We start from the raw sequence: 56,790 nt of genomic DNA on the forward strand, positions 1-56,790 counted from the left end.
ATCAGCCTGGTGCTCAGGATCTTTGCCCCTGCGCTGCCATTCGGACAGGCTCAGGCATTCACCCGCCTCTCGTACTCGCACACTCGTCTCTTCAGCCTCCCAGCTGAACCAGGGCGAAGCCCCGCTCGCGCTGTGGAAATAGCTCACAATCAGCAGCGGCAGCGGTGTACCTCGCTTGCGCAGGATCGCAACCTGGTGGCACAAGCTTTGTATCTGGTTCGCAAGCACTGCGCCGTCTGTATGGGCACTGGGGGTCACGACCCACATGATGCTGAGCTGCCCACCCCACTCTGGCCGCTCCAGCAAGAGATCGGCTACAGTTGCGGGCAACTTCGAAAGGTCGGGCACTGGCACATAACACCCCTCCCCTGTTACTCGTGGAGCCAACTGCTCGGCAGACGAGGCCTCAAACAGTTCAGCCAGGCAATCACCGACCACCAGAACAACGGGATGACGATACGATCCAGCAGGCAGGCTGACACCGCTGCTCCACTGCAGCTGTGTACGTTCTCCGGTAGCACGCGATATCCGGCGCCAACCCACCATCACCAAAGCACTGACTAGCAGAGCCGCGATGGCTTGAACCGCTGCAGCCAGCGGCAACGTGGCAATCAACAACAAGGACAGCGCACCGGCCCATAGCCAAAGCCCTTGTCTGTGTATCCCCGGCATTACGCTCACTCCTGCACCGGCAAGAGAGAGGCCACTGCCTCATCTAACGCGTTATCAAGCCCCCACCAGGCGCCTACCAACAGCGCAGCGGCCATCACGATGTGAACCAGAGGAGAGCACAACCAATGCCACATCGGCATCCGCGGACCAGTGCCTAACCGGATGACCAACGACTGGCTTGTGACCAGAGGCGGCACCTCCGCAGAGATGGCAGTCAACAATTGCTGGCGCTCCGGATGGTTGACTTCTCGGTAGCGACCTAGGAATCCAAGCATCAGGACTCGATGAAATACGGTGAGTACGTGAGGGTGCACAGAGGCCTCGCGCAGCGCAGTGCGCATATCTTCGTAGAGCGATTCACCCGCCTGGTGGCTGCCGAAGAACTTTGCCTGCAAGGTCTCCATCGCCCAATCCTCATGGGCTCGACCCTCCGCGCAAGCAAGCACCGTCTCGTCCAGCAGCGCACATTGCGCGTGGCTGATCAAATCGATGCTACGACGATCCAGGCCACGCTCCTGAAGCATGGCGCGTACATGCTCGACATCCGCAACACAACGCGACCAAAGCTGCGGGCTACTGTGCGCCTCGGTACCGTGTCGCAACTCGACTACCAGCAGATAGGTATCCTGCATCAGCGCGTCGATATCCACCTTGGCTGCGGCGTTCATTTGTGTCGCACGTTTCATGAGCGCAGCACCGCGAACAATTCGAGCTGGACATCCTGAAACACGCTCGGAACATAGAGCGCACAGACCCCATCAGCCAACATCGCACGCCCTTTTGCATGGCTAAGGTCGAGTGCGAAGTACTGATTCTCCAGACGCAGCGGTATTGCCGCCGGCACATGGCTCAAGGGTTTCAGAGGAACGCCATCGAGCGCCGCATTGACGAGATGGTCCACATCATCGGGGGAACCGACCTTGCACAGCCGGGGGAACTGGCTTTGAATTTGAATGGCCGGCAGCCGGCAGCGCACCGAGAGATAGAAGTCAGCACCTTCCGGCTCAAGCAAGCGTGGATCGCTCAGGGAAACCTGCCAACGGTTGGCGCTGCGTGCGTCCAGGATCAAGGCCAGCACACGTGACGGCAGGCTCGCCTCCAGCAATGTAGAAAGGGTACGCATCAACGGCGGGAAAACCGCTTCAAGATCTGCGTGCTGGTAGGCAGGTATGTCCTCTATGTGCTGGTCTAAGGAGAAGGTGAGCAGACCACCTGCGAACTTCACCAACTGCTGATACACCTGTTCCGGATGCCGACCAGGCTGCGCTTTCAGGTCAGCCAGCACAGGCTGATACGTGTTCAGCGCATTGAGCAACCAGAACAACGTGACATCCGCAACTGCAAAATCCGCCATGCGCTGGTTGCTCTCCCGACGCATTCCCATCAACCGCTCGCGCTTGGCGGACAGCTGGGTCAGCAAGTTGTCGAGCTGAAGCAACAACCCGGCATGAGCATCAAACCTCAACAAGGGCGGGATGTAGGTATCATCCATGACCCACCCGTCCCGGCCATCAGGCAGCAAACGGGCCACCGGGCACGTGAGGTAATCCGCATTATCGTCGTCAGCCAGACGCAAGGTCAGCGCCTGTTCGAGCACGCTGATTGACTGCATTTCACCGGTGTAGAGATCCTTGGCATCACGCCATACCTGGTGATATCTGACTGGCCGCTCGGCGCTGTCGCCCTCAAACAGGCAGTTGTTACCATTGGCTTGTTCCAGTGGCAAAGCGAGCACAACCGTGGCCGTCTGGATATCACCGGACACTGCCCGAGAGAGTTCCAGGGCACCGGGCAGTCGATCAAACCGATCGGTGTCAATCAAAGTACCGTCTGGCAGGCATAACTGAAGCCGAGTGGCCATCAGCTTGCCCAACCTCAGCGCCTCTGCATCAAACGCCACATGGCGGATGCCCCAGGGGTGAACCAGGGCCAGTGAGGCAATACTCTGATTTGTCCACGATTCAAAGCGGGCCTGCTGTTGAAACTGCTGCGCAGACAACACCACTCCAGACGCCCATAAAGGCCGATCTATTTTCACGTCATACACTCCTGCAACCGCAATCAAGATTTTGCTTTGGGCATCTGCGAAACCAAAGAGAGGTTGATGTCCATGCCCTCAACCTGGAAATGCGGCACAGCAAACAACTTGACCCTGAAGAAGCCCGGATTGTCATCAATATCCTCGACAACCACTTTGGCTTCTCGCAGCGGGTGAGATGCCTGTAAGTCATCCCCAGGGTCCGTCATCTCGGTGACCAAACCACTTACCCACCTGTTGAGTTCCAACTCCAACAGGCGACGGTCTTTGGTGGTACCGATATTCTCCCGCTGGATCAGTTTCAAATAATGTGCAATGCGCGAAAGCAGGAACACATAGGGCAACCGCGAATTGATACGGCTATTTGCCGTGGCCTCCGCCGTGTCATAGACAGCCGGCTTATGCGCCGAGTTGGCCGAGAAGAAACACGCGTAGTCCCGATTCTTGTAATAGGAGAGTGGAATCAAGCCCAGGTTGGCAAACTCAAACTCTCGGGTCTCCGGGATCATCACTTCCGAGGGGATCTTGACTTGGCTACCTGTCCCCATGTCGTACAAGTGGATCGGCAAGTTCGTGACAGCGCCACCGGACTGCGGCCCTCGGATCTGCACGCACCAACCATTGGCGATAAAGCTTTTGACCATGTTGGCTGCGAATGAAAATGTCGAATTCACCCACAGGTATTTGCTGTGGTCGGGCCCCTTGACCTGTTCCACATAATTAAAGAGTCGCACCGGATTGGTGTCAGGCCCATAAGGCAGGCGCCCCAATACACGGGGCATAGTCGGCCCCACGTAACGGGCGTCATCGCTTTGCGCAAAGGCATGCCATTTGATGTATTCAGCGCGATCCATGTAGTTGCCGATATCCTTGATCGCGGCAACTTCCTCCATGGTGTCCTTGCCGAAGAACGCCGGGCCAACCGAGCACAAGAAGGGCATATGCGCTGCGGCTGCCACTTTCGAAACATTGCGCAACAGCGCGATATCTTGCGCCCCTCGTCCAAATTCGTAATTCGAAACCGCCGCCGCGATGGGCTCACCACCAGGCGTATCATATTCCTGGGTGTAGGTATGCAGATACATACCGCTTTGAGAAATCTCCGGCGCGTCCTCAAAGTCCTGCATCAAATGCTCTTTGCTGATATCCAGCAGCTCTATCCGAACGTTTTGACGAAAATCCGTCTGATCAATCAACGATTTCGCGCCACGCCAGATCGATTCGACCCGCTGAAAATCCGGATGATGCATGACCGCGTCCAGCTGGCTGCTGATCTGAGCGTCAATCGAGGCGATGTGCTCATCCAGCAAAGCCCTGTCCAGTTTCTCCACCTTCGGAGAGACCTGCTTGAGCCGGTCCAGAAAAACGCTCACCGATGCAGTCACGCGCTCATTAACTGTCGATTCCGACATTGCATCGACACTTTGGAACATTTCAATGCCACCCATCTGATCAAGCGGCTCGAGGTTAATTCTTTCAAATAGCGCGTGATAGACACTCTGGTTTTCTTCCACCTGCACGGTGGCGCCACGCGATTGCGCAGAAGACTGTTCTTCGGACATTTATTAGCTTCCCGTCTGTCGAGAGGGTGGTTTCTAGCGCTCGCTTTGCGCAGCAAGGGCAGCGAGTTCCTTACGCAGCTCGTCACTTAGCGCATCATCTTTTAGTATCCGCTCCAGTTCGGCACGGAACGTTGCGTTATCCAGAAGATTGGCCTTCAGCTCGCGCAGTAAATTCCGCATCGCCAACAGTGCACGCAACTGGGGAATCTGCCGAGCAACCTGCTCCGGCTCGAAGTCCTTCATGCGCTGAAAATTCAATTCGATCGGCGTCTCGCCACCGTCCGCCGACAACGTATCTTCAACGATAAGCTTGAGACTCGGAGAGAGATCGGACAGCACACTGTCGAAATTATTCTTGTTGATATTGACCTTCGGCCGCTCTGACAGCGGGCGCTGCTCCTTGCCGTTGCTGTAGTCCCCCATCAGCATGAGCTTGAGCGGAAGTTCCACCTTACGCTGGGCACCGCCAGTGTGCAGGTCTAGCTTGATATTGACCCGCGCCTTCGGCACTTCATTTTGAAAGCTGTTTGAAGCCATACATTCTCCTAAAACCGGAATCCCTGGCGAGGACTAGAAAGGAAAGTTAACGATCCCGAAGACCCATCGAGTTTCAAACCCAACTGAACCACTGCGCACTACTGCTTGAAGCGCTATCCAGAACCATTTCCTCACGAAACCATGGCGCAATTTTCCACGCTGCGCCACCCCCCTCTAAAAATAAGGAAGCGTCCTACAAGACTTAGTTAAAAACAATGGACCACACAAGCCATCTCAGTTGCGCCAGTACAACGCTACATCTAATGGAAACAGCTCAGTCGCGGCTCAGACATTGACCTACATCAACACAATCAGCACCCTCTCAAACCAACTTCCGATATGCACAAGCAACAATATATTTCCAGTCACCCGCACATAATCGGAAGTTTCCTACAAACTCTAAAAATCACCTTTGAAAGAAAACTCGAAAGCACACTCGGCGCCGACGAGGAATCGGGCCCCATTTACTGCAGGATGCACTCGCCGCTCATTAAACGTCTGAAGAATTTTTTGCGTCGTGACGATGGAAACTTCCTACAGCATCAGCTGAGCTTTCCGACTTTATGGCGTTTCGACGACAGGTGCGGGTGCAAGAGGTGCTGGCGGAACTGAGGATGGCACGGCGGAGCCGGCTCAAAGAGGAAGAAAAGGAAGCGGTGTCCGCCCGCGACGCCAAGGACGCCGGTGCCGAGCGTGAGGATGGCGGGATCCGACACTGGCGTGGGGCGCCAGGATGAGATGAGCAAGCTGATGAGTGTACTGGCCACCAAGGCGGCCAAGGATCTGATGGTAGACCTCAAGACTCAGTAAGCCCGTAGCGGCCTCTTCGCGGGCTCGCCCGCTCCCACAGGGATCACAGGTTCGAATGCTGTGCTTTCTCTGTAGGAGCGGGCGAGCCCGCGAAGGGGCCGGTACAGACTTACATCACCTTGCGCCGCGCAACATCTCCACCGGCACATACTTGCCGATCTCGTACTTGCCGATTGCCGCCCGATGCACCTCATCCGGCCCATCAGCCAGGCGCAGTGTCCGCTGCATCGCATACATGTAAGCCAGCGGGAAATCACCACTCACCCCGGCGCCCCCATGCATCTGGATCGCCCGGTCAATCACCTTCAACGCCACGTTCGGCGCCACGACCTTGATCTGCGCGATCTCGCTGCGGGCGACCTTGTTGCCGACGGTGTCCATCATGTAAGCCGCCTTCAGCGTCAGCAGGCGCGCCATGTCGATTTCCATGCGCGAGTCGGCGATCTTGTCGACGTTACCGCCCAGGCGCGCCAATGGCCGGCCGAAGGCCGTGCGTTCAACCGAGCGCTTGCACATCAGCTCCAGCGCCCGCTCGGCCATGCCGACCGAACGCATGCAATGGTGAATGCGGCCTGGGCCCAGGCGCCCCTGGGCAATCTCGAAACCACGCCCTTCCCCAAGGATCACGTTTTCATACGGCACCCGCACGTTCTCGAACAGCACTTCGGCATGGCCGTGCGGCGCATCGTCATAACCGAACACCGGCAATGGGCGGACGATCTTCACCCCCGGGGCATCGGTCGGCACCAGCACCATCGAGTGTTGCTGATGGCGCGGACCTTCGGGGTTGGACAGGCCCATGAAGATCATCACCTTGCAGCGTGGGTCACAAGCGCCGGACGTCCACCATTTGCGGCCATTGATTACCCACTCATCACCGTCACGCACGGCGGTGGCCGCCATGTTGGTCGCGTCCGAGGAGGCCACGTCCGGCTCAGTCATGGCGAATGCCGAGCGGATCTCGCCGCGCAGCAGCGGCTCCAGCCACTGGCGCTTCTGTGCCTCGCTGCCATAGCGCACCAGCACTTCCATGTTGCCGGTGTCCGGCGCCGAGCAGTTGAACGGCTCCGGGCCCAGCAGCGAGCGACCCATGATCTCGGCCAGCGGTGCGTATTCCAGGTTGCTCAGGCCGGCGCCGTATTCCGACTCCGGCAGAAACAGGTTCCACAAGCCCTCGGCCCGGGCCTTGGCCTTGAGCGCCTCCATGATCGCGGTGGGTTGCCAGCGGTCACCCTCGGCGACCTGGCGCTCGAACACCGGCTCGGCGGGGTAGACATGGGCCTCCATGAACGCGCTGACGCGCTCACGCAGTGCCTGGACCTTGGGCGAATAGGCGAAATCCATCAGGGTTACCTTCACGGTTCGAAGTACATGGGCAGAGCCTAGAGCAGCCAACCTCGATCTACCTAGTCTATTTTCGGCGTGTATAAACATTCATAACCGATATATGATCGACCCATAATTCCAACAAAGAGCGGCGCCATGAACCTCAGCAAGGTCGACCTCAACCTGTTCATCGTCTTCGACGCGATCTACACCGAAGCCAACCTGACCCGCGCCGGGCAGATCGTCGGCATCACCCAGCCGGCAGTGTCCAATGCCCTGTCGCGGCTGCGCGAAACCTTCAACGACCCGCTGTTCGTCCGCACTGCCCAGGGCATGGTGCCTACGCCCATGGCGCAGAACATCATCGGCCCGGTGCGCAATGCCTTGGCGCTGCTGCGTACCTCGGTGCAGGAAAGCCGCATCTTCAACCCGCAGCAGGCCAACAAGACCTTCCGCATCAGCATGACCGACCTGACCGAAGCGGTGATCCTGCCGCCGCTGTTCCAGCGTCTGCGCCGCCTCGCCCCCGCGGTGCTGATCGAAAGCTTCCTGTGCAAGCGCCGCGAAACCACCAAGGAACTGGCTGCCGGGCGCCTGGACTTTGCCGTTGACGCCCCGCTCAACACCGACCCGCAGGTACGCCACGTCAAGCTGATGCAGGACCGCTACGTCTGCGCCCTGCGCCAGGGTCACCCGCTGGCCGATGCCAAGCTGACCCTCGACAACTACCTGGGCATGACCCACATCCATATCTCCAGCCGCCGTAACGGCCTGGGTTACGTCGACCTGGCACTGGGCAAAATGGGCGTGCAGCGCAAGGTCGCGCTACGCTCCCAGCATTACCTGATGGCTTCGCAGGTATTGCAGCAAACCGACATGGCCATGACGGTGCCCGAGCGCTTCGCCCGCCGACACCAACTACGCTTCCACCCGCTGCCGGTGGAGGTGCCACCGTTGGAGACGCACCTGTACTGGCACGAGAGCACCGACCAGGATCCAGCCAACCGCTGGATGCGCGAGCAGATCATCGAATTGTGCGAGCGTGTAGTGGCCGAAGAAGAGCGAGCAATGGACCCTGCCTGAGCCCAAGCACAGCCCTGTGGGTTCGTTGCGAATCCACATACAGAAAATCTATTCCATCGTGATCTATGAATAGAGAAAAATATTCTCCGCAAGTCTGTATGAGGCAGCATAAAAGGCAAATTCTTTTCTACTCCAGCGCTTAGGCTTGATGCAACGATTGCCGGCACCACGGCAACATTGCACGGACCCGCCCCATGCCTAGCGCCCCACTCTATTTCGACTACGCCGCCACTACCCCGGTCGATGACCGGGTCATCGAAACCATGCTCACCTGTCTCGGTCGCCAGGTTAACTTCGGCAACCCCGCCTCCAGCGGCCACGCTTACGGCCAGGCCGCACGCGAGGTGGTCGAGCAGGCCCGCCGGCAAGTAGCCGAACGGGTCGGCGCGCAAGCGAGCGACATCATCTGGACATCCGGCGCCACCGAGTCCAATAACCTGGCGCTCAAGGGCATCGCCCAGGGCATGGCCCAGCCGGGTCATCTGATCACCAGCCAACTGGAGCACAAGGCCGTGCTCGACACGGTCAACGAACTGGAGCGCCAGGGCTGGGCCATCACGCGTCTGGCGCCGGATGACAACGGCCTGATCCAGCCCTACGCCGTGCAGGCGGCCCTGCGCGCCGACACCCGCCTGGTGTCGCTGATGGCCGTCAACAACGAACTGGGCACTGTCACCGATTTTGCAGCCATCGGCGAACGGGTTCGTGCCCATGGCGCCCTGCTGCATGTGGATGCGGCCCAGGCGGTTGGCAAGCTGGCTATCGACCTGCAGGCGATGGCGGTGGACCTGATGTCGTTCTCGGCGCACAAGGTGTATGGGCCAAAAGGTATCGGCGCACTGTATGTCGGGCCCCGCGCCCGTGAGCTGATGCGTGCGCAGATCCACGGTGGCGGGCATGAGCAAGGGTTGCGCTCGGGTACCTTGCCGACGCACCAGATCGTCGGCATGGGCAGTGCCTTCGCCTTGGCCGGTGAGCCGGGTGACAGCGAGCACCAGCGTATCGAGCGATTGGCCAGGCGCTTGCGTGAAGGGTTGCTGGCACTGCCCGGCGTGAGCCTCAACGGTTGCGCCCTGCAGCGTATTCCTCACACCTTGAACCTGTGCGTCGAGGCCAACGGCTTCAACAGCATGGCCTTGGCCAGTGAACTGGCGCTGTCGACCACCTCGGCTTGCAACTCGGCGAGCAATGCGGCTTCCCATGTGCTGCTGGCACTGGGGCTGGATGAGGCACGGGCGCGCAAAAGTGTGCGGGTGAGTATCGGGCGGTTTACCAGCGAGGCCGAGGTGGACACGGCGATCGCGGTGTTCGCGCGGGCTGTGACGGCGGCTTCTGCGGCGTTGTGGTAGGGGCTGTGTGCATGCCTCACCCCAACGCCCAACCTTACCTCAAAGGAAGGTGAACACCGTGGAAGCCGGCAGGCGCGACTTGTTCAGGCCAGCATTGAAGTCCGCCTCGCTGCGATAGCCCAGGCTCAACACCACTACGCTGCTGTAACCCTGCTCACGCAGCCCCAGTTCGGCATCCAGCACCTTGCTGTCAAACCCTTCGATCGGCGTGGCATCCAGGCCGTGGGCGGCAGCACCGAGCAGCGCGGTACCCAAGGCCAGGTAGGTCTGCTTCTCCATCCAGTGCTGCAGGTCTTTCTGATCGAAGCGGTGCAGGTCCACATAGCCGCGACGGCTCTGGTTCTGCCCTGCGCGCGCCTGCTCGTCGCGGAAACGGCCATCGGCCTGCTCCTGGTCGAGCACTGCATTCAGGTGCGCCTCGGTCATGTCGGTGCGGGTGCAGAACACGATCACATGCGAGGCATCGCGAATTTTTGGCGAGTTGTAGGCAAAACGACCGTCGGTGGCCTTGGCCAGGCGGGCCTTGCCTTCGGCGCTATCGGCGACGATGAAATGCCAAGGCTGCGAGTTGACCGAGGACGGGCTGTGGCGCAGCTGTTCAAGCAACGCATCGACGGTAGCCTGAGGAATCTTGCGGTCGGCATCGTAGGCCTTGGTGGTGTAACGGCGCTTGGCCAGGGAGACGGTATCCATGCTGCAACTCCAGTGAACGAAACGGGATTTGTCGCGCATCTTATCTTTCCTGCTGATAAGAAAAACCGGCAGAATGCAGCAACACTTTCATCATTGGCGTGAAAATGCTCCGCATCACCGACCTGGAACTGTTCGTGCGCAGCAGCGCCCTGGGCAGCTTCACCGCTGCCGCCCACGAAGCCGACCTGCTGCCCGGGCAAGTGGCCGCCGCGATCAAGCGCCTGGAGCGCGACCTCGACGTGCGCCTGTTCGCCCGTACCACCCGCAGCCTGCGCCTGACCGCCGAAGGCGAGCTTTACCTGCCCACCGCCCAGCGCGTGCTGGACACCCTGCGCCAGGGCCACGAACAGCTGCACGGCAGCCACAGCACCCTGCGTGGGGTGTTGCAGGTCTCGGCGCCTTCCGACATTGGCCGCAACCTGTTGCTGCCCTGGCTCAGCGCCTTTCGCCGCGAGCACCCGGCGCTGAGCCTGCGTTACTTCCTCTCCGACCAGATCGCCGATTTCAGCCGCGACCCGGTGGACATCGCCATCCGCTATGGCCTCAATCAGGACGCCAACTACATCGCCTTGCCGTTGGCGCCCTGGAACCGCCGGGTGGTGGTGGCATCCCCCGCCTACCTGGCCCGCCACGGCCGCCCCCGTACGCCCGATGAACTGCTGCAACACGACTGTTTGCTATACCTGCAGCACAACCGCGTGTACGACAAATGGCAGCTTGGCAACCGCACCGTGCAGGTACGCGGGCCGCTGGTCAGCGACGATGCCGACGTGGTGCGGCGCTGGGCGCTGGAAGGCGAAGGCATCGTCTACAAGTCGTGGCTGGACGTCAGCGCCAACATTGCCGCCGGCGAGCTGGAAATCCTTCTGCCGGACCATCAGGGCGAAGCCACGCCGGTGACGCTGGTTTGCCCGCACCGCAAGCAACTCTCGCCTGCCGTGACACAACTGCACCTGTGGCTGCGCGAGCGTTTTGCCGCGCTGCAGCCTGCACAATTGTTCTAAACCACTTGGCATATCTCGGGTATGGTGAACTGCCCTACCCGTCAGCAGCGCCGCGCCATGAGCAACTGGATCGACCTCAAGCAGGACGCCGATACCGGCATCGAGTCGGTCCGCGCGCATTTTGTCGGCCATGCCTACGACCCGCATTGGCACGACAGCTTCCTGGTCGGTTTCACCGAGCAAGGTGTGCAGCAGTTCAACTGCCGCCGGGTGCGCCACCAGAGCACCGCAGGCCAGGTTTTCCTGCTCGAACCCGGCGACCTTCACGACGGCCACGCGCCGACCGCCGAAGGCTTCACCTATTCGACCCTGTACCTTGAGCCGACCTGGCTGGACACCGAGCTGCGGGCGCTGTTCGAGCAGGCCCCCGGTGACAGTCTGCCAAGCTTCGCCGACACCTTGTGCCACGACGAACGCCTGGCCCGTGCCACTGCCCTGGCATTCCAGGCGGTGCATGGCCATGAGCTGCGCATCGTGCGCCAGACGGCCATGGACGATCTGCTGGCCACCCTGACCCATCATCTGCACTGGCGCAAGCGCCTGAACCCTGACCCGCGTCTGCCACTGACGGCGCAGCGAGCGCGTGATTTTCTGCATGCCCACTTCGATCAGGATATCGGCCTGGAGCAGGTTGCACAGGCCTGCGGGGTCGACCGCTTCCGCCTGACCCGGGCGTTCAAGGCCGCCTTCGGCCTCGCGCCCCATGCCTACCTGATCCAGCTGCGGCTGGCCCGTGCCCGGCGTCTGCTTGCCCAGGGCCAGACACCTGCCGAGGTGGCCATGGCCCTGGGCTTTGCCGACCAGAGTCACCTGGGGCGCTGGTTCCGCCGTGCCTATCGGCTGACACCTGCCGATTACCGTCGCCGCTGCTCAAACCTTCCAGACTGACAGCCTGCCAATGGCGACCATGGGGCCCTGATCATTCGGAGCCATTCCCATGTCGCAATCGTTGTTGCCCTTCATCCTATTCGCCTTGGTCTCGAGCATCAGCCCGGGGCCGACCAACCTGCTGATCCTCGCCCAGGGCGCCCGGCACGGCCTGCGCGCGAGTGTGGCACCGACGCTGGCCGCCTGCGGTGCGGCGGCGGCGATCGTGTTGCTGGTCGGCCTTGGGCTGGGTGACGTACTGGTGCGGCATGCGCTGGCCCAACACGCGATGAGCTGGGGCGGGTTGCTGTGGTTGAGCTGGCTGGCCTGGCGCATGTTGCGTAGTGCCGGCGAGCCGCTGGGTAGCGCAGGCGGCAAACCGTTCGGCGCAGTGAGCGCGGCGTCGCTGCAGGTGGTCAACCCCAAGGTATGGATGATGGCGGTGGCAGTGATCGGCGTATTTGCGGCGCCCTCATTACCGGTGTGGCAGCTGGCGATGGTGTTCTTGCTGATTGCCGTGCCGTGCATGGCGGTGTGGGCAGTGTTGGGGGTGGGCAGTGCGCGCTGGTTGCAGGCGCCGGGGCGGTTGCTGTGGTTCAACCGGGGGTTGGCGGGGTTGCTGCTGGTGTCGGCTTGGGCTGCGGTGCTGAGCTGAGTCATGAGTTTTCCTGTGCTGGCCTCTTCGCGGGCTCGCCCGCTCCCACAGGTACTGCACAGCCTTCAAAGTTTGTGCAGTTCCTGTGGGAGCGGGCTTGCCCGCCAAGAGGCCGGTGCAGGTAATCAGTGGCTCAGGGCCTCACGGAACCACCGGGTACTGGCCACCGCCAGCAGCAGGCCGACCACTGCCACACTGCCACCCACCATGCCGATATCGGCCACACCCATCTGGCTGCTGACGATACTCCCCAGCAACGCCCCACCACCGATGCCGATGTTGTAGATGCCGGAGAACAGCGCCATGGCCACGTCGGTAGCATCGGACGCCAGCTTCAGGGTTTTCGATTGCAGCGCCAGGCTGAAACTGAGAATCGCCACGCCCCAGAACATGCTCAACGCCGCGAACACATAGAAGTTGCCGGACAGTGGCAACAGCAACAGCAGGCAAGCCGCCAGCACGCCGATCGAGCCCACCAGGAAACCCTGCGGGAAGCGGTCGCTGTAGCGGCTGAACAGCACTGAGCCGACCACGCCAGCACCACCGAACAACAGCAGCAACAGCGTGGTGCGCTCGCCACCGATCTGCGCCACGTGCAACGCAAACGGCTCGATGTAGCTGTAGGCGGTGAATTGCGCGGTGATCACCAGGGTCACCAGCAGGTAGGTAATCACCAGCGCCGGGCGCTTGAACAGGATGGGCAGGCTGCGCAGCGAGCCAGAGTTCTGGCTCGGCAGCAATGGCAGCGACTTCATCAGGCACAGCATGGTCGCAAGCGCTACGCCGGCGATGCTGAGGAAGGTAATGCGCCAGCCCAGCGCTTCACCCACCATCCGCCCAAGTGGAATGCCCAACACCATCGCCAGGGTCGTACCCGTCGCCAGCAACCCCAGCGCCTTGGCCTGCTGGCCCGGCGGCGCCACGCGCACGGCCAGCGACGCGGTGATCGCCCAGAACACGGCATGGGCCAGGGCGATGCCGATGCGGCTGACCAGCAGCATGGCGAAGCTTTGCGACAACCACGACAGCAGATGGCTGACGATGAACACCACGAACACGAACAGCAGCAGGCGCCGGCGCTCGATGTTGCGGGTGAGCAGCATCATCGGCAGCGAAGCCAGCGCTACCACCCAGGCATAGATGGTCAGCATCAGGCCGACCTGCGCGGTGGTCATGTCGAAGCTGCTGCCGATGTCACTGAGCAGCGCCACCGGGACGAACTCGGTGGTGTTGAAAATGAAGGCCGCCAAGGCCAGTGCGATCACGCTCAGCCAGCTGCCGCCACCCGTGGTCGGAGGCAGGTTGGTGGGGATAGGTCCGTTCATGGGCTGGAATCTGTTCTCCGCAGGCAAGGCGAAAGGACGCGCGTCAGGGGCCAAGTAGCGGCCGCGCTGAGGCACGGGTTTGTTATTGGTAGGAATGCCTGCATGGTACGCGTCACCTCAAGGCGTCACAACCTTGGCAGCCTCGGGAAAACCCTGGCGGTCGGTGGCGCAAGGCCCCGCCTGCACCGGCGCAGGGGCCGGTGCAGATAACCATCAGCCCTGCAGGGTTGCCATGTCGATGACGAAGCGGTACTTCACATCGCCGGCGATCATGCGCTCGTAGGCCTGGTTGATGTTGCGGATGTCGAGCATCTCGATGTCGCAACGAATGTCATGCGCGGCGCAGAAATCCAGCACTTCCTGGGTTTCAGCGATGCCGCCGATCAGCGAACCGGCCAGCACCCTGCGCTTCATCACCAGGTTGGCCGCATGCACGGCCGGGTCGATCGGCTCGATCAGGCCGACCAGGATGTGCACGCCGTCGAACTTGAGGGTTTCCAGGTACGGGTTGAGGTCGTGCTGCACCGGGATGGTGTCGAGCAGGAAGTCGAAACGGCCGGCGGCGGCACGCATCTGCTCGACATCGGTGGACACGATCACGTGGTCGGCGCCCTGGCGGCGGGCTTCTTCAGCCTTGGCCTGGGAGCGGGTGAACAGGGTCACTTCGGCGCCCAGCGCCTTGGCCAGCTTGATGCCCATGTGGCCCAGGCCACCCATGCCGAGGATGCCGACCTTGTGGCCGGGGCCGACGCCATGGTGCTTGAGCGGGGAGTAGGTGGTGATACCTGCGCAGAGGATCGGCGCCGCGCTGGGCAGGTCCATGCCGGCCGGGATGCGCACCACGAAGTGCTCACTGACCACGATGCTGCTGGAGTAGCCGCCCATGGTGTTGCTGCCATCGACCCGGTCCGGGGTGGCATAGGTCATGGTCGGGCCTTCAAGGCAGTATTGCTCCAGGTCCTTGACGCAGGCTTCACAGTGGCGGCAGGAGTCGACCATGCAGCCGACGCCGACCAGATCGCCGACCTTGTGCGAAGTGACCTGGTCACCCACGGCGGTGACCCGACCGATGATCTCGTGGCCAGGCATCAGCGGGTACACGGCGATGCCCCACTCGTTGCGCGCCTGGTGGATGTCGGAGTGGCACACGCCGCAGTAGAGGATCTCGATGGCGACGTCGTCCGGGCGCGGGGCGCGGCGCTCGAAGGTCATGGGGGCCAAGGGGCTGGTCGGGGTTTGGGCGGCGTAACCGATGGCGGTGTACATTGCAGGACCTCACAGGGAAGTGAAACGATTCAGGCTGCGCATTCTGCTCGCCAGCGCCCTACTCCGCCCACGGCTGATTCTCCGGCATGCATGCCTGATCCTCCGAACCTGCCATCTGCCACCTGGCGCTGGCCAGCCAATCTGCGATGATGCCACTGTCTGATTCTCTGCCCTGGTTCATCATGCAACTGACCCGCCACGTCGACGCCAATGCCCCGCTGTGCTCGCTGATCCGTAGCCTGGCCACCCGGCCGGGCTTCGTGCCCACGCACCTGCCCCAAGTGCAGGTGCTGAGCTGGGACCACTACGTGGCCAGCAGCCCACAGATCTACGAGCCGAGCCTGATGATCCTGGCCCAGGGCAGCAAGCTGGCGCGCCTTGGTCCGCGCACCCTGGAATACGGTGCCGGGCATTACCTGGTGCAGGCGCTGTCGGTGCCGTTCATGTGCGAGACCTTTGCCACGCCCGACGAGCCGCTGCTGGGCGTGGCGGTGGACATCGACCGCCGTGTGCTGGGCGAGCTGGTGCAGAGCATGGGCCTGGCGCCCGACCCGGCGGTACAGGCGCAAACGCCACAGTCGATGACCTCGGCGGCGCTCGACGCACCGATGCGTGAATCTGTGGAACGCCTGCTGCACTGCCTGCAGGACCCGGTGGACGCCAAGGTGCTCGGCCCTGCGCGCATTCGCGAGGTGTTGTACACCGCCCTGCGCGGCCCTCAGGCCGGGGTGCTGCGGGCGCTGGTGGAGCAGCAGGGGCACTTCGCCCGCATCGGTGCGGCGCTGATGCACCTGCGCGAGCACTACACCGAACCGCTGAGCGTCGAGGCGCTGGCCGCCTGCGCCAACATGAGCGTGTCAACCTTCCATGAGCATTTCAAACGCTGCACCGACATGGCACCGATGCAGTACCTCAAACGCCTGCGCCTGCTCAAGGCGCAGCAGATGCTGATCGGTGAAGGGCTGGGGGTGGCGCAGACGGCGCACCGGGTGGGGTATCAGAGCACCTCGCAGTTCAGCCGCGAGTACAAGCGCCAGTTTGCCCGCAGCCCGGGCGATGAACTGCCCTACCAGAGCCTGCCGGTCTGACCCCAGGCCGGCTCACTGCCGTTCGACCATGGCAATGATGGCCGCCTGCAGTTCATCCTTGGCCTGGCCCACCTCCAGCTCACCGGCCGCAGCCGCCTGCGACAGCGCCTCGGCCGCGCCCACCAGCAGGCGCATGCCCGCCGCACCAATCGCACCACTGGGCGCAAAATCAGCGAGTGCGGCACGGCACTTGTCGAGAAACGGCTGTTCATAGGCGCGCTTCAGGGCCTCCAGCTCCGGCGACCCCGCCAGCGCCGCCGACACCCCGGGCATCTCGCGCCCCTGGCTTATCACGCAATCCACGTACGCAGCGGCAATCACCCCGGCGCGCCCTGGCAAGGTCGCCTCGCAGCCATCCAGCGCCTGCGCAAGCATCACTGACTGACGGGCATCGTAATCCAGGTACAACGCTGACAGCAGCCCGCTGCGGGTCTCGAAGTGGTCATACACCACCGGCTTGGTGACCCCGGCCTGTTCAGCCAGGCGGCCGAGGCTCAAGGCTTCGGTGCCATCCTCGCGCACCAGTTGCCAAGCCACATCGAGCAGTTGACGCCGCCGCTCTTCGCGGGAAAGACGCTTGCGTGGCTGGGCCTTGTCATCACTTGACATTGCTTACCTACCAAAAGTAACTTACCAATCGTAACTTACCTTGAGTCTACAGCCCTCAAGGCAGCAGCGCACCTTCACACTGGAGAGACCACCATGCAAGCCTTGATCGTCATCGCCCATCACGACCCCGACTCGCTCACCCACGCCCTCGCCCGGGAGGTTGCCGCAGGCCTGGCCAGCGCCGGCCACGGCAGCGAAATCGCCGATCTGGCTCACGAAGGCTTCGATCCACGATTCACCCTGGCTGACCACGCCGTGCACCGTGGCCTGGCCGCTCCTACGGCCGACGTACTGCGTGAGCAGGCCCGCATCGACCGCGCCGATGCCCTGGTGCTGGTCTACCCGATCTATTGGTGGTCGCTGCCGGCCCTGCTCAAAGGCTGGGTTGACCGGGTGTTCAGCAATGGCTGGGCGTTCGACTACCAGGACGGCGTCGTGACCAAGAAGCTGCGCGCAATGAAGGTACATCTGGTCGGTGTCGCGGGCGCCGATAATGGCATCTTCGAACGCCATGGCTACGGCGCGGCAATGCGCGTGCAGATAGAGCACGGCATCTTTGATTATTGCGGCGCCGAAGTGCTCAGTTCGAACTTGCTGGATGACAGCGAAGGGCCGAATGCCGCACTGCACTTGCGTACCGCCCGCGCCTTGGGCGAACAATTGTTCATGCCAGCCCACAGGCAGATCGCCTGATCGGCGCTACTGCGTCAACGCCCACTGCGCCAGCGGCCAGTATCGGCCCTTGCGCGACTCGTACAAGCTGAAGTGCCTGGCGCTCAGATAGAACTCTGGCGCCGAGGCCGCTTCAGGGGCCTGGCCGCGAAAATCCCGTGACAACGTGAGATGTGGCCGAAATTCACGGGCCTGCTCTTCGAAACCAAGCGGCAACAACGCTTGCTGCAACCTATAGACAAGCTGGCGCAAGGCGGCGGGGGTTTCCTGTGGCTCCAGCACCAGCACATTGGAACGCTGCCAGGTTTTCAGCTGGTCCAGCAGCAGGCGCAATGGCGCGCCCGGCCGCGCGAGGTTGTCCACCGCGGCGCAGATGGCCGGCACTTGCGCGGCGTCCACATCACCGAGAAACAGCAAGGTCAGGTGGAAGTTCTCACTGGGTACCGGCTTGCCGCTGCGCAGGTTCAGGCCGCGCCGCCACTGGCTGATTGCACGGCGTTGGGCGTCGCTGACAGGCAAGGCGAAAAACAACCTTTTGAAAGGAGCGCCACTCGGGCGAATGTCCTGGACCATGTGAACTCCATCACGTGAAACGTTTGCGCAAGCTACCGGGCCTTACACCAATGTCTGCCCGCATAACGTAACAATAAGTACAAACTGCCCCGATGTTTGTTTATGCTGGCGAGCTTATGCCATGGCGCATGGCCATTTTTCGACAAGTAACCGTCCATGAAAATTGCACTCGTACTGATCTTCGTCCTCTCGATCGCCTATGTTCACCTGCGCGGTCGGGTGCGCCACAAGCTGACCCGTCAGCTGGGCGACCATTCCAGCTTCCTGGCCCCGGTCAACAGCTTCCTGTACCTGTTCTCCAAGCACCCGGCCAAGCCCTACCTGCCGGTCGAGGCGTTCCCCGAGCTGCAACCGCTCAAGGACCACTGGCAGGAGATCCGTGCCGAAGCCCAGCAGTTGCTGCACGTGGGCGAGATCAAGAAGTCCGAGAATTATGACGACGTCGGTTTCAATTCGTTCTTCAAGACCGGCTGGAAGCGCTTCTACCTGAAGTGGTACGGCGAAAGCCACCCGTCGGCGATGACCCTGTGCCCCCGCACCACCGAGCTGCTGCAAGGCATCGGCACGGTCAAGGCGGCGATGTTCGCCACCCTGCCGCCGGGCGCCAAGCTGGTCCGCCACCGTGACCCGTATGCCGGCTCGTACCGGTTCCACCTCGGCCTGGACACGCCGAACGATGACGGTTGCTACATCGACGTGGACGGCGAGAAATATTCCTGGCGCGACGGCGAGGGCGTGGTCTTCGACGAGACCTACATCCACTACGCAGCCAACACCACCGAGCACAACCGCATCATCCTGTTCTGCGACATCGAGCGCCCGCTGAAATACCGCTGGGCCACCGCGTTCAACCGCTGGTTCAGCCGCAACGTCATGGCCGCCGCTGCCGCGCCCAACGATGCGGGTGACAAGACGGGTGGCATCAACCGCCTGTTCACCCGCATCTACAAGATCCGCGAGCGTGGCAAGGCGCTGAAGAAGCGCAACCGCATGCGTTACTACCTGGAGAAGTGGCTGGTGGTCGCCGCCCTGGTACTGGTGTTCATCTACATCTGATGCCCTGCCTGCAACCTATCGCCGGCAACCGGCGATAGGCGCAAATTCGACTAGCCTGAAAGCTCCTCCCGCAACCTTCCCAAGGTGAAGACGATGAGCATGATGGACTGGGACGCCTACCGTAAGCAGTTGATGGCCGGCATCGGCGATCTCAAGCAACTGTCCCCCGACACCGTGGCCGGCTACATGACTGCCAGCGGCGCGGGTGCCAAGACCAACCACCTGGACGCCAAGACCCGCGAACTGATCTCCCTGGCCGTCGCCGTCACCACCCGCTGCGACGGTTGCATCGCCGTGCATTCGCAACAAGCCGTCAAGCATGGCGCTACCCGTGAGGAAATCGCCGAGGCCCTGGGTGTGGCCGTAGCGATGAACGCGGGTGCCGCGTTGGTCTACTCGGCCCGCGCCATGGATGCGGTGGGCAAGGCCAACGGCTGAAGCCCAACGGCGTCGCCGCCCTTGCGCGACGGCGCCGCGCCACCCAGACTTGGCGGCCTAGCCACTGCAGGAACCGCCATGATCCATATCCGCCCCATGACGCCCGACGACTTCGAGCGTTTCTGGCCGACCTTCCAGGCCATCGTCCAGGCCCGCGAAACCTACGCCTTCGACCCCGAGCTGAATGCCGAGCAGGCACGCCAGCTGTGGCTGCAATTGCCAGTGCATACGCTGGTGGCCGAAGAGGACGGTGAACTGCTTGGCTCCTACTACCTCAAGGCCAATGCTGCCGGCCCTGGCGCCCATGTTGGCAACTGCGGCTACATGGTCTGTGATGCCGCCCGTGGCCGTGGCGTGGCCCGACTCATGTGCGAGCACTCGCAAAAGCTGGCGCGCCAGGAGGGCTTCCTGGCGTTGCAGTTCAATTCTGTGGTTGCGAGTAATGAAGTGGCGGTGGCGCTGTGGACCAAGCTGGGTTTCGAGACCGTGGGCCGCCTGCCCAAGGCCTATCGCCACGCCCGCCTGGGGTTGGTCGACTGCCTGGTGATGTACAAATGGCTGGCCGATGAGCCAGTGGTGGAAAAGCCTGCGCTACTGATCGGGCGCAAGAACATCGAGGCTCGGGTGTCGCGCCGACGTGGGCGCTAGCCGGTGAGGCCTTTTCGCGGCTGAAGCGCGAAAAGGCCGATCCTGCTCAACGCGGTCTTAGAAGGCCAGGCCAACCTTGAAGCCAAACTCGTCACGCTTGAGCTTGGTGTTGTCCGCAACTGGCGAGTCCTCATCGAGCTTGTATTCGGTGCGGGTGTAATACACGCCCGCCTGCACCGGCATGCCGCCCTGCTGGTTCATCAGCAGCGTGACTTCGGCATACGGGTTGGTACGGTCTTTCATGTCCACCGTGTCGCTGCCAAAATCATCCACCTTCAACCGTGCACGCCCGTCGATGGTGTGACGCGCGCCCACTTCCACACGCAAGGTGGATGCATCGAACTGGTGGTTGTAGCCCAGCGCCGCCTTGGCGAAGGGCGATTTGTAGGTGAGCTTGGTATCGAGGTCGTTGATCTCGGGCTCGAAGCGGGTCCAGCTGTAGCCACCGCCCACGATGACATCGACGAAGTTGCGCGCATCCAGCGCCGCGCGCCAGCCGAGGTCGAGGTCGGCTTGCGCCTCCTTGAGCTTGTCGTCGTTCTTCTTGCCGTATTTGGCTTCGACGCCGGCTTGGTAGATGAAGCCCGATTCAGCGGTCAGCTTGTTGCCGAACGTGGCAAACACACCACCTTGGCCCATGTGCTCCTTGTCGGAGTCACTGCCACCTTCGAACTTGAACGTGTTGTATGCACCCAACAGGCCGACGCTGAACAGCGGCTCGGTGCTGGGCGCAGCGCTTGCCAACAATGGGCTGCCGAGCAAGGCGAGGAGGCAGGATTGGCGAAGCAGATTACGGGTGAACATGCCTGAAGTCTCCATGACAGTAATACGAATGACTAACGAGCGCTTCGAGACAACACCGCGCAGAAAAGTTCGAAAAAAATTCAAGCAATACGCTTAACGAACTGATTCACCGTGGTTTTCCGTTGCCACGCACATTTGACGAGTCAGCGTCGGGATGTTCAGATACGCGCTGTTTCAGGTGTCCTGCGCCGCCGTGCGCAGGGTGAAACGGGAAGCCGGTGCGTCGTGGTTCACGACAAGTCCGGCGCTGCCCCCGCAACGGTAAGCGAGCGATGCCTTCGACACACCACTGTGCACCCGCATGGGAAGGTGAAGGCCTCATGACCCTCGCAAGCCCGGAGACCGGCCTGAAGCGTCACTTGGCAACCCGCGGTGGGCGGGCGCAGGCCGGTCTGCGCGTGCGCGCCTGCTCGCGCGGTGTGCCTTTGCGTGTTTTCCACCGGGATCCATTCATTCCTGCAGCAGTGGAACGACATGTCCCGACTCATCAAGCTTCACCCTCTGGCGGCCTGCCTGGGCGTCACCCTGCCAGCCCTGGCCGACGAATCTGTACTGAACCTGCCCTCCACGGCCATCACCGATACCCGTGCCCCACAGCGCGTCGACCTGGCCACGCCGACCGAGGCTGGCTCACGGCTGAACCTCAGCGCCCTCGAAACCCCGGCCAGCACCAGCAGCATTACGGCTGAGCAGATCGAGCAACGCAGCAACCTCACCGTGCAGGATGCCGTGACCCGCTCGCCCGGCATTACCTTCATCGGTAACCCGGGCGATGGCGGCACCGGCCTGTCGGCACGCGGTTTCACCGGCCATGGCTCGGTGATGACCCTGTTCGACGGCGCGCGCCTGTACACCGGGGCCGGCACCCAGACCTTCCCGGTCGACCCGTGGATGGTCGAGCAGATCGACGTGATCCGCGGCCCGGCTTCGGTGCTGTATGGCGAGGGCGCCACGGGTGCGGTGATCAACGTGATCCCGAAAAAACCATTCACCGGCGACATCCACAACCGCCTGCGCCTGGGCTACGGTTCGTGGGATCGCCAGCAGCTTGGCCTGGACAGCGGCGGCAGCTTGAGCGAGCGCCTGAGCTACCGCGTGACCCTCAATCAGCAGGCCGGCAACGGCTGGGTCGACCGCACCGATTCACGCAGCCTGGCCCTCAGTGCCGCACTGCGCTTCGATGCCAGCGACGACCTGAGCTTCACCCTGGCCCACGAGCGCGGCGACGCCCAGCCGGCCAACTACTACGGCACGCCGCTGATCGACGGCCATTACCGCAGCAGCCTGCGCAAGAAGAACTACAACGTCCAGAACGACGTGCAGCGCTATCACGACGAATGGACCCGCTTCACCACCGACTGGACGCTCAGCGACCACATCAGCGCCAGCAACCAGCTGTACTACATCAAGAGCCGCCGCCACTGGCGCAATGCCGAGAACTACAGCTGGGACACTGACCGCGAACAGCTGGAGCGCCAGAGCTACCTGGAGATCAAGCACAACCAGGAGCAAATCGGCGATCGCCAGACCTTTACCTTCGACCACAGCCTGGGGGGCCTTGCCAGCAAGACCTTGGTCGGTGTCGAGTACAACAAGGTGCGCTTCAATGTCGACAGCAACCGGCCGTACAACGACGTCGGCGGCGATTTCATCGACCCATGGCAGCCGACCCCCGGCTGGTTCCACAGCGACTCGCCAACCCGCCCGCAGACGCTGTCCACCACCCACACCTTCGCCCTGTTCGCCGAGAACCGCCTGCAGCTTACCGACCGCCTGTCGCTGGTCACGGGTGTGCGCCGCGACCAGAACCACATCGACCGCGACAACCTGGTCGACGGATCTCGCAGCGACCGCAGCCTGCAAGGCGGCAACTGGCGGGCCGGGCTGGTGTTCGCGCTCACCGATGACCTGTCGCTGTATGGCCAGTACTCCACCAGCGAGGACGGCGTGGACAACCTGGTCAGCCTCGGCCCGACGCAGATGCACTACGACCTGACCGAGGCGAAGCAGACCGAGCTGGGGCTCAAGCAGCGTTTCTGGGAAGGCCGTGGCGAGTGGACGCTGGCGGCGTTCCACATCGTCAAGAAAAAGCTGTTGGTGGACGACCCGATCACCCACGAGGCGCAGCAGGCCGGGCAGCAGACGTCCGATGGCCTGGAGGCGTCGCTGGAGCTGGCCCTGGGGCATCAATGGCAGGTGTCGGCCAATGCCTCGCTGGTACGTGCGAAGTTCGATGACTTCGACGAGGTCGTCGATGGCGTGGCCCAGGACCGCTCCGGTAACCGGCCGGCCAATGTACCGCGGCGCACGGCCAACCTGTGGCTGAGCAAGGGCTTTGGCCAGCACGTGGACGCAGGGATTGGCGCGCGGTATGTGGATGAGCGTTATGCCGACTCGGCCAACAGCCGAAGTGCGCCGGGGTACACCGTGGTCGATGCCAACATCGGCTGGCAGGTGCTGCCCGATGTGCGCTTGGGGTTGCAGGTGAACAACCTGTTCGACCGGGAATATGTGGCGTCGTTGTTCAGCGGCGAGCAGTGGGTGATGGGTGCGCCGCGTTCGTATTTCGCGACCGTGGATTACACCTTCTGATTTGAATCGACTGTACCGGCCTCTTCGCGGGCTCGCCCGCTCCCACAGGAATACCACTCACTTGAAAACAGTGGCGAACCTGTGGGAGCGGGCAAGCCCGCGAAGAGGCCGGTACAGGCAACACAAAAAACACTGTCAACCACAAATGAAATAGTTATAAGATAACGTTTCATTTGACAATCATTCCTGCCTGCGACCTCTTTCCATGACCAGCGCCTCAGCCACCCCCACCCTGATCACCCAGCGCCTGCAGAGCATCGATGCCCTACGCGGCCTGGTGATCCTGTTCATGCTCCTCGACCACGTGCGTGAAACCTTCTTCCTGCACCGCCAGGTCAGCGACCCGATGACCATCGATGTCACCGACCCGGCGCTGTTCGCCAGCCGCACCCTGGCCCACCTGTGCGCCCCGGTGTTCGTCCTGCTCACCGGCCTGTCGGCCTGGCTGTATGGCGAGAAGTACCAGGGCCGCAGCGATGTTTCGGCGTTCCTGTTCAAGCGCGGGCTGTTCCTGGTGGTGCTGGAGTTCACCCTGGTCAACGTCGCCTGGACCTTCCAGCTGCCGCCGAGCGTGATCTACATGCAGGTGATCTGGGCCATCGGCGTGAGCATGATCGCCCTGTCGCTGCTGGTGTGGCTGCCCCGCCCTGCCCTGCTCGCGCTGGGTGCGCTGATCATCGCCGGTCACAACCTGCTCGATGGTCTGCACTTCGGCGTGGAATCGGCCATGCACGTGCCGTGGGCGATCCTGCATGACCGTGGCTGGCTGGAAGTTTCCGATAACCTGCGCCTGCGCACCTCCTACCCGGTGCTGCCGTGGATCGGTGTGATCGCCCTGGGCTACGGCCTCGGCCCCTGGTTCGCCCGCGGCAGCGACGCCGGTGAGCGTCAGCATCGGCTACTGATCGCCGGTTTCATCGCCCTGCTTGGCTCCATGGTGCTGCGCATCTACAACGGTTACGGCGAGGCGCCGTGGAACGGCTACCCGACCGTCACCCAGACGCTGATGAGCTTCTTCAACATCACCAAATACCCGCCTTCACTGCTGTTCCTGGCCCTGACCCTGGGATGCGGCCTGCTGTTGCTGCGCGCCTTCGAACGCGCCGGGCTTGCGCGCTGGATCAGCGCCTTGGCGGTGTTCGGTGCAGCGCCGATGTTCTTCTACCTGCTGCACCTGTATGTGCTCAAGCTGCTGTACCTGGCCTGCGTGGCGCTGTTCGGGCTCAACCACGGCGACTACTTCGGCTTCGACGGCATGGGTGCGGTGTGGCTGGGGGCGCTGCTGCTGGCGGCGGCGCTGTACCTGCCGGTGCGCTGGTTTGCCCGGCTCAAGGCGCGCCGGCGTGACATCCGCTGGCTGAAGTACCTCTGATTTGAGCTTTTGCCCGGCGGCCCGATGGTCTACCATGCGGCCCGCCGGTTTCCACCACGGAATTAATAGGGAATCCCGGGCCCGCCCAACCAGGCGTGCCAATCGGAACTGCCCCCGCAACTGTAGGTGCCGAGCCTGCTCCATCGATGCCACTGGATCAACTGATCCGGGAAGGCCGGAGCCGGGCCAGGACGCACCAGTCAGGAGACCTGCCGGCCAACATTCACCAACCGGCGGGGTGTCCGGGATGGCCATCTATGTTGCTCCTGCACCCGCGGGGGCTCGGCGATGCCTGTCCGTGCGTTCCTCACCAGAACTGTCCGACAGGAGATCGCTCAGCATGCTGCCCCGCATCGCCACCTTGCTCGCCGGCCTGAGCTTCACCGGCCTGGCCCATGCCGCCACCCACTACCCACTGACCGTCGACAACTGCGGTGCGCCGCAGACCTTCGGCCAGGCACCTGAACGCGCGGTCACCATTGGCCAGGCCGGCACCGAAATGCTCTACGCCCTGGGCCTGGGCGACAAGCTGGCCGGCACCTCGCTGTGGTTCAACAACGTGCTGCCCGAGTACCAGGCGCTGAACGATCAGGTGCCACGCCTGGCCGACAACGAGCCCAGCTTTGAAGCCGTGGTCGGCAAGCGCCCGCAACTGGTGGCGGTGCAGTTCGAGTGGATGGTCGGCGCCCAGGGCGCGGTCGCCACCCGCGAACAGTTCGCTGAGCTGCAGATCCCGACCTACCTGCTGCCCTCGGACTGCGAAGGCAAGGACAACCTGGTGGGCGCCGATGGCACCCGCCTGCAGGCGTTCCAGGTCGAGAGCATCTACAAGAGCGTCAGCCAGCTGGCCGAGATCTTCGACGTGCAGGATCGCGGTGCGGCGCTGAACGCCGACCTCAAAGGCCGGCTGGACAACGCCAGGCAGCAACTGGCAGGCAAGGACCTGGCCAATACCTCGGCACTGTTCTGGTTCTCCAGCGCCGACCTCAAGATCGACCCCTATGTAGCCGGTCGCCAGGGTGTGGCCGACTTCATGCTGCGTACCCTGGGCGTGCGCAACGTGGTCGAGTCCACCGAGGAGTGGCCGACCGTGGGCTGGGAAACCCTGGCCAAGGCCAACCCGACCTGGCTGATCATTGCGCGCATGGACCGCCGTCGCTTCCCCGCCGACGACTACCAGAAAAAGCTCGAATTCCTCCATAACGACCCGGTGACGAAAAACATGGACGCGGTGAAGCACAACCGCATCATCATCCTCGACGCCGACGCCATGCAGGCCGGCATCCGCCTGTTCCGTGGCCTGCAGACCCTGTCCACAGCCTTCGCCAGCGGTAAAGCGGAGCAGTGATGAAGGCCCTGCTCTACGTTACCCTGGCCTTGCTGGCCCTGATCGCGGCCGTGCTGGCCGGCACCGCCATCGGCGAGACCAACCTGTCGCCAAGCGTGGTCGGCCAGGTGCTGGCCAACCACCTGTGGCAGGCCGGTTACCCGGTCGACCCGATCGATGCCGGTATCGTCTGGAACTACCGCCTGACCCGCTCGCTGGTCGCCGCCGCCTGCGGTGCAGGGCTGGCGACCTGCGGCGTGATCCTGCAGGCGCTGCTGCGCAACCCGCTGGCCGAGCCCTACCTGCTGGGGCTATCCGCCGGCGCATCAACCGGCGCGGTGCTGGTCGGCCTGCTGGGCCTGGGCAGCGCAGCCCTGAGCATGTCCGGTGGCGCCTTCATCGGCGCCCTGGCGGCGTTTGCCCTGGTGCTGGTGCTGGCCCGCGCCGCCGGGCCGAGCAGCAACAATGCCCAGGTGATCCTCGCCGGCATTGCCGGCTCGCAACTGTTCAACGCCCTCACCGCCTTTCTTATCACCAAGTCGGCCACTGCCGAGCAGGCGCGCGGCATCCTCTTCTGGCTGCTGGGCAACCTCAGTGGCGTGCGCTGGCCGTCGGTGTGGCTGGCCCTGCCCGTGGCCTTGTTCGGGCTGGTGGTGTGCCTGTGGCACCGCCGCGCGCTGGATGCCTTCACCTTCGGCAGCGACTCGGCGGCCTCGCTGGGGATTGCCGTGCGCCGCACGCAATTGCTGCTGATCAGCTGCGCGGCGGTGGTGACGGCGGTGATGGTCTCGATCGTCGGCGCCATCGGCTTCGTCGGCCTGGTCATCCCGCATGCCTTGCGCCTGCTGCTCGGCCCCGGCCATAGCCGATTGCTGCCCGCCAGCGCGCTGGGCGGCGCCTTGTTCCTGATTGCCGCCGATAGCCTCTCGCGCACCTTGATCCCCGGCCAGGTGATCCCGGTGGGCGTGGTCACGGCGCTGCTCGGCGCGCCGGTCTTTGCCTTGATCCTGGTCAGCCGAAGGGGGCGCCCATGACGGTCATGAACAGCGCACAACGGGTACCCCTCGCGTGCCGAGGCCTGGGCTTGCAACTGTCGGGCAACGCCGTGCTGTGCAACATCGAACTCAGTGTGGTGGACGGTGAGACCTTGGGTATCGTCGGCCCCAACGGCTCCGGCAAATCATCCCTGCTCAAGCTGCTGGCCGGCCTGCGCCAACCGGGTACTGGCAGCGTTCAGCTGCTTGGCGAACCGCTGGCGCGCCTGCCACGTCGGCGTGTCGCCCAGGCCCTGGCGCTGGTCGAGCAGCAAGCCGACACCCTCGATGCAATCAGCGTATTCGATGCCGTCGCCCTTGGCCGCACACCGTGGCTGTCGGCACTGGCGCCGTTCTCCCGGGAAGACCGCGCTGTCGTCGAGCAGGCCCTGGCCGACCTCGACGCTACGCACCTGCGTGAGCGGGCCTGGAGTTCGCTGTCCGGCGGCGAACGCCAGCGTGTGCACATCGCCCGCGCCCTGGCCCAGCGCCCGCAGGTGCTGCTGCTCGACGAGCCGACCAACCACCTCGACATCCAGCACCAGTTGAGCCTGCTGCAACAAGTGCAGGCGCTGTCGGTGACCACGCTGGTGGCCCTGCACGACCTCAACCAGGCGCTGACTTGCGACCGCGTGGCGGTGCTCGACAAGGGCCACCTGGTCGCCCTCGGCAAGCCGCTGGAGGTGCTCACCCCCGAGCGCCTGCTGAACACCTTCGGCGTGCATGCCCACTACCTCACCGACCCCTTCGACGGCGCGCGCATCCTGCGTTTTCGCGCCCCCTGAACGAGGACGTTCCTACCATGTTGTTGCGCCACGCCGCTGTACTCGCCTTGCCATTGGCAACCATCGCCCCGTTCGCCCAGGCAGATTCGGCGCAGTCGCAAAGCAACGGTTTCGTCGAAGACAGCAGCTGGAACATCCTCAACCGTATCGTCTACGACCAGCGCGACTACAAGCACGGCGGGCGCAACAGCGGCGCACGCAACGCCTACAAGCCACGCAGCGAACGCAACGGCCTGGCCGAGGAATGGGCTTACGGCCTGATGGGCACGTTCCAGTCCGGTTTCACCGAGGGTCTGGTCGGCGTCGGTGTCGATGCCCATGCCTATCAGGGCCTACAGCTCGACAGCGGCGGCGGGCGTGCCGGCAAGGCGCGCCTGCTGGGCCTGGACAACGACGGCCATCCGAAGAGCGAATACAGCCGAGGTGGCGCGGCGCTGAAGCTGCGGGTATCCAACACCGTGCTGTCCTGGGGCGAACAGCGGGTGAAGACACCGGTGTTCAGTTCCTCGGACAGCCGCCTGCTGCCCGAAACGGCCAGCGGTTTGTTCCTCTCCAGCGGCGAGATCGACACCCTCAAGCTGGTCGCTGGCCATTTCAACGAAAGCACTGACCGCAACGCCTCCAGCCACGACCAGGGCTTTGTGGTGAACTACTCCGACGGCCGCCAGGGCAACAGCTTCGACCTCGCCGGCCTGGTGTGGAACCCCAGCGCCGACTTCAGTGGCAGCCTGTACACCTCGCGCTACGAAGACACCTGGAACCAGCACTACCTCGGCAGCACCCTCACCCATGCGCTGGACGACCGCCGCAGCCTGAGCCTGGACCTTAACCTGTACCGCACCACCGACACCGGCAAGGCGCTGTCCGGGCGTATCGACAACACAACCTGGAGCCTGGTATCACGCTACAGCCAGGGCCCGCACAGCTTCAGCCTCGGCTGGCAGCAGGTGGAGGGCAACACTCCCTTCGACTACGTCACACGCGGGGCGATCTACATCGCAAACGCCGTGCAGATGTCCGATTTCAATGCGCCCAACGAGAAATCATGGCAGGCGCGCTACGACCTGAACATGGGTGCCTATGGCGTACCGGGTTTGAACCTGACCGCGCTGTATGTACGCGGCTTCGACATCGACGGCACCCACGTCGACCCGAAGGGTGGCTATGCGTACCTGGGTTATGGCGAGGGTGGCAAGCATTGGGAGCGGGACCTGGAGGCGCGCTATGTTGTGCAGAGTGGCAAGGCCAAGGGCACCACGTTCTCGCTGCGGCACAACGTGCACCGGGGTAACACGGCGCAGGCAGAGCTGGACGGGGATCAGATCCGTCTCGCGGTGGAATGGCCGCTGTCAGGCGGTTTCTGAAAGGCTCTGGACCATCAGACCAGCCAGTGCTCCATGTGCGTCGTACGCCAAACCGGGTCGTTTTCCACATCGATCACCGCAAAACCCTGCCGCTCCCAGAAGCGGATTGCACCCGGCAGGAACGGGTGGGTATGCAGGTACAGGCACTCGACCGCAGCGGCACGGGCGTGCTCGCGCAAGGCGGCGAACAATGCCGCCGCCAGGCCATGACGGCGGTACTCGGGCAACACGAACAGGCGCACCACCTCGACCACGCGCCTGCCGTGGTAGTCGAGCTGGGCAAAGCGGTGATCGTAGGGCAGATAGCCGATCCCTGCGATCAACCGGCCTTGGTCGCGGGCTTCGAGGAATTGGCCTTCCCCCTCCAGGTAAGTCTGCGCGAAATGGGCGAGGTCCTTGGGCAGCGGCGAATCGGCCAGCATCGGGAACAGCCTGCGGCGAGCGCTGTCGATGAAGGCCACCACTTCACTGACACTGTCGTGGCTGGGTGGTTGGACGGTCCAGTGGGGCATGGGCTTCAAAACCTGATCAGAGCGAGCGGTTTTCTACCGCAAGGACTGCTGGCTGGCAACCGACACCGCTATAATCCACCTTTGCAATACGCGCTCAAGGCCACCCCATGCCCCGCATCCAGACGTTGCTGCTTCCCCTGCTGTTGACTGCCGCCCTCGCCGCCTGCGACCAGAAGCCCACCCGCGAAGAGCAGATCCTGGCCAACTTGCCGCTGCAGGAAGCCTACGACCACAACATCGAGCGCATGGCCGCACTGCTCACCCGCACCCACCCGCAGCTGGATGCCGCCACCATCAGCAACGTCCTGCGCAAGCACCTCACCGTCGAGGACCAGCGCCAGGACCTGTACAAGCTCTACAGCGAGAAGCACTTCAGCGACGCCGAATTCGCCACCATCGTCGCCGCCACCCACGACCCGGCCAAGGCCAAGGCGTTGGAGGAGACCGAGGAAGGCAAGCGCTTGAGCGACAAGCTCACCGGCCTGATGCGTGAGACTGCGCGCGACGAAAAGGTCCAGGCCTTGGCTGAGCAGCGCATGCAGCAGGTCGAGGATGAGCTTGAGACGCTGGAAAAACCGGGCTCGTGAACAGGCTGAAACTGATCGTTCTGTAATGCCCAAGGGTCCAACGAACATTGCTCACCTGGAGACCGACTATGCCCCGCCTTGGCTTCGCCTGCATGTACCGCCACCCACACCGCAGCCTGTCGGTAAAAGCGCTGGAGGCCATCGAACGCACCTTCAACCCCCGTACAACGACCCTGCGCTGGCTGTCCGGCGCCAGCGTTGAAGCGGCCCGGGCCAAGCTGCTGGAGTTGGTGCAACACAACCTCGACGCCCAATTGCGCCTGCTGGCCTACGTCAGTGAGTTGCCGTCGATGCTGCGCATGGTGCGCCTGAGCAGCGACCTGCTGCCGCTGTACAGCCACCCCAGCGTGGCACCGCTTTACCGCGACACCGAGTTCCAGGCCCTGATGGTCGAAGGCTTCGCTGCCATCGGCACGCTGGCCCGCGCTCAGGATCTGCGCCTGTCATTCCACCCCGGCCAATACTGTGTGCTCGGATCGGACCGCCCCGAGGTGGTGGAAAACAGCTTGGCCGAGTTCGAATACCATGCCGACATGATCCGCATGATGGGCTTCGGCCAGCGCTTTCAGGACTTCAAATGCAATGTGCATATCGCCGGGCGCCTCGGCGCAGAGGGCGTGCGCCAGGTGTGGCCAAGGCTGTCGCAGGTGGCACGCAACGTGATCACCTTCGAGAACGACGAGAAAACCTACGGTGTCGACGACTGCCTGGCACTGGCCGACCTTGCGCCCGTAGTGCTGGACATCCACCACTGCTGGATCCACGAGGGTGACTACATCGACCCGCACGACCCGCGTGTAGCGCGGATCATCGAGAGCTGGCGCGGCGTGCGGCCGACCATGCACTACTCGCAACCACCCGAACACCTGCAGGCACTCGGCTTTTCGGCAGACCAGAAAATGACCATCGCGCAGTTGATGGAGAAGGTTAACAAACGCGACCTCTATGCGCACAGCGCGCAGATGTGGAACGACTGGACCAACCGCTACGCCCTGCAGTTCGTCGACCGTTTCGACATCATGTTCGAGGCCAAGGACAAGAACCTGGCGACCCTGGATTTCTACCAGCGCTACATCGAGCGGGCTTGATTGCAAGATCAGCGCAATAGACCGCTTGCGGTTCGAAATAGATGAACTTAACTATTGCTTCAAGAATTGTCATAAATCTGTCGTGTTTCAGTCATAGGATTGACCCCAACCTGACATTTTTCTCTCTTCATGGATGAGCGTCTCATGCGTCGTGTGGTTTTCAATCAGAAAGGTGGCGTCGGCAAATCAAGCATCGCCTGCAACCTCGCCGCAGCCAGCGCCGCCGAAGGCTATCGCACGCTGCTGGTCGACCTCGATCCCCAGGCCAATGCCACCTACTACCTCACCGGGCTGACCGACGACGCCATCCCCGCCGGCATCGCCGACTTCTTCCGCCAGACCCTGTCGCCAGCCACCGCCTCCGGCAAGAAGCACCGCGTGGCGATCACCGAAACCCGCTACGACAACCTGCACCTGGTGACCGCCAGCCCCGACCTCAGCGACCTGCAGAGCAAGCTGGAGAGCAAGTTCAAGATCAACAAGCTGCGCAAGTTGCTGGTAGAGCTGGGCGAGGACTACGAGCGGATCTACATCGACACTCCGCCTGCGCTGAACTTCTACACCTTCAGCGCCCTGGTGGCCGCCGAACGCCTGCTGATCCCGTTCGACTGTGACAGCTTCTCGCGCCAGGCGCTGCTCAGCGTCATGGCCGAGGTCGAGGAACTGCGCCAGGACCATAACCCGGCGCTGCAGGTCGAAGGCGTGGTCGTCAACCAGTTCGCTGGGCGCACCGCGCTGCACCAGACCCTGGTCGATCAATTGCGCAGCGAGGGCCTGCCGGTGCTGCCGGTGTACCTCAGCAGCTCGATCAAGATGCGCGAGTCGCACCAGGTGTCGGTACCGCTGGTGCACATGGCGCCACGCCACAAGCTGGCGCAGGAATTCGTCGAACTGCTGGACGTGCTCGAACGCGCCGCCTGAACTGCGACAACCTGCCACGGCCGGGCACTACCCTGCCGTTCGTCGGGGTGATAGATTCGCCGCCATGAAAATCACCCGGCACACTCGCACGCTGACTGCCTGGACGCTCTATGCCAGCGTCCTGTTCAGCCTGTTGCTGTGCGGCCTGCATCACGGTCAGATGGGTGGCCTGCGCCTGGCCGGCCTGCAAGGTGGTTTCTGCTCGATCAACAGCGAGCACGGCGTGGCCATCGACCTCGACGGTGCCGGTGGCGACCAGCACATGGCCCAGGTCGACTGCCCGGTGTGCTCCTCGTTCGGCCTGGCCGTGCCGCTCGCCAGCGGTGGCTGGTCGTTCAGCCCGGCACAAGTCACTGCCACCTCGCCCATCGTCGTGCGCAGCTGGGCGCAACCGCCGCCCCGTTATCAACGCCCTGCCCTTACCCCCCGCGCGCCCCCTGCCGTCTTCCCCGCAGCCGTTACTCAAATCGCCTGACTTCAGCCGGGCGCGCTTGCCTGCGCGCTCGCCGTCAGCCATGACCTTTGCGTGGAAGACCCAACAACATGCTTCGCAATACCTCCCTGGTGCTCCTCTTGGGCACCTGCACCTTCGCCTGGGCGGACGATGCCGCCGTCGAACTCAGCGCCACCACCATCGATGGCGAACGCGATGCGCCTTCCGGTGTGCAACTGGACGAGCCGATCAGTACCGGCTCGCGGCTTGGCCTTACGGCGCGCGAAACGCCGGCGTCGGTGAGCGTCTCGGACCGGCGCATCATCGAAGCCCGTGGCGCCAAGGACAGCCAGGACGTGATCAACGCCATGACCGGCGTCAACGCGTCGGCCAACCCGGGCTACGGCGGTTTCGTCAGCTACCGCGGCTTCACCCAGAACCAGGTGACCCAGCTCTACAACGGCATCAACCTCGGCTACAGCAGTGCCACCCGGCCAGTGGACGCCTGGGGGTTGGACCGCGTCGAGCTGCTCGGCGGGCCGTCCTCCTTCCTGCATGGCGCAGGTGCCGTGGGCGGCTCGATCAACTACATCAGCAAGACCGCCACCCGCGATCAGCAGACCTTCGATGGCCGCGTGCGCTACGGCAGTTACGACGACTCGGAGCTGGCCATCGGCATCAACCAGGCCCTGGCCAGCAACCCGGCCGATGCCCGTCACTTCATGCGCCTGGACTTCAGCCACACCGATGGCAATGGCTACATCGACCGCAACCAGCGCAAGACCGACAGCCTGGCGTTTTCCGTGCTCAGCGACCTGACGCCCAACCTGACCCACACCCTGGCCCTGGAGTATCAGGAGGACCGCGAACGCAGCCCATACTGGGGCGCGCCGATCCTGCCGGGCCGCAGCACCATGAAGATCGACAACAGCCGCCGCTTCGAGAACTACAACGTCGCCGATGGCCGGTATGAGCAGCGAGTGCGCTGGCTGCGTTCGCTGCTCGACTACCAGCTCAGCGACAGCACCAGCGTGCACAACACCCTCTACCACTACAGCGCCCAGCGCGATTACCGCAACGTCGAGCGCTACAGCTACACCCGCGACGGCAACGTGCAGCGCGCCAGCCCCTACCTGCAGCGCCACGAGCAAAGCGTGCTGGGCGACCGCATCGAACTGCGCCACGACAACTCGCTGTTCGGCCTGGCCAGCCAATGGTCGCTGGGCCTGGACTACTCGCACATGCGCCAGAGCGTGTACCCGACCGCCGGGAGCTGGACCGACGTGGTCGACCCGGACCACTTCGATCCCGGTAGTTTCTACGACATCCCCGGGGTGAACGCCGGGCTGACCAAGCAGCGCCGGCATGTCACCAGCAACCGCGCCGTATTCGCCGAGAACCGCCTGCAACTGACCGATCGCCTGGCCCTGCTCACGGCCCTGCGTTACGACTACCTGGACATGGAGGTAACTAACTACGGCGCAGTGACACCCACTTCACCGGCGTACTTCGAGCGGCGCTGGGAACCGCTGTCCGGGCGCATCGGCCTGACCTACGAACTGACGCCGTCAGCCAGCCTCTACGCCCAGTACAGCACCGCCGCCGACCTGCCGGCCGGTTCGCTGGCGGCAGCCACCTACGCCAACGTCGGTACCTTCGACCTGTCCAAGGGCGAGCAATGGGAAGTGGGCAGCAAGTTCGACTTCCTCGAAGGGCGCGGCGCGGCAACCGTGGCCCTGTACCAGATCGTGCGCAAGGATTTTGCCGTGCGCGATTCGAGCAACCCCAACCTGACGGTCCAGGCCGGACAGCAGACCTCGCGCGGGGTCGAGTTGTCCGGGCGGCTGCAGGTCACGCCGAAGCTGGTGGCCGAGGGCAACTACGCCTATGTCGACGCGCAGTACGATGCGTTCAACGAAGCAGTCAACGGCGTATCGGTGTCGCGCAAGGGCAATGCCCCGGTCAACGTACCGGCCAATGTCGCCAACCTGTGGCTGACCTACAGCCTCACTTCGGCCTGGTCGGCGGGGGTGGATGCGCGCTATGTCGGCTCGGTGTACGCGGACAACGCCAACACCCTCAAAGCGCCGGCCTATACCTTGTTCGGCACCTTTGCCCGCTTTCGGCTGGATGAACACACCACCATCACCGGGCGGGTGCGCAACCTGACCGATGAGGTGTATGCCAAGCAGGCCTATGGGCTGCAGTACTACATGGGGGCGCCACGGACCTTCGAGGTGGCGGTGGATATGCGCTTCTGATGCCACAGTATGTGCCGGCCACCACACCGGCACATACTTTGGGAAGTTTCCCACAGCCCCAAAAGCCACTTTCTTCGTCCACTCTCATTGATAATGTGCACCCTCCTCCACGCCAGCCCATGAAGCGCTGGCTCAAGCACCTGCAAGGACGTTCCGTGTTCAAATTGATATCCCCCGCGCTTCTCACCGCTGCCTTGGTCGCCTTGGCAGGTTGCCAGAGCAAACCAGCGCCACCCAAGGTCCCGAAGACCTTCATTCACGACATGCAGCAAGCCCTCAGCTCCAGTATCGCCAGCGCAAACACCGGCGAGCAGGTCGGCGTTGTCAGGCTGCGGGTCACCTTGAACAGGCACTCCGCACCCATCGCTTGCAAAGCCCTCAGGGCTCCCCCCCGCCACGACCTGTTGCTGCCTGCCGACATACCACGCTCGGACTTCAAGACACTGGCCAGCTTGGTAGAGGCGCAATGCTGGGTGACCATCTACCCTATCGTGCCCGACGCCCTGTATGACGAAAACAACACCGTGGAGATCGTCGCGCCGCTGGTCGTGAATCTGACGACCGCCGCCCAGGCGTCTGGCAGTGTGCGCGGGGTGGCGAACGCACAGCGCGAGTACCTGTGGCAGCATCTGTTGCGCGATGAACCGGTGACCAGCGTTGGCAACGCAGCGGTGTACTACCAGGCCAATGCCCAGGGTAAGGTCGAAGGTTGCCTGGTGCAGCTCTATCAACATCCCCTGCGGCCGGATGACTTCCGCCTTGATGGCGACTTACAGGCTCGACTCACCCATCGCTGCATGGCGCTCGACCTGAGCCTCATGCCAGGCTTTTCGCCAGATATGCATGGCGTGGCCAACGGCTCCAGCAAAATGGAATACGCACCTTGGCGGGTGGGCCGACCATAGCGCCAGTGGCGGTGGAAACAGATATCCCGATGTCGCCCTTAACGAAGCAGCCTGCGGCGCTACTCGGTCTACTGGCCCTGATAACAACGATGGCGCGCCCTGAGCGCGCCACATTCATTCAGGCTGCCTATGGAAACCGGAGAGCTTCCGTATGTCTGCATCGCATGAGGTATCCCCCGCCACCCTGCGCAGGGTCATCGCCGCCTCGGCCATTGGCAACTTCGTCGAGTGGTTCGACTTCGCCGTCTATGGCTTCCTCGCCACACTGATCGCCAGCCAGTTCTTCGCCAGCGAAGATGCCAGCGTCGCCCTGCTCAAGACCTTCGCCGTGTTCGCCGTGGCCTTCGCCTTGCGTCCGCTCGGCGGCATCGTGTTCGGCGCGCTCGGCGACCGCCTGGGGCGCAAGCGCATCCTGTCGCTGACCATCCTGCTGATGGCCGGCTCCACTACCTTGATCGGCCTGCTGCCGACCTACGCCAGCATCGGCCTGGCTGCGCCGGTGCTGCTGACCCTGGCGCGCTGCCTGCAGGGCTTCTCTGCCGGTGGCGAATACGCCGGTGCCTGTGCCTACCTGATGGAGCATGCGCCGCACAACAGGCGTGCCTTCTACGGCAGCTTCGTGCCGGTGTCGACTTTCTCCGCGTTTGCCTGTGCGGCGGTGATCGCCTATGGCCTGGAGACCAGCCTGTCGGCCGAGGCCATGAGCGCCTGGGGCTGGCGCATCCCGTTCCTCGTGGCCGCGCCGCTGGGGCTGGTAGGTTTGTACCTGCGCTGGCGCATGGAGGAAACCCCGGCGTTCCGCGACGCTGTTGCCCAGGGCAAGGAACATGAACATTCGCCGCTCAAGGAAACCCTGCGCAACCACGGCCGGGCGATCCGTAACCTGGGCATGTTCATCTCGCTCACGGCGCTGTCGTTCTACATGTTCACCACCTACTTCGCCACCTACCTGCAACTGGTCGGCAACCTGACCCGCGCCCAGTCGCTGCTGGTGACCACCGTGGCATTGCTGTTCGCGGCCGTCGGCTGCCCGCTGGCCGGGGCCTTTTCGGACCGGGTCGGGCGGCGCAAGACCATCGGCTTTACCTGCCTGTGGGTGATGGTCTGCGTATTCCCTGCCTACTGGCTGGCCAGTTCCGGCTCGATGTCGGGCGCGCTGCTGGGGGTGATCCTGCTGGCGGTGGGGGCGCTGAGCAGTGGTGTGGTGACGGCCGCGTTGCTATCGGAAAGCTTCCCGACCCGTACCCGCTATACCGCTTCGGCGATCACCTACAACGTGGCCTATACGCTGTTTGGCGGTACCGCGCCGCTGGTGGCGACCTGGCTGATCGGGCAGACCGGCAGCAGCCTGGCGCCGGCGTTCTACCTGGTGGTGATTGCGCTGGTGGCGCTGGTGGGTGGGTTGGCGTTGCCGGAGACATCGCGGATCTCGTTGCATGATGAAGTCGGAAATGATGTGACCCCTCAAATCCGCACTTCCGCCTGAGACACTTGGGGCCGCTTTGCGGCCCCGGTGACCTCAATCCTCTTCGCGTCTATAGGCCCACTGATACAGCGCCGGCAACACCAGCAAGGTAAGCGCCGTAGAAGACAGGATCCCGCCAATCACCACCGTCGCCAGCGGCCGCTGCACTTCCGCCCCAGTGCCGGTAGCCAAGGCCATCGGGATGAACCCAAGCGATGCCACCAGCGCAGTCATCAGCACCGGCCGCAAGCGCGTCAACGCCCCCTCCTCGACCGCCGCGCGCAAACCGCGCCCCTCCTCACGCAGGTTGCGGATGAAGGCGATCATCACCAGGCCATTGAGCACCGCCACCCCCGACAAGGCGATGAAGCCCACCCCTGCAGAAATCGACAGCGGAATATCCCGCAACCACAACGCCAGCACCCCGCCGGTCAAGGCAAACGGAATGCCGGTGAACACCAGCAGGCCGTCCTTGAGGTTGTTGAACATCATCAGCAGCAAGGCCATCACCAATAGCAGTGCCACCGGCACTACCACCTGCAGGCGCTCGGCCGCCGACTGCAACTGCTCGAACTGGCCACCCCAGCGGGTCCAGTAACCCGGCGGGATCTGCACCTGTTCAAGTAACGTCTGCTCGGCCTGCTCGACGAACGAACCCAGGTCCCGCCCGCGCACATTGGCGCTGACCACCACCACGCGCTTGCCATCCTCGCGGCTGACCTGGTTTGGCCCCAGTTGCAGTTTCAGCGTGGCCACCTGTGACAGCGGGATGAAGCCGATCTGTGCCGCACCGGCTGCCGCACTGGGAGGAACCGGAATCAGCAGGCCGCCCAGGCCATCGACATCGGTACGCAGGGCCTCGGCGAGGCGCACCACCATGTCAAAGCGGCGATCGCCCTCGTATAACGTGCCCGCCGAGCGCCCGCCGACGGCAATGGCGATGGCGTCCTGCACGTCGCCCACATTCAGGCCATGGCGGGCGGCCTTGTCGCGGTCAATATCGATGGTCAGCACCGGCAGGCCGGTGGTTTGCTCGACCTTCACTTCCGAGGCGCCCGGCACTTGCTGCAGGCTGCTGGCGATTTGCGCGGCGGTGCGATTGAGCACGTCCATGTCATCACCGAACACCTTCACTGCCACATCGCTGCGCACACCGGAAATCAGTTCGTTGAAGCGCAACTGGATGGGTTGCGACAGCTCGTAGTTGCTGCCCGGCACGCTGGCTGCAGCACGCTGGACCTCGGCTATCAGTTCCTCGCGGGGCTTGCCAGGGTCGGCCCACTGCTCGCGCGGGCGCAGCATCACGTAGGCATCGGAGATGTTCGGCGGCATCGGGTCGGAGGCGATCTCGGCGGTGCCGGTGCGGGCGAAGACCCGCTCCACTTCCGGCACCTGGGCGATGATCGCCTGCTCCAGGCGCTGCTGCATGTCCACCGACTGCGACAGGCTGGTGCCTGGCACACGCAGCGCCTGCAAGGCGAAGTCGCCTTCGCTGAGGCTGGGGATGAACTCGCTGCCCATGCGGCTGGCCATGGCCCCGGACAGCAGCACCAGCCCGGCGGCGGCGGTAAACGCCAGCTTGCGCCGGCCCAGCACCCACTCGAGCACAGGCGCATAGCGCTGGCGAGCGGTGCACATGACCACGCCCTCTTCCTCCTTGACCTTGCCGGTGACGAACAGCGCGATGGCCGCCGGCACGAAGGTCACCGAAAGGATCATCGCGCCCAGCAGTGCCATCACCACAGTGAAGGCCATCGGGTGGAACATCTTGCCCTCGACCCCGGTCAGGGCAAAGATCGGCAAGTACACCACCATGATGATCAACTGCCCGTAGATCAGCGGCCGGCGCGCCTCGCGGGCGGCGGCGAACACCTCGTGGAAGCGTTCGGCACGGGTCAGCATGCGGCCGTGGCGCTGTTGGGCATGGGCCAGGCGGCGGATGGCGTTTTCGACGATCACCACCGCGCCATCGACGATGATGCCGAAGTCCAGGGCGCCGAGGCTCATCAGGTTGGCGCTGACCTTGTTGCTGAACATGCCGGTGAAGGTGAACAGCATCGACAACGGGATGACCATGGCCGTGATCAGCGCGGCGCGGATATTGCCGAGGAACAGAAACAGCACGGCAATCACCAGAATCGCGCCTTCGACCAGGTTCTTCTTCACCGTGGCAATGGCTTTTTCCACCAGGTTGGTGCGGTCGTAGACCGTGACCGCGACCACGCCCTTGGGCAGGTTGCGGTTGATCTCGGCGAGCTTGGCCGCCACCGCCTGGGACACCGTACGGCTGTTCTCGCCGATCAGCATGAACACCGTGCCCAGTACCACTTCACGGCCGTTTTCGGTGGCCGCGCCGGAACGCAGCTCTTCGCCCAGGCCGACCTGGGCGACATGGCTGACGCGGATCGGCGTGCCATCGACGCTGGAGATGACGATGTTGGCGATATCCTCGGTCGAGGCCACCTGCCCCGGTGCACGGATCAGCAGCTGCTCGCCGTTGCGCTCGATGTAGCCGGCACCGACGTTGGCGTTGTTGCGCTCCAGCGCCACGATCAGGTCGTTGAGGGTAAGCTTGTAGGCCGCCAGGCGCTTGGGCTCCGGGGCAATCAGGTATTGCTTGGCGTGGCCGCCGATGCTGTTGACCTCGGCGACACCGCGCACGTTGCGCAGCTGCGGCTTGATGATCCAGTCCTGGATTACCCGCAGGTCGGTCGCCGTGTAGGGTGTACCGTCGTCCTTGAGCGCACCCTGCTCGGCCTCCACGGTCCACAGGAAGATTTCGCCCAGGCCCGTGGAGATTGGGCCCATACCCGCCTCGATGCCTTCGGGCAGCTGCTCGCGGGCTACCTGCAAGCGCTCGTTGACCAGTTGCCGGGCGAAGAAGAGATCGGTGCCATCATCGAAAATCACTGTCACCTGCGACAGCCCCGAGCGCGACAGCGAACGGGTCTGCTTGAGGCCCGGCAGGCCGGCCATGGCCGTCTCGATGGCGAAGGTGATGCGCTGTTCGGTCTCCAGTGGCGAATAGCCCGGCGCGGCGGTGTTGATCTGCACCTGGACGTTGGTGATATCAGGCACCGCATCGATCGGCAGCTTCTGGTAGCTGTGGATGCCCACGGCGGCCATCAGCACCACGCCGAGCATCACTACGAGGCGCTGCTCGATGGCAAATTGGATCAGGCGTTCGAACATGCAAGCGTCCCCGCGATCAATGGCTGTGCTCGGCAGAAGCCTTGCCGAGCTCGGACTTGAGGACAAAGCTGCCAGCGGCAGCCACCTGGGTGCCGGCCGCCAGGCCTGCGGTGATCTCTACCTGGCCAGCATCGCGGCGGCCGGTCTTGACCGGGCGAGCCTCGAAACCTTCGTCGGTGCGGGCGAACACCACCGTCTGCTCCTCCCAGTTCTGCAAAGCGCTCTCGGGCACCACCACGGCGGCATTGAAGCGCTCGACATTGACCGCGACGCTGACAAACAGCCCGGGGCGCCACGCACCGTTGGGGTTGGCCAAGGTGGCGCGTACGGTGGCGGCGCGGTTCTGCTCACCGAGCAGGCTGCCGACGTAGTTGATCTTGCCTTCAACTTCGGCGCCCAGGTCCGGCGCGCTGACGGTCACGCTGCGCCCGGTGGTAACACGGACCAGGTCACGCGGTGCGACAGCGAAAGTGGCCCAGACCCGGCTGAGGTCGGACAGGGTAAAGGCATTGCTGGTCTCGTCGACCACTTCGCCCACGGTCAGGTGTTTTTCCACCACCACGGCATCGAACGGGGCGCGTAATTCGTAGCGGTTACCGGCACCTGCCGGGCCCACAGCGGCCACTTTCTGCCGGGCATTGGCCAGGGCGATCTCGGCCTCTTGCAAGGCCTGGCGCGCCTGCAGGTAATCCTGCTCAGCGCTGATACGTTCCTGCCACAGTTGCTGCTCGCGCTGGAAGGTCAGGCGCGCCAGCTCAAGTCGACGCTGGGCGGCCTGCTGTTCGCTGCGCAGGTCGGAAATCTGCTGGCTGGCGATCACCGCCAACACCTGGCCGCGTTTGACCGCCTGGCCAAGCTCGGCCTGCACCGCCTCGACCACCCCCGGCACCCGCGGCACTACATGGGCCGTGCGATCTTCGTCGAAACGGATCTCGCCGGGGAAACTGATGGCGGTGCCCAGTTCACGCGGGGCGGCGGCGGCAAGCTGGATGCCCGCCGACTCGATCTGGGCGACCGAAAGGTGCAGTGCGCCTTCCTTTTCCTGATGCTGTTCGCCGGCCTCTTCATCGTGGCCGTGGCTGTCTTCGCCATGGTCGTCATGGCGTGTCTCGCTTTTATTGGCCTGGCCAAGGTTGCCGGTCCAGGCCAGGCCACCCATGCCGAGGGCGCCAATGGCAACGGCCAGCAGCGCGAGTTTGCGGGGGTTAGTCATTGTTGCTCCTGCTGCTCGAATGTTTGCTCACACCCTCCAGGTCGCCGTAGATCCGCTCGACCTGTGCCCGTGCATCCGTTGCTGAGGCCAGAGCCTCGAGATACAGCCCGCGTGCATCGATCAAGGTGCGCTGGGCATCGAGCACGTCGAGGAAGGCGAACTTGCCCATCTCGAAGCCTCGGGTGGCGGTGTCCACGGCCTGCTGCGCCGACGGCAGGATGGTGCGGTCGTAGGCCTGCACCTCCTGCATTGCCGTGCGCCACTGATCGACGGCGCTGCGGGTTTCGCTGCGCAGGCGCAGTTCGACCGCGTTGCGCAGATCACGGGCCTGGTCGGCGCGGCGTGCGGCGGCCAGGACGTTGCCCTGGTTGCGGTCGAACAACGGCAAGGGCATCGACAAGCCGACCACGTTGACCCGTTCGCGGTCTTCGCGGCTGTACTGGCTGCCGACGCTCACGGTGAGGTTGGGAATACGCAGGGCCTTTTCCGCGCCCAGCGACGCTTCGCCGCGCTCGACCTGAGCGGCTGCCAGGCGCCATTCGACGGTCTGTTCGACCTGGTTGAGCAAAGTGTCGGCTGAAGGGGCCTGGCCGGGTGACAGGTTGCTCGTGGGCAGCTGGTCGAAGGCCGCCAGCGGGCTACCGGTCAACCGCGCCAGCGCCTGGTAGGCCACCGTGCGCTGGGTGGCGGCGCGACGCTGCTCGGCCTGGGCCTGGGCCAGCTGCACCTGGGCGCGGGTGGCTTCCACCGGCGATGACTGGCCGGCGCTGACCCGGCCCTGTACCACCCGCAAGCCGCGTTCGGTCAGCGTCTGCGACTGCTGCGCCAGTTCCACGGCTGTCTGTGCGCGCAGGGCAGCGTGATACGCCTGGACTACATCCGCGCGCAGACCATTGCGCTGGCGCTCGAGGTCCAGCTGGGCAATCGCCTGGCCGACGCCAGCAAGCGCGATGCGCGAACCGCGCTTGCCGCCCAGCTCCAGTGGCTGGCTGAGGGTCACGGTACTGGTGCTGGTATCGCGGCGGGTGTCTTCCATTTCCCAGGCCAGTTCCGGGTTGGGGATCAACCCGGCCTGGCGCCGCTCGCCTTCGGCGATGCCGATTTCGCGACCGGCTGCGGCCAAATCAGGGTTGTTGGCAAACGCGGCGCTCAGCGCCTCGGGCAGGCTCATGCCTTGCCCGGCCTGAGCGCTGGCGGTAGCCGCCAGCAACAGGCTGAGCAAGGCGATCTTGCGGGGGGTGGGCACTTCGGGCGTCCTCGTCGGCGTGCGTTGGCGAGGAACTGTAAGGAGGGGCTGTTATCGGGGTGGTGGCGTGAAAATTACAATTCTGTAATCGGCCTGCGGCGTAAACAAGTCCGATAATCGCCCACTTTGCCCCCCTGCGACACCCGATCCAATTGACTGAATTAACCACCCGGTACAAACATAGAGGCATTCAACAACAACAAAGCGATGCCCGTCATGACGCCCCTTATTCTCGTGCTCAACGGCCCCAACCTGAACATGCTGGGGACCCGCGAACCCGCCCAGTATGGCCGGGAAACCCTTGCCGACCTGGCCCAGGGTTGCGCCGACACTGCCCATGCCCACGGTTTGGAAATCGAGTTCCGCCAGACCAATCACGAAGGCGAACTGATCGACTGGATCCACGCCGCCCGTGGCCGCTGCAGCGGTATCGTGATCAACCCCGGTGCCTGGACCCACACCTCGGTGGCCATCCGCGATGCCCTGGTGGCCAGCGAACTGCCGGTTATTGAAGTGCACCTGTCCAACGTGCACAAGCGCGAACCGTTCCGCCACCTGTCGTTCGTTTCGTCAATCGCCGTGGGCGTGATCTGCGGTTTGGGCAGCCACGGCTACCGCATGGCCCTGAGCCACTTCGCCGAGCTGCTCCAGGAGCCGCGCGCATGAACCAGCCCGCCATCCTTGCCGGCCTGATCGGCCGTGGCATCCAGCTGTCGCGCACCCCTGCCCTGCACGAGCACGAAGGCGACGCCCAGCACATGCGCTATCTGTACCGCCTGATCGACGCCGACCAGCTCAAGCTCGAAGACAGTGCCCTGGCACAACTGCTCGATGCCGCCCAGCACACCGGTTTTACCGGGCTCAACATCACCTATCCGTTCAAGCAGGCGATCCTCCCGCTGCTCGATGAGCTGTCGGACGAGGCACGCGGCATTGGCGCGGTGAACACCGTTGTGCTCAAGGACGGCAAACGTGTGGGTCACAACACCGACTGCCTGGGCTTCGCCGAAGGCCTGCGCCGTGGCCTCCCGGATGTGTCACGCCGGCGCGTGGTGCAGATGGGCGCTGGCGGCGCCGGCTCGGCGGTGGCCCATGCACTTCTGAGCGAAGGTGTGGAGCAACTGGTGCTGTTCGAAGTGGATGCGGCGCGCGCGCAGGCGTTGGTCGACAACCTCAACGGCCATTTCGGCGCAGGCCGGGCGGTGCTGGGCAAGGAACTTGCGGTGGAAGTGGCCGAGGCTGATGGATTGGTCAATACCACGCCGGTCGGCATGGCCAAATTGCCAGGTACGCCACTGCCGGTGGAGCTGTTGCATCCACGTTTGTGGGTGGCTGAGATCATCTATTTCCCGCTGGAGACCGAACTGCTGAAAGCAGCACGAGCGTTGGGTTGCCGCACGCTCGATGGCAGCAACATGGCGGTGTTCCAGGCCGTGAAGGCGTTCGAGCTGTTCAGTGGCAAACAGGCGGATGCCGAACGGATGCAGGCGCATTTCGCCAGTTTCTCCTGACAGGCCGCGCCGCCTTCTTCGCGGGCACGCCCGCTCCCACAGGAAAACCACAGGTCTCGAGCTTCGTGGTGATCCTGTGGGAGCGGGCGCGCCCACGAAGGGGCCAACACGGTCTACCCTTTCTCATCCAGCAACGCCTTGATCACATTTTCCTGCCCGGCATAATCACCCTCACCGAAGTGCACATGCCGCACTTGCCCGTGGCGATCGACAAAGTAATGCGCCGGCCAGAACTGGTTACCCCAGGCATTCCACACCTGATAGTCGTTATCCACCGCCACCGGATACGCGATACCCAGGCTGGCCACCTTACTCTTCAGCTGCCCCACATCATGCTCGTAGTCGTATTCCGGCGTGTGCACGCCTATCACCACCAGCCCCTGGTCGGCATAGCGCCGCGCCCAGTCGTTGACGTGCGGCAGGCTGCGCTGGCAGTTGATGCAGTCCCAGGTCCAGAAGTCCACCAGCACCACCTTGCCCTTGAGCGCCTGGGTATCGAGCGGCGCCGAGTTGAGCCACTGGCTGGCCCCGGCCAGCGACGGCATGGCGCCGTAGTTGTCGCGAGCCATCAGTTGCCCTCCAGCGAGACCCATGCCAATTAGCGCCAGGGCCACGCCACCTGCTTTCAGCAGCCATCGGCGATCAGTTGTCATGGCAACCGCTCGTGGCGTAGCTGCGGTATTCAACGCTTTGCTGCTGGCCTGTGGAGTCGAGGTAGTCCATGCGCGTATTGATCGGGCCACAGGCAAGGCGCTGCTCATCTTTGACCGACAGCACTTTCTTCACATCCAGGTGATCGCCGTAGCGGTACTGCATGACACTCGCGTCGTTCATCGAGGTGGAGCTGGCGTTGGCGGCAACGGCACCGAAGCTGAGCACGGCGAACAGGCTGGCGCTGGCGATAGTCTTGAAGTTCATGGCGTCTCTCCTTTGCAACACTTTTCAGGAATGGGGATCACTGCTCCCCGGTTGAGAGCCATTTCACGCCTGCCAGGTATCTCCCATGTGTCGCCACGGCCTGTGATCTGCTTCTTCCTGTATCTGTAGCCAAGGCAGATACACTGCAATACAAAACCCCACAGGCAAGCCACTACGCGCTCGGTACACTGCGTCCACTCCCCCTTAGAACAGGAACCTGCGAATGGAACATGTCGATCACATCCTGATCGTTGACGATGACCGTGAGATCCGCGAGCTGGTCGGCAACTACCTGAAAAAAAACGGCTTGCGCACCAGCATCGTCGGCGATGGTCGGCAGATGCGCGCCTTCCTCGAAGCCAACAGTGTCGACCTGGTCGTGCTTGACATCATGATGCCCGGCGACGACGGCCTGCTGCTTTGCCGCGAACTGCGAGCCGGCAAGCACCGCAATACGCCGGTATTGATGCTGACGGCGCGCAACGACGAGACCGACCGTATCATCGGCCTGGAAATGGGCGCCGACGACTACCTCACCAAGCCATTCTCCGCCCGCGAACTGCTGGCCCGCATCAATGCCGTGCTACGCCGCACGCGCATGCTACCGCCGAACCTGACCATCAGCGAAAGCAGCCGTCTGCTCGCCTTCGGCCAATGGCGCCTGGACACCACCGCTCGCCATCTGCTTGACAGCGAAGGCACCCTGGTGGCCCTAAGCGGTGCCGAATACCGCCTGCTGCGGGTGTTCCTCGACCATCCGCAACGGGTACTCAGCCGCGAGCAGCTGCTGAACCTGACCCAGGGCCGCGAGGCCGACATCTTCGACCGCTCCATCGACCTGCTGGTCAGCCGCCTGCGCCAGCGCCTGGGTGACGATGCCCGTGAGCCAAGCTGCATCAAGACCGTGCGCAGTGAAGGCTATGTGTTCTCGCTTGCCGTGCAACTGCTCGAGTCGCCGTCATGAAGTGGCCGCGCACCCTCACCTCACGCCTGGCACTCATCTTCTTCACCGGGCTGGTGCTGGCCTATGGTTTGTCATTCAGCTTGCAAGCCTATGAGCGCTATGTCAGCAGCCGCTCGATGATGCTCAGCAATCTGGAGCTGGACGTTGCTACCTCGGTGGCCATCCTCGACCGCCTGCCCGCAGCCGAGCGGGCCGCCTGGCTGCCGCGACTGGAGCGACGCACCTATCGCTACCGGTTGGACGAAGGCCTGACGGGTGAAGCAATGCCAAGCGTCGACCCGCCCATGGCTGCCGAATCGATCGTCAAGGCCATTGGCAACCACTACCGCCTCAGCTTCCAGGAAATTCCCGGCCCGAACGCGCACTTCCAGGCCCATCTGCGCCTGGCCGATGGTGCGCCGCTGACCATCGATGTCACGCCGGCCCCCGTCCCGGTGGCGCGCTGGCTACCGCTGGTCTTGCTGATTCAGCTGGGCGTTTTACTGTTCTGCACCTGGCTCGCCGTACGCTTGGCCATCGGCCCGCTGACTCGCCTGGCCCAGGCCGTGGACAACCTGGACCCGGACAAGCCCGGCGTGCTGCTGGACGAAAGCGGCCCGCGCGAGGTCAAGTACGCCGCCGTGGCGTTCAACGCCTTGCAGGCACGCATTGCGGCCTACCTGAAAGAACGCATGCAGTTGCTTGCAGCCATTTCTCACGACCTGCAAACACCGATCACGCGCATGAAACTGCGTGTCGAGGTAATGGATGAAGGCGTCGAGAAAGACAAGCTCTGGCATGACCTCGACGCCATGGAGCACCTGGTCCGCGAGGGCGTGGCCTACGCCCGCAGCATGGACATCAATACCGAGGCGCCCTGCCGGATCAACCTCGACGCCTTCATCGACAGCGTTGTGTTCGACTACCAGGACAGCGGCGCCCAGGTCGAGCGCCACGGCAATACCGGCAGCCTGCTGGAAACCCGCCCACACGCGTTGCGCAGGGTGCTGGTGAACCTGGTGGACAATGCCCTGAAGTTTGCCGGCAAGGCGCAGCTTGAGGTCAGCCGTGAGCGGGGCAAAACGTTGATTCGGGTGCTTGATGAAGGCCCGGGGATCCCTGTCGATGAGCTGGACGCAGTACTCAAACCGTTCTACCGGGTAGAGAGTTCCCGCAATCGCAGCACCGGCGGTACCGGCCTTGGCCTGGCCATTGCCCAGCAACTGACCCAGGCCATGGGCGGCAGGTTGACTTTGAGCAACCGAAAAAGCGGCGGGCTGTGCGCCCAGGTCGAGCTGTAACGACAGACGGGGCGGCCCGCGCGGACCGCCTACAGCTTTGGTGGCTACAGTCCGATACACAAAGCCGTTTACACCGACACACTACAGATACCCACTCCCCGCACACTCCCGGTCACAACGACACTCCGGGAGACCTTAGACATGAAGCCGCTCACCCTGCCCTCCGGCTGGAAGCTGTTCACCGCCCTTGCGGGCCTGACCTTGTGCATGACCGCGCTGGTACTGTTAAGCCATCCGCCCGGTGCGGATGGCCTGCGCAGCGCCATTCGCGCCACTGCACGCAGCTCTTTCGCGCTGTTCCTGCTGGCGTTTCTGGCCTCGTCGCTGGTCACGTTTCTGCCGGGCAGCGGCAGCCGCCGGTTGCTGGGCGAGCGGCGCTACGTGGGCCTGGCCTTCGCCTTTTCGCATACCGTGCATGGTCTGCTGATCTACCGCTACGCCCAGCAATTCCCTGAACTGTTCTGGGCCGGGCGCACGGTCACCTCGAGCCTGCCTGGCAGCATCGGTTACCTGTTCCTGCTGCTGCTCACCCTGACCTCGTTCAAGGCACCGATGCGCCTGCTTGGCGGCCGTGCCTGGAAAGCCCTGCACAGCACCGGCATGTGGGTACTGGCCGCGGTGTTCTGCCTGTCCTTCTACAACCGCATCCCCATGGGTGGCGGGTACCCGCTGGCCTTCGCCCTGATATTCAGCGCCATCGCCCTCAAGCTCACCGCCAAGCTGGCCCAACAGCAACGCCGCACGGCTTCTGCCCTTTCCTGAAACGAGATGACTACCATGACCACACTGACCCGTACTTTCACTATCGTCGATCGCTTCGGCAGCTGGAGCGCCGACCTGCCGTTGCGGCTGTTCCTGGCCTGGGAGTTTTTCGAGTCCGGCTGGGAGAAATTCAACGGCAGCAACTGGTTCGGCGATCTTCAAGCTAACTTCCCGTTCCCTTTCAATGTGCTGCCGGCGGAGCTGAACTGGCAGTTGTCGATGTGGGCGGAGTTGCTGCTGCCCTTGCTGCTTTTGCTTGGCTTAGGCACACGGCTGGCTTCAGCTGGATTGATGGTGGTGACCGTGGTAGCAATTGCTGCAGTGCATTGGCCCGCACACTGGTCGAGCCTTGCAGAACTTGCCCAGGGTTATGCCATCACCGACCAGGGCTTCGGTAACTTCAAGCTGCCGCTAATCTATCTGGTCGCTCTGCTGCCGCTGCTACTAAAAGGTTCGGGGCGTCTGAGCCTGGACCACTGGATCAGAAACCGCGTGCTGGGGTGATGACCCAAAAGGGGCTGCCAAGGCAGCCCCCTTTAGCCGTCATCGCGTGCCGATGACGGCACCTTGTTCACGCAGATTCTCGAGCAGCGCCAAACCCTCCTGCAGGTCTGCGGCCAACGCCTGCAACCGCTCTCGCCCATTGCCCTTGACCTGGGTCAGCAAACGGTAGGCCATGGGCGAGAGCCGGGCGAAACGCACCTGCAATGCGGCATCGCGAAAGACCAACAGCAACGTGGGAAAGGCAGGCGCCTCAAGCGGTTGGTACGCCGGACCGATGCGCTCCACCGGCCAACGGTAGGCCAGAACGCAAGCCGTGCTCGACAACAACGGCTCACCTTGCAACAGGTCGCCGTGGGGATCGTGTTGCGGATCCTGGGCATCGCTTAGATACAACTGCGATTCGATCAGCTCGTAGTGGGCCAGCTCCTGCTGCCAGGGCGTATCGGGCTCGATGCCCTGCAGATAATCGACGAAGGCATCCGCAACCTTGGTAAACAAAGGCGAGCGGCAGCGATAGCGGGCATAGAAATCATGCACTCGCGCATGCCAACGCTGATCGCCCATCGTCTTGCGCAGCACCGGAAAACTGCCTGCCAGCAGGGCCTCGATACCCCCGTACAACAGCTCCCTGTACAGCCTCAGACGACGGGCTTCCAGACCGACCGGTGGCGCATGGCGTTCAGGATCTCGCAGGTGACGCGCCAGGCAGAATTGCTGCTCACGCAATACACCGTGCATGCACCACCTCCTGCTGCACAGTACGAATGTGGGCTACTTCTGCGAGCAGTTCGCCCATGGTCGGGTAATTGAAGTCGCGTTCAAGCACCGTAGGCTGGATGCCAAAACGTTCGCAAGCGCTGGCGAACAGTGTCCAGACCTGTGGTTTGACCGCTGCACCGTGCGTGTCGACCATGAGATCAGGCGCCTCGTCATGGTGCCCCGCCAGGTGCATGCCGGTAACCCGCGCCACCGGCAGCCCCTGCAGAAATGCCAGCGCATCGTAACCATGGTTGCAGGCATTGACGTAGACATTGTTGACGTCCAATAGCAGCTCGCAATCCGCTTCGTCGAGCACCGCACGGATAAACTCCAGCTCAGTCATTGCCTGATAGGGAGCGACATAGTAGCTGATGTTCTCAATGGCGATGCGCCGCTGCAACACATCCTGTACCTGGCGAATACGCGCACTGACGTGACGCACCGCCGCATCGGTGAAGGGCAACGGCAGCAGGTCATAGAGGTGACCATCATCGCTGCAGTAGCTCAGGTGCTCGCTGTAAAGGCGCACGTGATAACGGTCAATGAACTGCCGGACCTGTTCGAGCAGTTCTCGATCCAGTGGCAAGCTGCCGCCCAGCGATAGCGACAATCCATGGCAGGCCAGGGGAAAACGCTCGGCCAGCTGCACCAGGCCCTGGCCAAAGGCACCACCGACACCAATCCAGTTTTCCGGGGCGCATTCCAGAAAGTCCACTGCGCCTGGTTCCAGCGCCAGCAATTCGGGCATCAGGCTGCGACGCAGGCCAAGACCGGCGTGCATGGGTGTGGTCATCATCGTTGAGTCTCCATCACAAGCACAACGCCCCACCTGACCAGCAGACGGGGCGTTGTCATGTTTTACAAAGGAATGGATTCAGAACGGGCTCTAGCCGTGGCTGCTGCTACCACCGCACTTGCCTTCACCACACTTGCCTTCGCTTTTGCCGGCCTTGTCACTGCCGCCACACTTGCCTTCACCACATTTGCCTTCGCTCTGACTGGCCTTGTCGTTGCCTCCGCACTTGCCTTCCCCGCACTTGCCCTCGCCTTGGGCCTTGGCTGCAGCTAGCTGATAGCCCTGGGGCAGAGGCTCGATGGCGAACGCCTGGCTGCCAATGGCCATGCTGCCAATCAGCGCAGCACCGAACAGCCCGAGTTTGTTAACGGTATGAGTCATGGTGTATCTCCACTCTGTTCAGGAAGTGGAGCTATTCAACCGAACTGAAGAATTGGCCGATATCGCCTGATTCTGCAACCGGTGTAGGACCCAACCATCATTCGCAACGGTTGGCACCACTCAGTCATCCAATGGCTTTGGAGGCGCGGCAGGTTTGGCGGGTTTGGCAGGTTTCGCAGCTTTGCTGTCCTTGGCTTTCGGCTCAGGCGCAGCCGCCGCTACCGGCTCTGGCGCACTCGCTGCTTTCTCACTCGCTGGCAACTCATCGACGGCCTTGAAGATCACCTGCGGGTCGATCTTCTCGCCTGACTCATCATCCTTGAGCACATGGCGCTCACCGTCCAGGCCCACCAGGATCACCTTGGTGCCCTTGCTCGCGCCCAGCTTGAGTTCGCGAATAAGGGCCATGGTGGTCTGCTGTTCTAGGTTCTTGTCCTCACGCTTGCCCATCATCTGGGCGACGCTGAACAGCACCAGGTTGCGCGCCTTGAAGCCTGCCTGGGTAGCGGGGTCCTTGAGGGCCTCGTTCAACCCGCGCAGGGTGGGGTCGGCACTGCTCGGAGCGATGACGACCAATGGCCTGGCCTTGCCCAGCTCCTTGGCTAGCGGCGCGTCACTGTCGGCAGCAAACAGCGGGCCGGCAACAGCGAGCAAGATGGCGAGGGTCAGTGACCGGACGAGCATGCGTATCTCCTTATTCTCTCGATTAACCAAAGACTACAGATCATGGAGAAAGATCCGACGTGCGAGCCTAAACCAACTGGACAGCCAGATGGATCATGCAAAGGTAACTTCGCATGTCTCAGCAAGGGCACCTGACCGCCGAGAAATGCCAGCACCCGAACCTGAGCATAGTTCATTGAAACGGCCACGCGCAGCGGCGGCCAGAGCGGCGGCACTGGCCGTACTGGCAAGATCAGCGAACGTACATGACTTGCGCCTCGCTATGCACATCCAAGGCCTCGAGCGTCAATGCATGCATCAGGTCACGCTCGGCAAGCCGCTGCTCACTGGCGACCCTGTTTATTTGCGCTATGCGCTGCCCCTCTGCTGCAACACTGTCTACCTGCAACGCCTCCAGGCGCTCGTGAAATGGCGCATTGAGTGCCTCGAATCGTGCCTGGTAGGCACTGCGCAGATGGGTTCGCCAGAACTCCCGCTCGATCAACGCACTCGCCAGTCGCTCGCCGGTCTCGTTGCTTTGCACCCAATTGCGCGCGCGGGCAATGCGTCCCGAGTCGACACCGGCGACCTCCCTGTATGTCATGCCTTGAGTCAGTACGGGGAGATCGAGCTGCTCGCGCAAGGCCACGCGATAGGCCAGCACCACTTCAATCTGATCCGGGTCACCCCCGTCAAGCTGGCGTGCCTGAATATCTTGCAATGCAAACCGGTCAAGCTCGTCCAACCGCCACAGCTGACGCCCCAACCGCAGCAGTACCTGCTCTTGATTGCCCGTTGCAGCCTCTGCTTGAGCACGCCAGACCAGCACGCGCAGTTCAAGATCACTGAAACGCAGGGCCACACTGTCCTGACAGGACAATTGCGCAGCATTGTCAAACAGTTCCCCGCACAGTTGCGCCGAGCGAGTCATGGCACGCATCATTTCCAGTACCCGGCCAGCCAGAAAGCGTGCGCCGGTCATGTGCTGGAAGTCGGCGGTTTGCGTCAAGCGCTCGATCAGATTGAAGAACTGCGAAGCATTCGGCAATGCCTCCAGCATGTGCCAATGCCCACCCAGCTCGGTACGCATACTGACACCAACAGCATCCATCCAGCGTAACCGGGCCGACACCAGTGCCGGTATTTCGCCCTCAGCGGGGACCGCAGCCGCCAGCAGGGCATTGCGCAAGCGCGACGACTCCGCTTCGGTAAAGGGATTGCCATGCAGCTGCACACGGCCCTCGACCCACAACCGGCTTTGGTAAAACCCTTCAGGCATGCCGGTTAGCAAATTGCCGCGCAAGTCGACGGCTCTGAGCGAAGTGCTCTGCATTAACCCATTTGGCAAGTTGCTGATGCCTGTGTCGGCCAGTCGCAGCTCAGTCAGGCGAGAGAGACCGCTCAACGAAAACGTGCGCCCCAAGGGGTTGCGTGAAAGGTTGACGTACTCCAGGTTTGGGCAACTGGCAAGTATCGTTGCCTGGCCGGGGTCCAGGCTGATCCGGTTATTGTGCAGGTCCAGTGCCTGGAGGTTGGGCATGTTCAGCAGTGCTTGAGGTATCCGCGTAATACGGTTGTTGGGCATCTCCACCCTGTTCACGTTGGGAAATGCGCGCAAGAAGCTATCGGAGACGCTCTCAAGCTGCATGTGTTGCAGCGTCAGCGCACGGACGTGGTCGAACATGATGGGTTCAGGAAACTCCGGGAGACTGCGGGAGTTGGTAATGTCCCAGCGATAAACCGTGTTGGTGCCGCTCGCTTGCCGGCCCTGCTCGAATGTTCGTTGCCAGCAGTTGCGTAATGCGTGCCTCAACCTACGCCTGTCTTCCCTTTCCTGAGCGGAGGCACCCTGATTTACCCAACGGCGCAACTGCGTATTGAGCGCGGCAAACTCTTGCTCATGCTGCTGCAGCGTTCGCTCCAGCCCAATAGGCGTCTGCCGGGCATGCTCGATCCAGGCGAACACTTCTTCATCGGTGAGCGCCGGATAGAGGTACCGTACGCGGTGCAGAAAAGGCCCAGGCCGATACCCTGGGCGAGACGAGCCTGCGCCACGACCGCTTAACGGATAACCTATCCGACCATCCTCAAACCGCGTCGGCAAGCGCAGTCTCCCCGGGCGTGCGGGGCTTAGAAGCTGCTCGACCTCCTGGCGCCGTGCTTGCGCCAGCCTTGTAACCATTACCCGAAGGTTATGGGCAAAGGGTTCCCCTATCTGCAGGGCAGCCCGATGAGCGTCATCATAGGCTGTAGCCATGACCTCGAACAGCTCCCCCGCTTCGCTAACAAACCTCCCTTGGGCATCGACGCACTGGAAGGTACCGTCACGGTGCACCAGACCAAACGGATCAGCCCCTTCTTCCATGGACACCAAGGCCATTGCGCCTGCATTGCCGTCGTACAAGCTCCAGCGCACCCCCGCTGCTGCGCCAGAAAGGTGCTTGAGCATCCCAAGCGTAACTCGTGCCAGATCAAGATTCTGTGGTGTTTGCCAATACAACGACTCGAAGGCCCGGGCCATGCGAATAGGCACGAGCATCCGCGTGCACGCCTCGCCGATACTTAGGGGCACCCGTCCAGTGTTCAGCAAGCGCATGCGGTCCACGCTGCTGGCTTGGGCTAACACCGCTCGCGCAGCATATCCATGCATGCTGGGGAAAAGACGGCGCAGCACTTGCTCTTCGCTGCCACCTTCCCCGGCCTCGGTGGTATAGAGGCGCTGGAGCAATGTGCGTCTGTGTTTCCAAGTCAGCTCGGCGAGGTCCTGGTCACTCAGCCCACTGGCCCCTTCCAGGCTGCGGGCCATTTCAAGCGCAACGCTGTCTTGCTCGCCCGGCAAACCCGAGCGCAGCCGATTGACCAGCTGGCGAATGCGCTGATCGAGCAAGACTCGCAGGCTGCTGTCGATCAACCCAGGCTCAGGTGTCCGCCCTAGCACATGGAGCGCTCGCAGGTGCTGTTCGTCCATGCCATGAATGGCCATCACCTCTTCGATCTGATCGTCTTCCAGCCTCGCCAGCTGCCCACCTAACCTTCTGAACAGGTAGGGGCGGCCTTGCCACTGCATGGGTTGCTCGCTCCACAAACGCCAGGCACCTGCGCCGTTGTGCAACAGCAAAGGGCCATGGCCATCGCGTGGCAGCAATTGCCATTGACCATCCACTTCTCGCTGGATGACTCGATAGTGATGCCCGTCCATGGCAATCCAGGCCCGTTCTCCATGGCGCCAGAAGCCTTGTTCATCGTAGATCGCCTCAAGTGGCGGTTCACTGCGAAACGCTGACAGATCTGCATTCCACAGGCGTTGTGTACCGTCCTGCAGACGTGCCTGCGATAGGCTGTCGACCAGTGCCGAACGTGTCCACAAGCGCTGCACGGTACTGCCAGCCGCGCCCGCGGCGGCTACCAGCGCAGCGTCGACGGCCACATGAGTAACATGATCCAGCGCTTCTCGAGTTTCACCCTCCTGCCAACTTTCTACGGCCTCGAATACCTCACCCAACCACTGCCAGGCGATCAGGGCCAGCAGCGCAATGCCTAGAGCAGGAATGTACAGACTGGCAGCGGCAAGCAGTGTTATACCCAAGGTGGTCAGGTACTGTTCATGTGCCTCCTGGATCTCACGGTCCAGCTTCGCCACTGGCGTGGCAATGAGCGCCACATCGTTCTTGATCTGAGCCGTGCGCATGGCGGCAAAGTCCTTGAACAGATAGCCACCGACGGGATGCATGCGCTCGTGCAGATCGATGTTGGCCCAGACCGGTAGATCCTTGTAGCCGTTGACGACCGTCGAGAAAAACGACTGGCAGTCGCGGTTACGCAGGAATCGGGCGAAGAACGCGCGATAGTCGGCGTTGCGCAGCCGTTGCCCCAGCAGGGTGCGGGCAAACCGGTGCACATCGTCATGCGCGCTCCAAGGGCCATGCGGATCGCCCGGAATGTACACGAGCACGCGCTTGGTCGAGGTGTGGATCGGGGCAAGGGTTTCATCGCGAACGTCGAGCACGACAATCTGTTGCAACGGGCAACCTAGAACCTCCAGGCGCTTGCCAATGACTCGCGAATCATCAAGCTGGGGTAACCAGCCCTTGCGCCACAAGCCAACGATCAACTCCAGCTCGGCCTCACTCAGCACAGCGTCATGACGCGCCTTGAAAGCATCGAGCAGCAAGGTGTGACGCATATGATCGGTCAGCAGTGCCTGGGCATCTGCATTGCTCAGGTGAACATCCAGATGCTTCTGGTAAAGCTCACCCAGGTCCAGCTCGCGTACCAGCTTGGCAAATTGGCTGGCGCTGAGCTGATCAAGCCTGGCGCCGGCGGCATCGTACAGTCCGTTGCCAGGGGCTTGCCCGCTTGCCTGTGTCTCGTCCTGGGTAAAGTTCCTCAATGCCGCTTCGAGCAGCGGTATCTGGTAGTAAACCTTTTCATTCAAAGGTACCCGGATAGGCGCATAGGTACTCAGTGGTCGCTCGTACGTCGAGCGAAACCACAATTGGCCCAGCTCGTGCTTGATGTTGAAGCGTTGGCGCAGCGCCCGTTGCAGAATGGGGGCAGTGAACTGCTCGATGCCTTCGACACGCTGCAACATGGCAGCAATTCGGTAACGGCAATCCAGGCTGCCATTCATCGCCTCGCGTAACACCGGTGCATGATCGGCGCTCACTGTCAGCATCCAGCCTGGCAGGCGCCGGGCAATGATCCGATCTTGTTCCGCCTGTTCCAGGTGATCGTGTGCGTGTGAAGATGTGCCCATGGCAGATAGCCCCCAAGTAATGAAACTTCGAGGCTATCGTCGAGCTCAAGGCAGCAGCACCTAAGCGGCTACCACCTTTGCTGGCACCGGGCACACCGGGTCAGTGCCACGGCAGGGCCGGCAC

52 protein-coding genes, 1 pseudogene and 2 riboswitches (2 of these 55 running past the window's edge) are annotated in these 56,790 nt (G+C 63.0%); of the genes and pseudogenes, 29 read left to right on the plus strand and 24 right to left on the minus strand.

The genetic code is table 11. From position 1 onward, the window contains the following. The 6 genes from APH28_RS15990 to APH28_RS16015 all read right to left on the minus strand — a co-directional run. A protein-coding gene (locus APH28_RS15990) for an OmpA family protein (protein ID WP_256249632.1) crosses the window boundary here: on the minus strand, positions 1-621 show its 5' portion. 1,059 nt of this gene lie to the left of the window's left edge; only the first 621 of its 1,680 coding nucleotides appear in the window; the start codon lies at positions 619-621; its stop codon lies off the left edge, out of view. A 56-nt stretch (positions 622-677) separates the two neighbouring features. Continuing rightward, on the minus strand, positions 678-1,358 hold the full coding sequence (gene tssL / locus APH28_RS15995) for a type VI secretion system protein TssL, short form (RefSeq protein WP_060510922.1): 681 nt from the start codon (positions 1,356-1,358) through the stop codon (positions 678-680). Further along, positions 1,355-2,710: a type VI secretion system baseplate subunit TssK gene (gene tssK / locus APH28_RS16000; protein ID WP_060510924.1), complete on the minus strand. Its 1,356-nt coding sequence runs from the start codon at positions 2,708-2,710 to the stop codon at positions 1,355-1,357. Before tssK ends, tssL begins: the two co-directional genes overlap by 4 nt. A gap of 23 nt (positions 2,711-2,733) precedes the next feature. Beyond that, entirely contained in the window at positions 2,734-4,272 is a 1,539-nt protein-coding gene (gene tssC / locus APH28_RS16005; RefSeq protein ID WP_060510926.1) for a type VI secretion system contractile sheath large subunit, read from the minus strand. A gap of 33 nt (positions 4,273-4,305) precedes the next feature. After that, on the minus strand, positions 4,306-4,809 hold the full coding sequence (tssB, locus tag APH28_RS16010) for a type VI secretion system contractile sheath small subunit (protein WP_060510928.1): 504 nt from the start codon (positions 4,807-4,809) through the stop codon (positions 4,306-4,308). 924 nt (positions 4,810-5,733) lie between these two features. Further along, the gene (locus APH28_RS16015) at positions 5,734-6,963 is read right to left on the minus strand and encodes an acyl-CoA dehydrogenase (RefSeq protein WP_060510930.1); all 1,230 of its coding nucleotides are present in this window, start codon (positions 6,961-6,963) and stop codon (positions 5,734-5,736) included. 138 nt (positions 6,964-7,101) lie between these two features. Here APH28_RS16015 and APH28_RS16020 point away from each other — a divergent pair, with 138 nt between their 5' ends. Both APH28_RS16020 and APH28_RS16025 read left to right on the plus strand, forming a co-directional pair. After that, complete coding sequence (locus APH28_RS16020) at positions 7,102-8,028, plus strand: LysR family transcriptional regulator (protein ID WP_060510932.1); 927 nt, start codon at positions 7,102-7,104, stop codon at positions 8,026-8,028. Positions 8,029-8,222: 194 nt separating this feature from the next. Then, on the plus strand, positions 8,223-9,377 hold the full coding sequence (locus APH28_RS16025; RefSeq protein WP_060510933.1) for a cysteine desulfurase family protein: 1,155 nt from the start codon (positions 8,223-8,225) through the stop codon (positions 9,375-9,377). 39 nt (positions 9,378-9,416) lie between these two features. Here the strand turns inward: APH28_RS16025 and nfsB are convergent, their stop codons facing one another. Further along, positions 9,417-10,070 (minus strand): oxygen-insensitive NAD(P)H nitroreductase, encoded by a 654-nt coding sequence (gene nfsB, locus APH28_RS16030; RefSeq protein ID WP_060510934.1) that lies wholly within the window; start codon positions 10,068-10,070, stop codon positions 9,417-9,419. 104 nt (positions 10,071-10,174) lie between these two features. Here nfsB and APH28_RS16035 point away from each other — a divergent pair, with 104 nt between their 5' ends. The 3 genes from APH28_RS16035 to APH28_RS16045 are packed head-to-tail and all read left to right on the plus strand — an operon-like array spanning position 10,175 to position 12,596. Continuing rightward, on the plus strand, positions 10,175-11,074 hold the full coding sequence (locus APH28_RS16035; RefSeq protein WP_060510935.1) for a LysR family transcriptional regulator: 900 nt from the start codon (positions 10,175-10,177) through the stop codon (positions 11,072-11,074). 57 nt (positions 11,075-11,131) lie between these two features. Further along, a complete protein-coding gene (locus tag APH28_RS16040; RefSeq protein ID WP_060510936.1) occupies positions 11,132-11,962 on the plus strand; it encodes an AraC family transcriptional regulator in 831 nt (276 codons plus the stop codon). 49 nt (positions 11,963-12,011) lie between these two features. Continuing rightward, a complete protein-coding gene (locus APH28_RS16045) occupies positions 12,012-12,596 on the plus strand; it encodes a LysE family translocator (RefSeq protein ID WP_060510938.1) in 585 nt (194 codons plus the stop codon). Positions 12,597-12,721: 125 nt separating this feature from the next. Here the strand turns inward: APH28_RS16045 and APH28_RS16050 are convergent, their stop codons facing one another. Next, positions 12,722-13,921: a sugar transporter gene (locus APH28_RS16050; protein WP_060510940.1), complete on the minus strand. Its 1,200-nt coding sequence runs from the start codon at positions 13,919-13,921 to the stop codon at positions 12,722-12,724. A 213-nt stretch (positions 13,922-14,134) separates the two neighbouring features. Then, on the minus strand, positions 14,135-15,187 hold the full coding sequence (gene calA / locus APH28_RS16055; RefSeq protein ID WP_060510942.1) for a vanillin reductase: 1,053 nt from the start codon (positions 15,185-15,187) through the stop codon (positions 14,135-14,137). A gap of 182 nt (positions 15,188-15,369) precedes the next feature. Here calA and APH28_RS16060 point away from each other — a divergent pair, with 182 nt between their 5' ends. Beyond that, a complete protein-coding gene (locus APH28_RS16060; RefSeq protein WP_060511085.1) occupies positions 15,370-16,275 on the plus strand; it encodes an AraC family transcriptional regulator in 906 nt (301 codons plus the stop codon). A gap of 12 nt (positions 16,276-16,287) precedes the next feature. Here the strand turns inward: APH28_RS16060 and APH28_RS16065 are convergent, their stop codons facing one another. Continuing rightward, on the minus strand, positions 16,288-16,884 hold the full coding sequence (locus tag APH28_RS16065; RefSeq protein WP_060510945.1) for a TetR/AcrR family transcriptional regulator: 597 nt from the start codon (positions 16,882-16,884) through the stop codon (positions 16,288-16,290). 93 nt (positions 16,885-16,977) lie between these two features. Here APH28_RS16065 and APH28_RS16070 point away from each other — a divergent pair, with 93 nt between their 5' ends. Beyond that, positions 16,978-17,577 carry an NAD(P)H-dependent oxidoreductase gene (locus APH28_RS16070; protein WP_060510947.1) on the plus strand — a complete coding sequence of 200 codons (600 nt, stop codon included), beginning with the start codon at positions 16,978-16,980 and terminating at the stop codon, positions 17,575-17,577. A 6-nt stretch (positions 17,578-17,583) separates the two neighbouring features. Here APH28_RS16070 and thpR read toward each other — a convergent pair whose 3' ends face one another. Then, positions 17,584-18,129, minus strand: coding sequence for an RNA 2',3'-cyclic phosphodiesterase (thpR, locus tag APH28_RS16075; protein ID WP_060510949.1), 546 nt, complete (start codon positions 18,127-18,129; stop codon positions 17,584-17,586). Positions 18,130-18,285: 156 nt separating this feature from the next. Here thpR and lpxO point away from each other — a divergent pair, with 156 nt between their 5' ends. The 3 genes from lpxO (at position 18,286) to APH28_RS16090 (ending at position 20,271) form a co-directional block, all read left to right on the plus strand. Next, positions 18,286-19,185 carry a lipid A hydroxylase LpxO gene (gene lpxO, locus APH28_RS16080; RefSeq protein WP_060510951.1) on the plus strand — a complete coding sequence of 300 codons (900 nt, stop codon included), beginning with the start codon at positions 18,286-18,288 and terminating at the stop codon, positions 19,183-19,185. A gap of 93 nt (positions 19,186-19,278) precedes the next feature. Further along, on the plus strand, positions 19,279-19,623 hold the full coding sequence (locus APH28_RS16085) for a carboxymuconolactone decarboxylase family protein (RefSeq protein ID WP_027919898.1): 345 nt from the start codon (positions 19,279-19,281) through the stop codon (positions 19,621-19,623). Positions 19,624-19,701: 78 nt separating this feature from the next. After that, the gene (locus tag APH28_RS16090) at positions 19,702-20,271 is read left to right on the plus strand and encodes a GNAT family N-acetyltransferase (RefSeq protein WP_060510953.1); all 570 of its coding nucleotides are present in this window, start codon (positions 19,702-19,704) and stop codon (positions 20,269-20,271) included. Positions 20,272-20,328: 57 nt separating this feature from the next. Here APH28_RS16090 and APH28_RS16095 read toward each other — a convergent pair whose 3' ends face one another. Then, the gene (locus tag APH28_RS16095; protein WP_060510956.1) at positions 20,329-21,075 is read right to left on the minus strand and encodes an outer membrane beta-barrel protein; all 747 of its coding nucleotides are present in this window, start codon (positions 21,073-21,075) and stop codon (positions 20,329-20,331) included. Positions 21,076-21,234: 159 nt separating this feature from the next. Beyond that, a riboswitch (cobalamin riboswitch) is annotated at positions 21,235-21,441 on the plus strand. A gap of 108 nt (positions 21,442-21,549) precedes the next feature. Here APH28_RS16095 and APH28_RS16100 point away from each other — a divergent pair. From APH28_RS16100 to APH28_RS16125, 6 genes are all read left to right on the plus strand, one after another. After that, positions 21,550-23,667 (plus strand): TonB-dependent siderophore receptor, encoded by a 2,118-nt coding sequence (locus tag APH28_RS16100; RefSeq protein ID WP_060510958.1) that lies wholly within the window; start codon positions 21,550-21,552, stop codon positions 23,665-23,667. A gap of 205 nt (positions 23,668-23,872) precedes the next feature. Further along, positions 23,873-25,039 carry a DUF1624 domain-containing protein gene (locus APH28_RS16105; RefSeq protein ID WP_060510960.1) on the plus strand — a complete coding sequence of 389 codons (1,167 nt, stop codon included), beginning with the start codon at positions 23,873-23,875 and terminating at the stop codon, positions 25,037-25,039. Positions 25,040-25,067: 28 nt separating this feature from the next. Beyond that, positions 25,068-25,271: riboswitch (cobalamin riboswitch) on the plus strand. 108 nt (positions 25,272-25,379) lie between these two features. Then, complete coding sequence (locus APH28_RS16110) at positions 25,380-26,387, plus strand: ABC transporter substrate-binding protein (protein WP_060510962.1); 1,008 nt, start codon at positions 25,380-25,382, stop codon at positions 26,385-26,387. Continuing rightward, positions 26,387-27,400 (plus strand): iron ABC transporter permease, encoded by a 1,014-nt coding sequence (locus APH28_RS16115; RefSeq protein WP_156340898.1) that lies wholly within the window; start codon positions 26,387-26,389, stop codon positions 27,398-27,400. The genes APH28_RS16110 and APH28_RS16115 overlap by 1 nt, the downstream gene beginning before the upstream one ends. Continuing rightward, positions 27,397-28,185 (plus strand): ABC transporter ATP-binding protein, encoded by a 789-nt coding sequence (locus tag APH28_RS16120; RefSeq protein ID WP_060510966.1) that lies wholly within the window; start codon positions 27,397-27,399, stop codon positions 28,183-28,185. Before APH28_RS16115 ends, APH28_RS16120 begins: the two co-directional genes overlap by 4 nt. 17 nt (positions 28,186-28,202) lie before the next feature. Next, positions 28,203-29,549 (plus strand): OprD family porin, encoded by a 1,347-nt coding sequence (locus tag APH28_RS16125; RefSeq protein WP_060510968.1) that lies wholly within the window; start codon positions 28,203-28,205, stop codon positions 29,547-29,549. 14 nt (positions 29,550-29,563) lie between these two features. Here APH28_RS16125 and APH28_RS16130 read toward each other — a convergent pair whose 3' ends face one another. Beyond that, positions 29,564-30,061 (minus strand): GNAT family N-acetyltransferase, encoded by a 498-nt coding sequence (locus APH28_RS16130; RefSeq protein WP_060510970.1) that lies wholly within the window; start codon positions 30,059-30,061, stop codon positions 29,564-29,566. Between the two features lie 107 nt (positions 30,062-30,168). On the opposite strand from APH28_RS16130, the gene APH28_RS16135 reads away from it, so the two are divergent. From APH28_RS16135 to APH28_RS16165, 7 genes are all read left to right on the plus strand, one after another. Beyond that, positions 30,169-30,648, plus strand: a complete 480-nt coding sequence (locus APH28_RS16135; RefSeq protein ID WP_060510973.1) for a hypothetical protein — start codon at positions 30,169-30,171, stop codon at positions 30,646-30,648. A gap of 68 nt (positions 30,649-30,716) precedes the next feature. After that, positions 30,717-31,736, plus strand: a complete 1,020-nt coding sequence (gene uvsE, locus APH28_RS16140) for a UV DNA damage repair endonuclease UvsE (RefSeq protein WP_060510975.1) — start codon at positions 30,717-30,719, stop codon at positions 31,734-31,736. A gap of 144 nt (positions 31,737-31,880) precedes the next feature. Continuing rightward, positions 31,881-32,657 (plus strand): ParA family protein, encoded by a 777-nt coding sequence (locus tag APH28_RS16145; RefSeq protein ID WP_060510977.1) that lies wholly within the window; start codon positions 31,881-31,883, stop codon positions 32,655-32,657. A gap of 64 nt (positions 32,658-32,721) precedes the next feature. Beyond that, positions 32,722-33,132, plus strand: a complete 411-nt coding sequence (locus APH28_RS16150; protein WP_060510979.1) for a DUF2946 family protein — start codon at positions 32,722-32,724, stop codon at positions 33,130-33,132. 68 nt (positions 33,133-33,200) lie between these two features. Beyond that, on the plus strand, positions 33,201-35,351 hold the full coding sequence (locus APH28_RS16155) for a TonB-dependent siderophore receptor (RefSeq protein ID WP_060510980.1): 2,151 nt from the start codon (positions 33,201-33,203) through the stop codon (positions 35,349-35,351). 155 nt (positions 35,352-35,506) lie between these two features. Continuing rightward, the gene (locus APH28_RS16160) at positions 35,507-36,256 is read left to right on the plus strand and encodes a hypothetical protein (RefSeq protein ID WP_060511087.1); all 750 of its coding nucleotides are present in this window, start codon (positions 35,507-35,509) and stop codon (positions 36,254-36,256) included. Between the two features lie 151 nt (positions 36,257-36,407). Then, positions 36,408-37,742, plus strand: coding sequence for an MFS transporter (locus APH28_RS16165; RefSeq protein ID WP_060510982.1), 1,335 nt, complete (start codon positions 36,408-36,410; stop codon positions 37,740-37,742). 33 nt (positions 37,743-37,775) lie between these two features. Here APH28_RS16165 and APH28_RS16170 read toward each other — a convergent pair whose 3' ends face one another. Genes APH28_RS16170 through APH28_RS16180 form a run of 3 tightly spaced genes read right to left on the minus strand, consistent with a single transcriptional unit; the run spans position 37,776 to position 43,372 of the window. Then, a complete protein-coding gene (locus APH28_RS16170) occupies positions 37,776-40,913 on the minus strand; it encodes a CusA/CzcA family heavy metal efflux RND transporter (RefSeq protein ID WP_060510984.1) in 3,138 nt (1,045 codons plus the stop codon). 16 nt (positions 40,914-40,929) lie between these two features. Continuing rightward, positions 40,930-42,126 carry an efflux RND transporter periplasmic adaptor subunit gene (locus APH28_RS16175; protein WP_060510986.1) on the minus strand — a complete coding sequence of 399 codons (1,197 nt, stop codon included), beginning with the start codon at positions 42,124-42,126 and terminating at the stop codon, positions 40,930-40,932. Continuing rightward, positions 42,119-43,372, minus strand: a complete 1,254-nt coding sequence (locus APH28_RS16180; protein WP_060510988.1) for a TolC family protein — start codon at positions 43,370-43,372, stop codon at positions 42,119-42,121. The genes APH28_RS16175 and APH28_RS16180 overlap by 8 nt, the downstream gene beginning before the upstream one ends. Positions 43,373-43,588: 216 nt before the next feature. Between APH28_RS16180 and aroQ the strand changes: the two genes are divergently transcribed. After that, the gene (gene aroQ / locus APH28_RS16185) at positions 43,589-44,038 is read left to right on the plus strand and encodes a type II 3-dehydroquinate dehydratase (RefSeq protein WP_060510990.1); all 450 of its coding nucleotides are present in this window, start codon (positions 43,589-43,591) and stop codon (positions 44,036-44,038) included. Next, positions 44,035-44,883: a shikimate dehydrogenase gene (locus tag APH28_RS16190; protein ID WP_060510992.1), complete on the plus strand. Its 849-nt coding sequence runs from the start codon at positions 44,035-44,037 to the stop codon at positions 44,881-44,883. Before aroQ ends, APH28_RS16190 begins: the two co-directional genes overlap by 4 nt. A 113-nt stretch (positions 44,884-44,996) precedes the next feature. Here APH28_RS16190 and APH28_RS16195 read toward each other — a convergent pair whose 3' ends face one another. Continuing rightward, on the minus strand, positions 44,997-45,536 hold the full coding sequence (locus tag APH28_RS16195) for a thioredoxin family protein (protein ID WP_082432311.1): 540 nt from the start codon (positions 45,534-45,536) through the stop codon (positions 44,997-44,999). Continuing rightward, a complete protein-coding gene (locus tag APH28_RS16200) occupies positions 45,526-45,801 on the minus strand; it encodes a DUF2790 domain-containing protein (protein WP_060510994.1) in 276 nt (91 codons plus the stop codon). The genes APH28_RS16195 and APH28_RS16200 overlap by 11 nt, the downstream gene beginning before the upstream one ends. A 223-nt stretch (positions 45,802-46,024) precedes the next feature. Between APH28_RS16200 and APH28_RS16205 the strand changes: the two genes are divergently transcribed. The 4 genes from APH28_RS16205 to APH28_RS16220 all read left to right on the plus strand — a co-directional run bounded on the left by APH28_RS16205 (position 46,025) and on the right by APH28_RS16220 (position 49,311). Continuing rightward, positions 46,025-46,765: a response regulator gene (locus APH28_RS16205; RefSeq protein WP_060510996.1), complete on the plus strand. Its 741-nt coding sequence runs from the start codon at positions 46,025-46,027 to the stop codon at positions 46,763-46,765. Beyond that, positions 46,762-48,045, plus strand: a complete 1,284-nt coding sequence (locus APH28_RS16210; RefSeq protein WP_060510998.1) for a HAMP domain-containing sensor histidine kinase — start codon at positions 46,762-46,764, stop codon at positions 48,043-48,045. Before APH28_RS16205 ends, APH28_RS16210 begins: the two co-directional genes overlap by 4 nt. Positions 48,046-48,186: 141 nt before the next feature. Next, complete coding sequence (locus tag APH28_RS16215; RefSeq protein WP_060511000.1) at positions 48,187-48,807, plus strand: ferric reductase-like transmembrane domain-containing protein; 621 nt, start codon at positions 48,187-48,189, stop codon at positions 48,805-48,807. 15 nt (positions 48,808-48,822) lie between these two features. Next, positions 48,823-49,311 carry a DoxX family protein gene (locus tag APH28_RS16220; protein ID WP_060511002.1) on the plus strand — a complete coding sequence of 163 codons (489 nt, stop codon included), beginning with the start codon at positions 48,823-48,825 and terminating at the stop codon, positions 49,309-49,311. 39 nt (positions 49,312-49,350) lie between these two features. Here the strand turns inward: APH28_RS16220 and APH28_RS16225 are convergent, their stop codons facing one another. The 6 genes and pseudogenes from APH28_RS16225 to APH28_RS16250 form a co-directional block, all read right to left on the minus strand. Further along, on the minus strand, positions 49,351-50,049 hold the full coding sequence (locus APH28_RS16225) for a DUF2063 domain-containing protein (protein ID WP_060511004.1): 699 nt from the start codon (positions 50,047-50,049) through the stop codon (positions 49,351-49,353). Beyond that, entirely contained in the window at positions 50,030-50,866 is an 837-nt protein-coding gene (locus APH28_RS16230; protein ID WP_060511006.1) for a DUF692 domain-containing protein, read from the minus strand. Before APH28_RS16230 ends, APH28_RS16225 begins: the two co-directional genes overlap by 20 nt. Before the next feature lie 102 nt (positions 50,867-50,968). After that, a pseudogene (locus tag APH28_RS16235) lies at positions 50,969-51,247 on the minus strand (EF-hand domain-containing protein); the annotation flags it as partial. A gap of 120 nt (positions 51,248-51,367) precedes the next feature. Further along, a complete protein-coding gene (locus tag APH28_RS16240) occupies positions 51,368-51,931 on the minus strand; it encodes a DUF4174 domain-containing protein (protein WP_060511008.1) in 564 nt (187 codons plus the stop codon). Positions 51,932-52,163: 232 nt separating this feature from the next. Beyond that, a complete protein-coding gene (locus APH28_RS16245; protein ID WP_177334269.1) occupies positions 52,164-56,501 on the minus strand; it encodes an NEL-type E3 ubiquitin ligase domain-containing protein in 4,338 nt (1,445 codons plus the stop codon). A gap of 265 nt (positions 56,502-56,766) precedes the next feature. Further along, positions 56,767-56,790, minus strand: partial view of an NEL-type E3 ubiquitin ligase domain-containing protein gene (locus tag APH28_RS16250; protein ID WP_060511013.1) — the end only. Its footprint extends 4,416 nt past the window's final position; the window shows 24 of its 4,440 coding nt (coding positions 4,417-4,440); its start codon lies beyond the right edge, outside the window; its stop codon occupies positions 56,767-56,769.

It is taken from the genome of Pseudomonas sp. NBRC 111124, from assembly GCF_001320245.1.
Taxonomy (GTDB): Bacteria; Pseudomonadota; Gammaproteobacteria; order Pseudomonadales; family Pseudomonadaceae; genus Aquipseudomonas.

Coding starts and splice junctions, on each gene's coding strand:
- aroQ (WP_060510990.1), top strand. CDS start 43,589: ATGACGCCCCTTATTCTCGTGCTCAACGGCCCCAACCTGAACATGCTG.
- APH28_RS16105 (WP_060510960.1), top strand. CDS start 23,873: ATGACCAGCGCCTCAGCCACCCCCACCCTGATCACCCAGCGCCTGCAG.
- APH28_RS16240 (WP_060511008.1), bottom strand. CDS start 51,931: ATGCTCGTCCGGTCACTGACCCTCGCCATCTTGCTCGCTGTTGCCGGC.
- APH28_RS16020 (WP_060510932.1), top strand. CDS start 7,102: ATGAACCTCAGCAAGGTCGACCTCAACCTGTTCATCGTCTTCGACGCG.
- APH28_RS16225 (WP_060511004.1), bottom strand. CDS start 50,049: ATGCACGGTGTATTGCGTGAGCAGCAATTCTGCCTGGCGCGTCACCTG.
- APH28_RS16040 (WP_060510936.1), top strand. CDS start 11,132: ATGAGCAACTGGATCGACCTCAAGCAGGACGCCGATACCGGCATCGAG.
- APH28_RS16090 (WP_060510953.1), top strand. CDS start 19,702: ATGATCCATATCCGCCCCATGACGCCCGACGACTTCGAGCGTTTCTGG.
- APH28_RS16135 (WP_060510973.1), top strand. CDS start 30,169: ATGCCCCGCATCCAGACGTTGCTGCTTCCCCTGCTGTTGACTGCCGCC.
- APH28_RS16215 (WP_060511000.1), top strand. CDS start 48,187: ATGAAGCCGCTCACCCTGCCCTCCGGCTGGAAGCTGTTCACCGCCCTT.
- APH28_RS16100 (WP_060510958.1), top strand. CDS start 21,550: ATGTCCCGACTCATCAAGCTTCACCCTCTGGCGGCCTGCCTGGGCGTC.
- APH28_RS16230 (WP_060511006.1), bottom strand. CDS start 50,866: ATGATGACCACACCCATGCACGCCGGTCTTGGCCTGCGTCGCAGCCTG.
- APH28_RS16200 (WP_060510994.1), bottom strand. CDS start 45,801: ATGAACTTCAAGACTATCGCCAGCGCCAGCCTGTTCGCCGTGCTCAGC.
- APH28_RS16245 (WP_177334269.1), bottom strand. CDS start 56,501: ATGTTGCAGCGTGTCGAAGGCATCGAGCAGTTCACTGCCCCCATTCTG.
- thpR (WP_060510949.1), bottom strand. CDS start 18,129: ATGGTCCAGGACATTCGCCCGAGTGGCGCTCCTTTCAAAAGGTTGTTT.
- APH28_RS16070 (WP_060510947.1), top strand. CDS start 16,978: ATGCAAGCCTTGATCGTCATCGCCCATCACGACCCCGACTCGCTCACC.
- tssC (WP_060510926.1), bottom strand. CDS start 4,272: ATGTCCGAAGAACAGTCTTCTGCGCAATCGCGTGGCGCCACCGTGCAG.
- APH28_RS16065 (WP_060510945.1), bottom strand. CDS start 16,884: ATGTCAAGTGATGACAAGGCCCAGCCACGCAAGCGTCTTTCCCGCGAA.
- APH28_RS16190 (WP_060510992.1), top strand. CDS start 44,035: ATGAACCAGCCCGCCATCCTTGCCGGCCTGATCGGCCGTGGCATCCAG.
- tssL (WP_060510922.1), bottom strand. CDS start 1,358: ATGAAACGTGCGACACAAATGAACGCCGCAGCCAAGGTGGATATCGAC.
- APH28_RS16045 (WP_060510938.1), top strand. CDS start 12,012: ATGTCGCAATCGTTGTTGCCCTTCATCCTATTCGCCTTGGTCTCGAGC.
- APH28_RS16210 (WP_060510998.1), top strand. CDS start 46,762: ATGAAGTGGCCGCGCACCCTCACCTCACGCCTGGCACTCATCTTCTTC.
- APH28_RS16155 (WP_060510980.1), top strand. CDS start 33,201: ATGCTTCGCAATACCTCCCTGGTGCTCCTCTTGGGCACCTGCACCTTC.
- APH28_RS16120 (WP_060510966.1), top strand. CDS start 27,397: ATGACGGTCATGAACAGCGCACAACGGGTACCCCTCGCGTGCCGAGGC.
- APH28_RS16205 (WP_060510996.1), top strand. CDS start 46,025: ATGGAACATGTCGATCACATCCTGATCGTTGACGATGACCGTGAGATC.
- tssB (WP_060510928.1), bottom strand. CDS start 4,809: ATGGCTTCAAACAGCTTTCAAAATGAAGTGCCGAAGGCGCGGGTCAAT.
- lpxO (WP_060510951.1), top strand. CDS start 18,286: ATGAAAATTGCACTCGTACTGATCTTCGTCCTCTCGATCGCCTATGTT.
- APH28_RS16195 (WP_082432311.1), bottom strand. CDS start 45,536: ATGACAACTGATCGCCGATGGCTGCTGAAAGCAGGTGGCGTGGCCCTG.
- APH28_RS16025 (WP_060510933.1), top strand. CDS start 8,223: ATGCCTAGCGCCCCACTCTATTTCGACTACGCCGCCACTACCCCGGTC.
- APH28_RS16220 (WP_060511002.1), top strand. CDS start 48,823: ATGACCACACTGACCCGTACTTTCACTATCGTCGATCGCTTCGGCAGC.
- APH28_RS16115 (WP_156340898.1), top strand. CDS start 26,387: ATGAAGGCCCTGCTCTACGTTACCCTGGCCTTGCTGGCCCTGATCGCG.
- uvsE (WP_060510975.1), top strand. CDS start 30,717: ATGCCCCGCCTTGGCTTCGCCTGCATGTACCGCCACCCACACCGCAGC.
- APH28_RS16110 (WP_060510962.1), top strand. CDS start 25,380: ATGCTGCCCCGCATCGCCACCTTGCTCGCCGGCCTGAGCTTCACCGGC.
- calA (WP_060510942.1), bottom strand. CDS start 15,187: ATGTACACCGCCATCGGTTACGCCGCCCAAACCCCGACCAGCCCCTTG.
- APH28_RS16035 (WP_060510935.1), top strand. CDS start 10,175: ATGCTCCGCATCACCGACCTGGAACTGTTCGTGCGCAGCAGCGCCCTG.
- APH28_RS16170 (WP_060510984.1), bottom strand. CDS start 40,913: ATGTTCGAACGCCTGATCCAATTTGCCATCGAGCAGCGCCTCGTAGTG.
- APH28_RS16015 (WP_060510930.1), bottom strand. CDS start 6,963: ATGGATTTCGCCTATTCGCCCAAGGTCCAGGCACTGCGTGAGCGCGTC.
- APH28_RS16095 (WP_060510956.1), bottom strand. CDS start 21,075: ATGTTCACCCGTAATCTGCTTCGCCAATCCTGCCTCCTCGCCTTGCTC.
- APH28_RS16060 (WP_060511085.1), top strand. CDS start 15,370: ATGCAACTGACCCGCCACGTCGACGCCAATGCCCCGCTGTGCTCGCTG.
- APH28_RS16130 (WP_060510970.1), bottom strand. CDS start 30,061: ATGCCCCACTGGACCGTCCAACCACCCAGCCACGACAGTGTCAGTGAA.
- APH28_RS16165 (WP_060510982.1), top strand. CDS start 36,408: ATGTCTGCATCGCATGAGGTATCCCCCGCCACCCTGCGCAGGGTCATC.
- APH28_RS16085 (WP_027919898.1), top strand. CDS start 19,279: ATGAGCATGATGGACTGGGACGCCTACCGTAAGCAGTTGATGGCCGGC.
- APH28_RS16050 (WP_060510940.1), bottom strand. CDS start 13,921: ATGAACGGACCTATCCCCACCAACCTGCCTCCGACCACGGGTGGCGGC.
- APH28_RS16125 (WP_060510968.1), top strand. CDS start 28,203: ATGTTGTTGCGCCACGCCGCTGTACTCGCCTTGCCATTGGCAACCATC.
- APH28_RS16145 (WP_060510977.1), top strand. CDS start 31,881: ATGCGTCGTGTGGTTTTCAATCAGAAAGGTGGCGTCGGCAAATCAAGC.
- APH28_RS16150 (WP_060510979.1), top strand. CDS start 32,722: ATGAAAATCACCCGGCACACTCGCACGCTGACTGCCTGGACGCTCTAT.
- APH28_RS16175 (WP_060510986.1), bottom strand. CDS start 42,126: ATGACTAACCCCCGCAAACTCGCGCTGCTGGCCGTTGCCATTGGCGCC.
- nfsB (WP_060510934.1), bottom strand. CDS start 10,070: ATGGATACCGTCTCCCTGGCCAAGCGCCGTTACACCACCAAGGCCTAC.